The 53,849-nt window shown below is 72.0% G+C and carries 58 protein-coding genes (2 of these 58 only partly in view); 37 read left to right on the top strand and 21 right to left on the bottom strand.

The genetic code is table 11. From position 1 onward, the window contains the following. Together ACZ6JY_RS09970 and ACZ6JY_RS09965 are read left to right on the top strand one after the other, a co-directional pair. A protein-coding gene (locus ACZ6JY_RS09970; protein ID WP_469194121.1) for a sulfite exporter TauE/SafE family protein crosses the window boundary here: on the top strand, positions 1–311 show its final stretch. 445 nt of this gene lie to the left of the window's left edge; 311 of the gene's 756 nt are visible here — the last part of the coding sequence; its start codon lies beyond the left edge, outside the window; its stop codon occupies positions 309–311. 251 nt (positions 312–562) lie between these two features. Then, positions 563–823, top strand: a complete 261-nt coding sequence (locus tag ACZ6JY_RS09965; protein ID WP_469194119.1) for a hypothetical protein — start codon at positions 563–565, stop codon at positions 821–823. 5 nt (positions 824–828) lie between these two features. Here the strand turns inward: ACZ6JY_RS09965 and ACZ6JY_RS09960 are convergent, their stop codons facing one another. Continuing rightward, positions 829–1,398 carry a TetR/AcrR family transcriptional regulator gene (locus ACZ6JY_RS09960; protein ID WP_469195002.1) on the bottom strand — a complete coding sequence of 190 codons (570 nt, stop codon included), beginning with the start codon at positions 1,396–1,398 and terminating at the stop codon, positions 829–831. 178 nt (positions 1,399–1,576) lie between these two features. On the opposite strand from ACZ6JY_RS09960, the gene ACZ6JY_RS09955 reads away from it, so the two are divergent. Continuing rightward, positions 1,577–2,542, top strand: a complete 966-nt coding sequence (locus ACZ6JY_RS09955; protein WP_469194117.1) for a DMT family transporter — start codon at positions 1,577–1,579, stop codon at positions 2,540–2,542. On the opposite strand, the gene ACZ6JY_RS09950 is transcribed toward ACZ6JY_RS09955, so the two are convergent. Continuing rightward, positions 2,493–3,050, bottom strand: coding sequence for a TetR/AcrR family transcriptional regulator (locus ACZ6JY_RS09950; RefSeq protein ID WP_469194115.1), 558 nt, complete (start codon positions 3,048–3,050; stop codon positions 2,493–2,495). The genes ACZ6JY_RS09955 and ACZ6JY_RS09950 overlap by 50 nt on opposite strands. 2 nt (positions 3,051–3,052) lie before the next feature. Continuing rightward, positions 3,053–4,543 carry an MFS transporter gene (locus ACZ6JY_RS09945; protein ID WP_469194113.1) on the bottom strand — a complete coding sequence of 497 codons (1,491 nt, stop codon included), beginning with the start codon at positions 4,541–4,543 and terminating at the stop codon, positions 3,053–3,055. 180 nt (positions 4,544–4,723) lie between these two features. Between ACZ6JY_RS09945 and ACZ6JY_RS09940 the strand changes: the two genes are divergently transcribed. From ACZ6JY_RS09940 to ACZ6JY_RS09925, 4 genes are all read left to right on the top strand, one after another. After that, the gene (locus tag ACZ6JY_RS09940) at positions 4,724–5,611 is read left to right on the top strand and encodes a Gfo/Idh/MocA family protein (RefSeq protein ID WP_469194111.1); all 888 of its coding nucleotides are present in this window, start codon (positions 4,724–4,726) and stop codon (positions 5,609–5,611) included. 474 nt (positions 5,612–6,085) lie between these two features. Further along, complete coding sequence (locus ACZ6JY_RS09935; RefSeq protein ID WP_469194109.1) at positions 6,086–6,907, top strand: MmyB family transcriptional regulator; 822 nt, start codon at positions 6,086–6,088, stop codon at positions 6,905–6,907. 109 nt (positions 6,908–7,016) lie between these two features. Beyond that, the gene (locus tag ACZ6JY_RS09930; RefSeq protein WP_469194107.1) at positions 7,017–8,057 is read left to right on the top strand and encodes a PhlD; all 1,041 of its coding nucleotides are present in this window, start codon (positions 7,017–7,019) and stop codon (positions 8,055–8,057) included. Positions 8,058–8,118: 61 nt separating this feature from the next. Then, positions 8,119–8,907: a GNAT family N-acetyltransferase gene (locus ACZ6JY_RS09925; protein WP_469194105.1), complete on the top strand. Its 789-nt coding sequence runs from the start codon at positions 8,119–8,121 to the stop codon at positions 8,905–8,907. A gap of 236 nt (positions 8,908–9,143) precedes the next feature. Here the strand turns inward: ACZ6JY_RS09925 and ACZ6JY_RS09920 are convergent, their stop codons facing one another. Continuing rightward, the gene (locus ACZ6JY_RS09920) at positions 9,144–10,370 is read right to left on the bottom strand and encodes an acyl-CoA dehydrogenase family protein (protein ID WP_469194103.1); all 1,227 of its coding nucleotides are present in this window, start codon (positions 10,368–10,370) and stop codon (positions 9,144–9,146) included. A 163-nt stretch (positions 10,371–10,533) separates the two neighbouring features. Between ACZ6JY_RS09920 and ACZ6JY_RS09915 the strand changes: the two genes are divergently transcribed. Next, on the top strand, positions 10,534–11,178 hold the full coding sequence (locus tag ACZ6JY_RS09915) for a TetR/AcrR family transcriptional regulator (protein ID WP_469194101.1): 645 nt from the start codon (positions 10,534–10,536) through the stop codon (positions 11,176–11,178). A 14-nt stretch (positions 11,179–11,192) separates the two neighbouring features. Here the strand turns inward: ACZ6JY_RS09915 and def are convergent, their stop codons facing one another. Continuing rightward, on the bottom strand, positions 11,193–11,735 hold the full coding sequence (gene def, locus ACZ6JY_RS09910; protein ID WP_469194099.1) for a peptide deformylase: 543 nt from the start codon (positions 11,733–11,735) through the stop codon (positions 11,193–11,195). Positions 11,736–11,874: 139 nt separating this feature from the next. Here def and ACZ6JY_RS09905 point away from each other — a divergent pair, with 139 nt between their 5' ends. From ACZ6JY_RS09905 to ACZ6JY_RS09885, 5 genes are all read left to right on the top strand, one after another. Further along, entirely contained in the window at positions 11,875–13,113 is a 1,239-nt protein-coding gene (locus ACZ6JY_RS09905) for a MurT ligase domain-containing protein (RefSeq protein WP_469194097.1), read from the top strand. A 42-nt stretch (positions 13,114–13,155) separates the two neighbouring features. Beyond that, positions 13,156–13,884 (top strand): type 1 glutamine amidotransferase, encoded by a 729-nt coding sequence (locus ACZ6JY_RS09900; RefSeq protein WP_469194095.1) that lies wholly within the window; start codon positions 13,156–13,158, stop codon positions 13,882–13,884. A 178-nt stretch (positions 13,885–14,062) separates the two neighbouring features. Next, on the top strand, positions 14,063–15,088 hold the full coding sequence (locus tag ACZ6JY_RS09895; protein ID WP_469194094.1) for a 6-phosphofructokinase: 1,026 nt from the start codon (positions 14,063–14,065) through the stop codon (positions 15,086–15,088). Between the two features lie 108 nt (positions 15,089–15,196). Then, entirely contained in the window at positions 15,197–16,147 is a 951-nt protein-coding gene (locus ACZ6JY_RS09890) for a cytochrome c oxidase assembly protein (protein ID WP_469194093.1), read from the top strand. An 86-nt stretch (positions 16,148–16,233) separates the two neighbouring features. After that, positions 16,234–16,392: a hypothetical protein gene (locus ACZ6JY_RS09885; RefSeq protein WP_447035306.1), complete on the top strand. Its 159-nt coding sequence runs from the start codon at positions 16,234–16,236 to the stop codon at positions 16,390–16,392. 32 nt (positions 16,393–16,424) lie between these two features. On the opposite strand, the gene ACZ6JY_RS09880 is transcribed toward ACZ6JY_RS09885, so the two are convergent. Then, the gene (locus ACZ6JY_RS09880; protein WP_469194091.1) at positions 16,425–16,817 is read right to left on the bottom strand and encodes an SSI family serine proteinase inhibitor; all 393 of its coding nucleotides are present in this window, start codon (positions 16,815–16,817) and stop codon (positions 16,425–16,427) included. Positions 16,818–17,054: 237 nt separating this feature from the next. On the opposite strand from ACZ6JY_RS09880, the gene ACZ6JY_RS09875 reads away from it, so the two are divergent. Further along, complete coding sequence (locus tag ACZ6JY_RS09875; RefSeq protein WP_469194089.1) at positions 17,055–17,789, top strand: lysophospholipid acyltransferase family protein; 735 nt, start codon at positions 17,055–17,057, stop codon at positions 17,787–17,789. A gap of 31 nt (positions 17,790–17,820) precedes the next feature. Here the strand turns inward: ACZ6JY_RS09875 and ACZ6JY_RS09870 are convergent, their stop codons facing one another. The 7 genes from ACZ6JY_RS09870 to ACZ6JY_RS09840 all read right to left on the bottom strand — a co-directional run bounded on the left by ACZ6JY_RS09870 (position 17,821) and on the right by ACZ6JY_RS09840 (position 23,460). Then, positions 17,821–18,594, bottom strand: a complete 774-nt coding sequence (locus ACZ6JY_RS09870) for an urease accessory protein UreD (protein WP_469194087.1) — start codon at positions 18,592–18,594, stop codon at positions 17,821–17,823. Positions 18,595–18,620: 26 nt separating this feature from the next. Continuing rightward, complete coding sequence (gene ureG / locus ACZ6JY_RS09865) at positions 18,621–19,307, bottom strand: urease accessory protein UreG (RefSeq protein WP_469194085.1); 687 nt, start codon at positions 19,305–19,307, stop codon at positions 18,621–18,623. Positions 19,308–19,486: 179 nt separating this feature from the next. Further along, on the bottom strand, positions 19,487–20,161 hold the full coding sequence (locus ACZ6JY_RS09860) for an urease accessory protein UreF (RefSeq protein ID WP_469194083.1): 675 nt from the start codon (positions 20,159–20,161) through the stop codon (positions 19,487–19,489). Between the two features lie 28 nt (positions 20,162–20,189). Further along, the gene (locus tag ACZ6JY_RS09855) at positions 20,190–21,911 is read right to left on the bottom strand and encodes an urease subunit alpha (protein ID WP_469194081.1); all 1,722 of its coding nucleotides are present in this window, start codon (positions 21,909–21,911) and stop codon (positions 20,190–20,192) included. Next, positions 21,904–22,248, bottom strand: a complete 345-nt coding sequence (locus ACZ6JY_RS09850; RefSeq protein ID WP_469194079.1) for an urease subunit beta — start codon at positions 22,246–22,248, stop codon at positions 21,904–21,906. The genes ACZ6JY_RS09855 and ACZ6JY_RS09850 overlap by 8 nt, the downstream gene beginning before the upstream one ends. 16 nt (positions 22,249–22,264) lie before the next feature. Further along, on the bottom strand, positions 22,265–22,567 hold the full coding sequence (locus ACZ6JY_RS09845) for an urease subunit gamma (protein ID WP_469194078.1): 303 nt from the start codon (positions 22,565–22,567) through the stop codon (positions 22,265–22,267). Positions 22,568–22,839: 272 nt separating this feature from the next. Next, entirely contained in the window at positions 22,840–23,460 is a 621-nt protein-coding gene (locus ACZ6JY_RS09840) for a TetR/AcrR family transcriptional regulator (RefSeq protein WP_469194076.1), read from the bottom strand. Between the two features lie 131 nt (positions 23,461–23,591). On the opposite strand from ACZ6JY_RS09840, the gene ACZ6JY_RS09835 reads away from it, so the two are divergent. Beyond that, a complete protein-coding gene (locus tag ACZ6JY_RS09835; protein WP_469194074.1) occupies positions 23,592–24,605 on the top strand; it encodes an ABC transporter permease in 1,014 nt (337 codons plus the stop codon). A gap of 140 nt (positions 24,606–24,745) precedes the next feature. On the opposite strand, the gene ACZ6JY_RS09830 is transcribed toward ACZ6JY_RS09835, so the two are convergent. After that, positions 24,746–25,021 (bottom strand): type II toxin-antitoxin system Phd/YefM family antitoxin, encoded by a 276-nt coding sequence (locus ACZ6JY_RS09830; protein WP_469194072.1) that lies wholly within the window; start codon positions 25,019–25,021, stop codon positions 24,746–24,748. 128 nt (positions 25,022–25,149) lie between these two features. Here ACZ6JY_RS09830 and ACZ6JY_RS09825 point away from each other — a divergent pair, with 128 nt between their 5' ends. The 4 genes from ACZ6JY_RS09825 to ACZ6JY_RS09810 all read left to right on the top strand — a co-directional run bounded on the left by ACZ6JY_RS09825 (position 25,150) and on the right by ACZ6JY_RS09810 (position 27,719). After that, entirely contained in the window at positions 25,150–25,785 is a 636-nt protein-coding gene (locus ACZ6JY_RS09825; protein WP_469194070.1) for an ATP-dependent Clp protease proteolytic subunit, read from the top strand. A gap of 7 nt (positions 25,786–25,792) precedes the next feature. Then, positions 25,793–26,101 (top strand): hypothetical protein, encoded by a 309-nt coding sequence (locus tag ACZ6JY_RS09820; protein ID WP_469194069.1) that lies wholly within the window; start codon positions 25,793–25,795, stop codon positions 26,099–26,101. Positions 26,102–26,627: 526 nt separating this feature from the next. Then, the gene (locus tag ACZ6JY_RS09815) at positions 26,628–27,101 is read left to right on the top strand and encodes a C40 family peptidase (protein WP_469194067.1); all 474 of its coding nucleotides are present in this window, start codon (positions 26,628–26,630) and stop codon (positions 27,099–27,101) included. A gap of 42 nt (positions 27,102–27,143) precedes the next feature. After that, positions 27,144–27,719, top strand: a complete 576-nt coding sequence (locus ACZ6JY_RS09810) for a DUF6328 family protein (RefSeq protein WP_469194065.1) — start codon at positions 27,144–27,146, stop codon at positions 27,717–27,719. Positions 27,720–27,759: 40 nt separating this feature from the next. Here ACZ6JY_RS09810 and ACZ6JY_RS09805 read toward each other — a convergent pair whose 3' ends face one another. Continuing rightward, on the bottom strand, positions 27,760–28,212 hold the full coding sequence (locus tag ACZ6JY_RS09805; RefSeq protein ID WP_469194063.1) for an ATP-binding protein: 453 nt from the start codon (positions 28,210–28,212) through the stop codon (positions 27,760–27,762). A 275-nt stretch (positions 28,213–28,487) separates the two neighbouring features. Between ACZ6JY_RS09805 and ACZ6JY_RS09800 the strand changes: the two genes are divergently transcribed. Both ACZ6JY_RS09800 and ACZ6JY_RS09795 read left to right on the top strand, forming a co-directional pair. Continuing rightward, complete coding sequence (locus tag ACZ6JY_RS09800; protein WP_469194061.1) at positions 28,488–29,363, top strand: helix-turn-helix domain-containing protein; 876 nt, start codon at positions 28,488–28,490, stop codon at positions 29,361–29,363. Continuing rightward, positions 29,360–29,584 (top strand): DUF397 domain-containing protein, encoded by a 225-nt coding sequence (locus ACZ6JY_RS09795; protein ID WP_469194059.1) that lies wholly within the window; start codon positions 29,360–29,362, stop codon positions 29,582–29,584. Before ACZ6JY_RS09800 ends, ACZ6JY_RS09795 begins: the two co-directional genes overlap by 4 nt. Positions 29,585–29,618: 34 nt before the next feature. Here ACZ6JY_RS09795 and ACZ6JY_RS09790 read toward each other — a convergent pair whose 3' ends face one another. Next, positions 29,619–30,806 carry an 8-amino-7-oxononanoate synthase gene (locus ACZ6JY_RS09790; RefSeq protein WP_469194057.1) on the bottom strand — a complete coding sequence of 396 codons (1,188 nt, stop codon included), beginning with the start codon at positions 30,804–30,806 and terminating at the stop codon, positions 29,619–29,621. 120 nt (positions 30,807–30,926) lie between these two features. On the opposite strand from ACZ6JY_RS09790, the gene bioB reads away from it, so the two are divergent. The 4 genes from bioB (at position 30,927) to ACZ6JY_RS09770 (ending at position 34,999) form a co-directional block, all read left to right on the top strand. Then, a complete protein-coding gene (gene bioB / locus ACZ6JY_RS09785) occupies positions 30,927–32,180 on the top strand; it encodes a biotin synthase BioB (protein WP_469194055.1) in 1,254 nt (417 codons plus the stop codon). Continuing rightward, on the top strand, positions 32,173–33,462 hold the full coding sequence (locus ACZ6JY_RS09780; RefSeq protein ID WP_469194053.1) for an adenosylmethionine--8-amino-7-oxononanoate transaminase: 1,290 nt from the start codon (positions 32,173–32,175) through the stop codon (positions 33,460–33,462). The genes bioB and ACZ6JY_RS09780 overlap by 8 nt, the downstream gene beginning before the upstream one ends. Before the next feature lies 1 nt (position 33,463). Beyond that, entirely contained in the window at positions 33,464–34,192 is a 729-nt protein-coding gene (gene bioD, locus ACZ6JY_RS09775) for a dethiobiotin synthase (RefSeq protein WP_469194051.1), read from the top strand. Positions 34,193–34,327: 135 nt separating this feature from the next. After that, positions 34,328–34,999, top strand: coding sequence for a class I SAM-dependent methyltransferase (locus tag ACZ6JY_RS09770; RefSeq protein WP_469194049.1), 672 nt, complete (start codon positions 34,328–34,330; stop codon positions 34,997–34,999). A gap of 31 nt (positions 35,000–35,030) precedes the next feature. On the opposite strand, the gene ACZ6JY_RS09765 is transcribed toward ACZ6JY_RS09770, so the two are convergent. Both ACZ6JY_RS09765 and ACZ6JY_RS09760 read right to left on the bottom strand, forming a co-directional pair. Next, positions 35,031–35,402 carry a fic family toxin-antitoxin system, toxin component gene (locus tag ACZ6JY_RS09765; protein ID WP_369212908.1) on the bottom strand — a complete coding sequence of 124 codons (372 nt, stop codon included), beginning with the start codon at positions 35,400–35,402 and terminating at the stop codon, positions 35,031–35,033. A 4-nt stretch (positions 35,403–35,406) separates the two neighbouring features. Further along, on the bottom strand, positions 35,407–35,700 hold the full coding sequence (locus ACZ6JY_RS09760; protein ID WP_469194047.1) for a toxin-antitoxin system HicB family antitoxin: 294 nt from the start codon (positions 35,698–35,700) through the stop codon (positions 35,407–35,409). 163 nt (positions 35,701–35,863) lie between these two features. Here ACZ6JY_RS09760 and ACZ6JY_RS09755 point away from each other — a divergent pair, with 163 nt between their 5' ends. From ACZ6JY_RS09755 to ACZ6JY_RS09735, 5 genes are all read left to right on the top strand, one after another. Continuing rightward, positions 35,864–36,691 (top strand): ABC transporter ATP-binding protein, encoded by an 828-nt coding sequence (locus tag ACZ6JY_RS09755; RefSeq protein ID WP_469194045.1) that lies wholly within the window; start codon positions 35,864–35,866, stop codon positions 36,689–36,691. A gap of 13 nt (positions 36,692–36,704) precedes the next feature. Next, positions 36,705–39,269: an ABC transporter permease gene (locus ACZ6JY_RS09750; RefSeq protein WP_469194043.1), complete on the top strand. Its 2,565-nt coding sequence runs from the start codon at positions 36,705–36,707 to the stop codon at positions 39,267–39,269. A 211-nt stretch (positions 39,270–39,480) separates the two neighbouring features. Next, entirely contained in the window at positions 39,481–39,906 is a 426-nt protein-coding gene (locus ACZ6JY_RS09745; RefSeq protein WP_469194041.1) for a GNAT family N-acetyltransferase, read from the top strand. A 224-nt stretch (positions 39,907–40,130) separates the two neighbouring features. After that, entirely contained in the window at positions 40,131–41,462 is a 1,332-nt protein-coding gene (locus ACZ6JY_RS09740) for a hemolysin family protein (RefSeq protein ID WP_469194039.1), read from the top strand. After that, complete coding sequence (locus ACZ6JY_RS09735; RefSeq protein ID WP_469194037.1) at positions 41,459–42,472, top strand: hemolysin family protein; 1,014 nt, start codon at positions 41,459–41,461, stop codon at positions 42,470–42,472. The genes ACZ6JY_RS09740 and ACZ6JY_RS09735 overlap by 4 nt, the downstream gene beginning before the upstream one ends. Before the next feature lie 2 nt (positions 42,473–42,474). On the opposite strand, the gene ACZ6JY_RS09730 is transcribed toward ACZ6JY_RS09735, so the two are convergent. Continuing rightward, the gene (locus tag ACZ6JY_RS09730; RefSeq protein WP_469194035.1) at positions 42,475–42,723 is read right to left on the bottom strand and encodes a holin; all 249 of its coding nucleotides are present in this window, start codon (positions 42,721–42,723) and stop codon (positions 42,475–42,477) included. Between the two features lie 96 nt (positions 42,724–42,819). Between ACZ6JY_RS09730 and ACZ6JY_RS09725 the strand changes: the two genes are divergently transcribed. Beyond that, positions 42,820–43,599, top strand: a complete 780-nt coding sequence (locus tag ACZ6JY_RS09725) for an SGNH/GDSL hydrolase family protein (protein ID WP_469194033.1) — start codon at positions 42,820–42,822, stop codon at positions 43,597–43,599. A gap of 69 nt (positions 43,600–43,668) precedes the next feature. Next, entirely contained in the window at positions 43,669–45,111 is a 1,443-nt protein-coding gene (gene purB / locus ACZ6JY_RS09720) for an adenylosuccinate lyase (protein ID WP_469194031.1), read from the top strand. Between the two features lie 22 nt (positions 45,112–45,133). Here the strand turns inward: purB and lysA are convergent, their stop codons facing one another. Continuing rightward, positions 45,134–46,477 (bottom strand): diaminopimelate decarboxylase, encoded by a 1,344-nt coding sequence (lysA, locus tag ACZ6JY_RS09715; protein ID WP_469194029.1) that lies wholly within the window; start codon positions 46,475–46,477, stop codon positions 45,134–45,136. Positions 46,478–46,502: 25 nt separating this feature from the next. Beyond that, positions 46,503–46,907 carry an SAV_915 family protein gene (locus ACZ6JY_RS09710; protein WP_469194028.1) on the bottom strand — a complete coding sequence of 135 codons (405 nt, stop codon included), beginning with the start codon at positions 46,905–46,907 and terminating at the stop codon, positions 46,503–46,505. A 403-nt stretch (positions 46,908–47,310) separates the two neighbouring features. Between ACZ6JY_RS09710 and ACZ6JY_RS09705 the strand changes: the two genes are divergently transcribed. The 5 genes from ACZ6JY_RS09705 to ACZ6JY_RS09685 all read left to right on the top strand — a co-directional run. Next, positions 47,311–48,099 (top strand): GNAT family N-acetyltransferase, encoded by a 789-nt coding sequence (locus tag ACZ6JY_RS09705; RefSeq protein ID WP_469194026.1) that lies wholly within the window; start codon positions 47,311–47,313, stop codon positions 48,097–48,099. Between the two features lie 124 nt (positions 48,100–48,223). Further along, entirely contained in the window at positions 48,224–50,071 is a 1,848-nt protein-coding gene (gene mutA / locus ACZ6JY_RS09700) for a methylmalonyl-CoA mutase small subunit (RefSeq protein WP_469194024.1), read from the top strand. After that, entirely contained in the window at positions 50,071–52,272 is a 2,202-nt protein-coding gene (scpA, locus tag ACZ6JY_RS09695) for a methylmalonyl-CoA mutase (RefSeq protein ID WP_469194022.1), read from the top strand. The genes mutA and scpA overlap by 1 nt, the downstream gene beginning before the upstream one ends. 13 nt (positions 52,273–52,285) lie before the next feature. After that, a complete protein-coding gene (meaB, locus tag ACZ6JY_RS09690) occupies positions 52,286–53,350 on the top strand; it encodes a methylmalonyl Co-A mutase-associated GTPase MeaB (RefSeq protein ID WP_469195000.1) in 1,065 nt (354 codons plus the stop codon). 105 nt (positions 53,351–53,455) lie between these two features. Further along, positions 53,456–53,849, top strand: the 5' end (the start) of a protein-coding gene (locus ACZ6JY_RS09685; RefSeq protein WP_469194020.1) for an enoyl-CoA hydratase/isomerase family protein. The gene runs 659 nt beyond the window's last position; only the first 394 of its 1,053 coding nucleotides appear in the window; the start codon lies at positions 53,456–53,458; its stop codon lies off the right edge, out of view.

Below are 53,849 nucleotides of genomic sequence, written 5' to 3'. Positions count from 1 at the left end.
TGTACGGGGGCTACTTCGGGGCGGCCCAGGGAGTGCTGCTCATGGGCCTCTTCGGCGCCTTCATCCTGGACGACCTCCAGCGCCTGAACGCCGCCAAGAACGTGCTCGCCTCCCTCGTGAACGGCGTCGCCGCCGTCGTCTTCATCTTCGCGGCGGACATCGACTGGACGCTCGCCGGGATCATCGCGGCGGGGTCCACGGTCGGCGGCCTCGTGGGGGCGCGCTTCGGCCGCCGCCTGCCGCCGGTCGCGATGCGCGGCTTCATCGTCGTCGTCGGCGTCACGGCGTCGTCGATCATGCTCGCGCAGTAGGCGTCATGCCCTGTCGCACAGCCGCGGGCATCCCGTCGCACAGCCCCGGGCACCCCGCCCCGCGGCCACGGGCATGCCCCCGCGCCAGGGCACTCTCCGGATGGTTTACCATTGAACATGAAGAGGCCCCGACCGAGATTCCCCCGTCCGGTCGGGGCCACTTCTCGTTTTTTCACGCCTTCGGGGACGAATATGCCAACCCCGCCGCGCCACCTGGGCCCGGGCGGCATCATGCGCCCATGGACGGTGCCATGCCTGTGCAGGTCTTGTTGACGCCCGAGGAGTACGCAGGGGTCCTGCGGCACGCGGACCGGCTCGGGGTGCCGGTCGCGGAGTACATACGCCGCGCGGTGACCGTCCCGGCCGAGGAGCCGCCGGGGCCGTGCCAGGCGGCGGACGCCCGGCGCGGGGCGCCCGTGCCGCCGGTCAAGCGAAGGCTCGGAGCCGACGGCACGCCCGCCATCCGGCGCTTCCTCGACACGCTCGCCGCGTGCGCCGAGCCCAAGGAGTGAGCCCCTCAGCGATCCACCGGATCGCCGGCAGAGCGCAGTAGCTCCTCCGCGTCCCGCCCCGCCCGCTCGATCGCGCCGGGAAAGACGCGCAGGCCGCTCGCGACGAGGGCGCCCTCGTGCAGCAGCATCAGCGTCCTGCCCAGCCGCTCGGCCTCGCGCGGGGCGAACTCCCGCACCAGGCCCGTGAAGAGGCCGAGCATCCACGCCTTCTGGCCGGTGATGATCGCGTACGCGGGGTGTGCGGGATCGCTGATCTCGGCGTGGGCGTTGACCATGCCGCACCCCTTGGCCATGTGGTCCACCGCCCAGTCGCGCGAGGCGCCGAAGACGGCGAGGACCTTGTCGCGGGGCGTCGGCGCCGCGTCCAGGTATCCGGCGAGGAAGGCCCGCCAGCGCTCGTCGCGGCCGGCGAGGTACTCGACGACGATCTGCTCCTTGGACCCGAACCGGTCGTAGAGCGTCTTCTTGGTCACTCCGGCCTCGGCGGCGATCAGGTCCACGCCGACGGCATGGATGCCGCGCTCGTAGAAGAGCCGCCCCGCGGCGTCGAGGGCGCGGCGTGCCGCCGGGGTCATGGGGACGCGGTGGGCGCCGCCCTTGCTCTCGCCGTCGTATCCGCGGCCCGCTTCGTCAGTCACACCCCCATAGTAGACCGATCGGTTTACGGCGTGCGTATACTCGGCCGCAAGCACGGTATACAGATCGGTTTACTCCAGATCGGATTACTCGGTCTCCGACGAAGAGGAGCACCCCATGAACATCCTGCTGTCGACCGCGTTCGTGCTGACCTGGAGCTCCGGGTTCATCGGGGCCAAGCTCGGCGCGGGCAGCGCGTCCGCCGTGACCGTGCTGATGTGGCGCTTCCTGCCGCTGGCCGTCGTCCTCGGGCTCGTCGCCGTGACGCTGACGCGGGCGGCCTGGCGGGGGCTGTCGGCGCGTGACGTCGGACGGCAGGCCCTCGTGGGCGCGCTGTCGCAGAGCGGCTATCTCCTGACCGTTTACTACGCCATCCAGCTCGGCGTCTCCAGCGGCACCACCGCGCTGATCGACGGGACCCAGCCGCTCGTCGCGGGGGCGCTGGCCGGGCCGCTGCTCGGGCAGTTCGTCACCCGCACCCAGTGGCTCGGCCTCGGTCTCGGCGTGACCGGCGTCGCGATCGTGACGACGGCCGACTTCGCGGGCGGCGGCGACACCGCGTGGTGGGCCTATCTCGTGCCGTTCCTCGGCATGTTCTCGCTGGTGGCGGCGACGTTCCTGGACCGGCGCGCACCCCGCCCCGTGCGCCCGGCGGTGTCGATGACCGTGCACTGCGTCACCAGTGCCGTCATCTTCACCGCACTCGCCCTGGCGGCGCGGGCCGCGACACCGCCGGCCGAGATGTCCTTCTGGGTGGCGATCGCCTGGCTCGTGACGCTCTCCACCTTCGGCGGGTACGGCCTGTACTGGCTGATCCTGCGGCGCTCCGGCGTCACCCAGGTCAACACGCTGATGTTCCTCATGGCACCGGTGACGGCCCTGTGGGGCGCCCTCATGTTCGGCGAACCCTTCGGGGCGCAGACAGCGGTCGGCCTGGCCGTCGGACTCTGCGCCGTGCTCGTCGTGCGGCGCGGCACTGCGGCCTCACGTACGGGTACGGATTCACGTAACGCTTCGGTGGCGGACGAGTCCGTCATCCGGGGGTCAGGAACGCCTGCACCCCGGGTGCGTAGCGGTCGGTGATGTCGGCGATCGCCGCCTCGCGCAGGCGGGGGCCGCGGGCGATGCCGTACATCACGCCCAGACCGATCAGCATGCTCACGGCCAGCTCGGCCCGCAGCCCGGCGTCCGCGCCCGTCAGGCGCTCGCCGAGCCGCTCGACCACCTGGGCGCGGAAGTTGGCGCGCAGGATGTCGCCCTGCTCCCCGTGCAGCGGGGCGAAGACGATGCGCAGGATGGGGTCGGCGCCGCGCTCGGCCTGGCCGGTCAGCAGGTGGCGGACCATGTGGCGGCCCAGGTCGGCGAGCGGTGCGTCGAGGAAGGCAAGGGCGTCCGACTCGAAGGACATGACGTGCGAGAACAGGGCGTCCTTGTTGCCGAAGTACTTCAGGATCAGCGGGGCGCTCACCCCGGCCCGTTCCGCCACCGCCTTGAGGGTGATGTCACCGTGCGCGTGCCGGGCGAGCAGATACCTGACGGCGCGGATGATGGCTGCCTTGGACAGCTCGGCGTCCCTTCTCCCCGCGGTCACGCTCACGTTCCCTCCAGGGCCGTCTCCTGGGCGGGCCCGCCGCTTCCGGTGGGCGCCCGCGCCTCTTCGGGGGCCGACTCAGAGGGTATGGCCAGCGCCACGGCACACGCGACGAGCGCGACCGCGCCCGCCACGGCGAACGCGAGCCGGTAGCCGCCGAGAGCGGGAACGCGCATCCCGTCCACCGCCGTGGTGTGCCTGACGAGCACGGCGGCGACGGCCGCGCTGCACAGGCTCTGGCCGATGGTCCGCATCAGGACGTTCACCCCGTTCGCGGAGCCGGTCTGCTCGATCGGCACGGCCCGCAGAATGAGGGTGGGCAGCGCCGAGTACGCGAAAGTGGTCCCCGTCGACACGACGGCGGCGCCCAGCACGATCACCCACAACTCCGTGCTGTCGACGATGCGTACGACATACCCCAGAGCCATGACCACCGCCCCGACGGCGAGGGTGACCCGGGGGCCGCGGGCAGTGGAGATGCGGGCCGATACCGGTGAGAGAGCGAGCATGATCACGCCGTTGGGCAGCAGGCAGAGGCCGGTCGCGACGATCGAGAGCTCCAGGCCGTAGCCGCTGGCGGCGGGCGCCTGCACAAGCTGGGCGGTCACCAGGGAGTTGGCGTAGAAGGCGAACCCGGCGAGCAGCGCGGCCACGTGCGGCAGCGCCACGCGCCGCCCGGCGGCCAGGCGCAGATCGACCAGCGGCTTGTCCGTGCGCAGTTGCGTCCACCACCACACCGTCAGGATGACGAAGGCCCCCGCGAGCAGCGCGAGGACCGGTGCGCTCCCCCACCCCCACTGGCCGCCCTGCGACACGGCGAGCAGCAGACAGACCAGGCCGGCCGCGAGCCCCAGCGCACCCCGGATGTCGAACCGCCCCGGCGAGCGCACCGGCGACTCCCGTACGGTCCACCAGGCGAGCCCGAGGCCGATTGCGCCCAGGGCGGCCGTCGCCCAGAACATGGCGTGCCAGTCCGCGTACTGGACGATGAGCGCGGCCAGTGGAAGCCCGAGCGCGGCGCCGATGCCCACGGTGGAGCTCATCAGGGCGACGGCGGAACCGGTGCGCTGCGGCGGCAGTTCGTCGCGGAGGATGCTGATGGACAGCGGGACCACCGCGGCGGCGGCTCCCTGTAACGCTCGGGCTGCGATGAGCAGCCGGATGTCGGAGGTGAGCGCGCACAGCACGGAACCGGCGGTCATCAGCCCGAGGGCGAGCAGGAGCACACGGCGTTTGCCGTACATGTCACCGGCGCGGCCGAGCACGGGCGTGAGGACCGCGCCCGCCAGGAGCGTCTCGGTGACCAGCCAGGAGACGGCGCCCGGCGAACTGCCGGTCAGCCGCGGCAGATCGGGCAGGAGCGGGACGACGACCGTCTGCGTGACGGCCATGAGGATCCCGCCGAAGGCGAGGACGGGGACGGCGAGACGGGCGCGTAACCCACGCACATCGCCGGATATCGGGACGGGTTCGGATATCGGGACGGGTTCCATCTGAACTCCCCGCGGATTGAGGTGAATCCGAATTCACCATATCGAGTGAATGGGAATTCACCAGAGGGCCCATGGCCCCGTCCGGCGGCATGTGCCGGGCGCGCATGCCGCCACCGGGGCCGAACGCTCCGCACCCGGCAGGAGAGCTGGTTTCGAACAGCTTCGGTCATACTGCCGCGCATGAAACGACTCCGCATCGGCCTGGTCGGCACCGGCCCCTGGGCCACCGCCACGCACGCCCCCGCTCTCGCCATACATCCGGACATCGACTTCAGCGGCGTATGGGGCCGCAGGACCGAGGCGGCGGCCACGCTCGCCGCCGCGCACGGCACGGCCGTCCACGAGGAAGTCGACGAGCTGTTCGCGGCCAGTGACGCCGTGGCGTTCGCCGTGCCGCCGGACGTCCAGGCCCCGCTCGCGGCGCGGGCCGCCGCCGCGGGCTGCCATCTGCTCCTCGACAAGCCGGTGGCCACGACGCCCGAGGTCGCGCGTCAGCTCGCGCGGGCCGTTGAGCGTGCCGGAGTGGCGTCCGTGGTCTTCTTCACGCTGCGCTTCGCCGCCGTGACCTCGGCCTGGCTCGACGAACAGCGCGCCACGGGCGGCTGGTTCACCGGCCGCGCCGACTGGTACGGCTCCTTCTACACACCCGAGGGCGAGGCGGCGTTCTCCTCCCCGTGGCGGGAGAGCCGGGGCGGCCTGTGGGACGTGGGTCCGCACGCGTTGTCGATGCTGCTGCCGGTCCTCGGCGACGTGAGCGAGGTGACGGCGGCCCGCGGTCCCGGCGACACGGTGCACCTGATCCTGCGGCACACGAGCGGCGCGTCAAGCACGGCGGCGCTCAGCCTGACGGCACCGGAGAAGGCCGCGGGCCTCGCGGTGGAACTGCGCGGTGAGCACGGTGTCGCCGTGCTGCCGGCGCGGGAGAAGTCGCACGACGCCATCGGCACGGCGATCGGCGAACTGGTCTCGGCCGTGCGCACCGGCACGGCCCATCCGTGCGACGTCCGGTTCGGACTGCGCGTCACGGAAATCCTGGCGCGGGCGGAGGAACGGATCGCTTCCGCGTGAGGGAACGCTGTATGCGGAAGTCCGCTTGAGGGACTCCACGTCAGGGAACGGGACACCCGCGGGCGGTCGGTACCGTGGCCGCTACGTAATGGCGAGTGACGGCACCGACCGCAGCCGGTGGACCCATGGGGCCGGTCCGGGAAGAACCTTGTGCGGTTCCCCGCTTGCCCTGTTTCCGCTCACATGGATCGGAATACGAACAACCGTTCCGCACACTTCCCGCATCGACCCGGTAGGCCTCAGGGGTACCCGATGCCGGGGAATTTCAGCCATTCTCCGACTCCCCGGACAAGACACCCCACTGTTGTGCCCACGCACTCGCCGACGATCAAAGCTGCAGGTCGGCGAGGTCGCGCCCACCATGATGCCGCAGCGGCTGATCGTTTTCTTCGGGCAATGTTTACTCCCAAAGAAGTTGCGAATATTTAGACTGCTGATGCTCCAACTCGGCGTGTACAAGAGGGATTACCCACCATGAACAAGACGGCGCTCCGCGCTCTGCTCCGCGAACGACGCGCCCTCATCGCCCCCGAATCGCATGGTTTCTCCCGCCCCAGCGGTCAGGGCCGACGCGCGCCCGGTCTTTCACAGCATCAGGTCGACCAGTTGCTGCACCGCACGTTCGGGACATATCACCGTCTCGAATCCGGCAACTACCCCAACGCGCCCACCACGCTCCTCCGCGACGTGGCACGCCTCTTCGGCCTCAACGAGCAGGAGTGGGTGTCCCTCAACCGCTACGCACTCCTACAGGACCCGCCGGGCCCGTTGCACCTCTCGTCCGGCAAAGAGGTTCCCGGGGTATGGCAGGAAGCGGTGGACGGCATCTCCCACATGGCCTACGTCACCGACGCGTCCTGGGACATGCTCGCCTTCAACGAACCGCTGGCCGCGATGTTCCCCGACGGAAACGTTCCGGCGAACGTGATGCGCTGGATGGTCCTCGACCCCGATGGCCGCCGGGCCCTCATGGACTGGCAATCCACGTGGGCGCCGATGGTGCTCCCCCAGCTCCGGGCCGCGCTCGCCTCAAGGCCCGACGACGACACGCTCCTCCAGATCGAGAAGGAGGTCCTCGCGGAGCCCGAGACAGCGGCCCTGTACCGCACGGGCGTCTCCTACCCCCACCCTGACGGCGACGAGCGCCCCCTGCTCCACCCGGAGCTGGGCGCCGGCTGGGTCACGATGTGCACGGCCCAGCCCATGACCGCGCCCGGCGCCCGTCTGATGATCCTCGTGTTCCGCCCCGGAGAGCTCCGCTCCCACCAACGGGCGCCCATGCTGCGGGCCCTCTGAATACCCACCACCTTCCCGGGAATCCTCACCCACGTGGGAAGACGCGTTCGTGACGGTGAAGTACGTTGTGCCGCACCCGAACGTCCTTACGCCCCGTGGGAGTCGCCTCGTGCCCGCTTACGTCTCAAGACCTCAGACCGTCGTCGGTGATCACAAGGTCACCACGTCGGAGATAGTCGACGACATACGCGCCCATCACGCCGACCACCCCCGGCTCCGGGCGATCACCCGCGTCATCGAGAACTGCGGTGTACGCACCCGGAACTTCACCCGTCCCCTCAGCGCTCCCACCGTCTCGGGCACGGCCGACATCGGCGAACGCGCCCGTGCCGCTTTCGCCGATGCTCTCGACATGTCCGAACGCGCCGCCGAAGCGGCCCTCAGCACCGCAGGTCTGGCGGCGCACGACATCGACGCGATCGTCACCACGCACAGCACGGGCTGGTCCGTCCCCAACCTCGACGTCCACCTCATCGCCCGGCTCGGTCTGCGGCCGACGGTCCGCCGCATCGCGCTGACCACGCTGGCCTGCCCCGGCGGCACCCACTGCCTGATGCGTGCCGCCGACCTGGTCGCCGCCCGTCCCGGCAGCAAGGTCCTCGTGGTCGCCGCGGAGGTCATCTCCAGCGTCTACCACCACTCCGACACGGGCATCGAGTCGATGATCTACAAGGCGCTCTTCGGGGACTCCGCCGCCGCCGCGGTCGTCAGCGACAGCCCGCTGGGTCCGGGGCTCGCGATCGAGGACTCCTTCGAGTACGTGCTGCCGGACAGCGTCGACCGGCAGCGGGGCCGGATCTCCCCCGACGGGTTCCACTTCGACTCGACCAAGAAGGCCCTGACCGCGGCCGACGACGTGCTGCCCGCGCTCACCGACTGGGTCGGCGCGGAACAGATGGACTTCGCCGCCATCCACCCGGGCAGTCTGCGCATCATCGCCGACACCGCCGCCGCACTCGGGCTCGACGCCCACGCGGCACGGCACTCCACGGACACCCTGACCGACGAGGGCAACCTCGGCGGGGTCAGCGTCCTGCGCGTCATCGAGCGGACGCACTCGGTGCCGCCCGCCGCGGGCTCACGCGGCATCGTCGTGGCGTTCGGCCCCGGCTTCTCCGCCGCGGCGCTCCGCTGCCACTGGCACGCCTGAGCCCGGTCCGACGGCCGATAATCGTTTGCCGCCCGGCGGCTCCCCTGCTGGAGTGACCCCCATGGACCACGCAGCGGCGCTCGCCGCCTACGACCGGCAGATCAGGCGTGACGCGCGGAGCGAGAGTCCGGGGGCGCGGGTGGAGCGGGGCGGTGGTGTCGTCCGGCAGACCGGCTCGGAGCACGACTGGAACGGCGTCCTGTGGTCGGACGTGGACGCGGAGACGGCCGACGCCGTGATCGCGGAGCAGGTGCGCCACTTCACCGCCGCGGGCCGCGAGTTCGAGTGGAAGCTGCACTCGTACGACCGCCCGGACGACCTCGCCCGGCGCCTCCTCGCGGCCGGATTCGTGGCCGAGCCCGTGGAGACCGTGATGGTCGCCGAGGCCGACCGCCTGCCCGCGGGGCCGGAACTGCCCGACGGCGTGCGGCTGGTAGAGGTGACGGACGAGGCGGGCGCCCGGCTCATGTCGCAGGCGCACCTCGCGGCGTTCGGCGCCGCCGACGCGGCCCTGAGCGAACAGCTCGGCAGGCGGGTCCTCGCCCAGCTCGCGGAGGCCCCGGACGAGATCGTCGCGGTGGTCGCCATGGCCGGCGACCGGCCGGTCTGCGGCGCCCGCGCCGAGTTCCGTCCCGGCACCGACTTCGCGGGCCTCTGGGGCGGCGGCACCGCTCCCGATTGGCGCGGCAAGGGCATCTACCGCGCGACGGTGGCCCACCGCGCCCGCATCGCCGCCGAGCGCGGCTACCGCTATCTCCAGGTCGACGCCTCCGACGACAGCCGCCCGATCCTGGACCGGCTCGGCTTCGCCACCCTCTGCACGACGACCCCGTACGTCCACAAGCCCTGAGGCGGGCCGGACTCAGCCGAGCAGCTTGGTGACGGCTTCGGCCGTGTCCGTCTCGCCGAGCCTCGGGAAGATCTTCTCCACGCCTCACGGAAGGCCCGGGCGAGGCCGGCCGCGCGCTCGACGATCTCCCGCGAGCTTGCTTGGGCGGGGCGCGTTCGACCAGCTCCATGGACTCCAGTGCCCGACGGTCAGCCGCATCGACTGCGGGCGTACGAGGACCGCCGGGCGCGAGGCGGCTACCGGATCGGCATGCCCGAGAGCGTGCGGGCGATCACCAGGCGCTGGATCTCGCTCGTGCCCTCGAAAATGGTGTAGATCGCGGCGTCGCGGTGCATGCGCTCCACCGGGTACTCGCGTGTGAAGCCGTTGCCGCCGAGGATCTGCACGGCCTGTGCGGTGACCTTCTTTGCGACCTCGCTCGCGTACAGCTTGGACATGGAGCCCTCGGCCGACTCGAACTTCTTGCCGGTGCTCGCCATCCACGAGGCGCGCCACACGAGCAGGCGGGCGGCGTCGATCTGCGTACGCATGTCGGCGAGCTGGAAGGCGATGCCCTGGTTGTCGATGATCGGGCGGCCGAACTGGGTGCGCGTCTTGGCGTACTCCATGGCCTCCTCGTACGCGGCGCGTGCCGTGCCCACCGCCATGGCGCCGACGGCCGGGCGGGACGCCTCGAAGGTGGCCATCGCGGCGTTCTTGACGCGCTCGCCGCCGGCCTTGGCCCGCTCACGCGCGCGTGCCAGTCGCTCGTCGAGCTTCTCCTTGCCGCCGAGTAGGCAGTGGCCGGGAACGCGTACGTCCTCAAGGACGACCTCGGCGGTGTGCGAGGCGCGGATGCCGTGCTTCTTGAACTTCTGGCCCTGGGAGAGGCCGGGCGTGGCCGGCGGGACGATGAAGGAGGCGTGGCCCTTCGAGCCGAGATCGGGGTCGACGACCGCGACGACGACGTGGACGTTGGCTATGCCGCCGTTGGTCGCCCAGGTCTTCGTGCCGTTGAGGACCCATTCGTCCTTGGCCTCGTCGTAGACGGCGCGGGTGCGCATGGCCGCCACGTCGGATCCGGCGTCCGGTTCGGAGGAGCAGAAGGCGGCGACCTTGACGTCGTTCACGTCGCCGTACATCTGCGGGATCCAGGTGCCGATCTGCTCCTCGGTGCCGTTGGCGAGCACGCCGACGGCGGCGAGGCCGGTGCCCATGATGGACAGGCCGATGCCGGCGTCACCCCAGAAGATCTCCTCGGTGGCCATCGGGATGCCGAGGCCCGTGGGGTCGAAGAACTGCTGGGCATAGAAATCCAGTGAATAGATCCCGAGCTTCGCCGCTTCCTGGATGATGGGCCAGGGAGTCTCCTCGCGCTCGTCCCATTCGGCGGCCGCGGGGCGGATCACATCGGCGGCGAATCCGTGGAGCCAGTCCCGGACCTCCTTCTGTTCGTCGTTGAGCTCCATGGTGAACTCGGCCATGACCCCTCCAGGACCTGCATCAACTGCCACGTTACTTGCGGTAACTGAAGTGTGTTACTCACCAGTAGCCCATGTCAACTCCCGGTAGCCCGTTCGATGCGGAGGGCGCTCAGGGTGTTACGTTGCGCGTGCGTCACCGAATCAGCACGGGCGGGGAGAAACCATGGAGACCACCCAGCGGACCGATCAACAGCGGTCCGCCGCGCGCCGTCGGCGTGAGCTGCTCGAAGCCGCGGACCGGGTGGTGCTCCGCGACGGGCCCGGCGCCTCGATGAACGCCATCGCGGCCGAGGCCGGCATCACCAAGCCGATCCTCTACCGGCACTTCGGCGACAAGGGCGGACTCTACGCCGCGCTCGCCAAACGGCATACGGACGCGCTGCTCGAAGCCCTGCGCGCCGCACTCGACGCCCCCGCCGAACGCAGGGAGCGCGTCGAGGCCACGCTCGACACCTACCTCTCGGCGATCGAGGCACGCCCTCAGGTCTACCGCTTCCTGATGCACCCCGCGGAGGCGCCCTCCCCCGGCGACCAGGGCTTCGACGTCGGCGTGCACTCCGCGCCCCTGCTGCGCCGCCTCGGCGAGGAGCTGGCGGAGGTCATCGAGGAGCGCGTCGACCTCGGCCCGGAGAGCGCCGAACTGGCCCGCGTCTGGGGCCACGGCATCGTCGGCATGATGCACGCCGCGGGCGACTGGTGGCTGACCGAACGGCCCTGCCCGCGCGCGCAGTTGGTGCGCAGCCTCGCCGATCTGCTCTGGGGCCGCCTGGCCGCCGCGGGCAACCGCGCGGACGGCCCCGGATTCTGAGCCGGCGCGGGACGTCAGGCGGTGTTCCAGGACGCCCTGGCGGCGGCCCGCAGCACCTTGCGGCGCCGCCAGCCGGTGACGTGGTCGGTGTAGACAGAGCCCTCCAGGTGGTCGCACTCGTGCTGGAGGCAGCGCGCGAACCAGCCCGTCCCGTGCACCCTCACCGGCTCGCCGCGCAGATCGACCCCCTCGACCACGGCGTGGTCGAAGCGCGGCGTGCCCGCTTCGAGGCCCGGGAGCGAGAGGCAGCCCTCCGGGCCGCGCACCGTCTCGCCGTCCGCCTCGACGAGGCGGGCGTTGACCACGTACCCGAGGTGACGGATGTCATCGTCGTCGGGGCAGTCGTACACGAACACCCGCCGCGCGACGCCGATCTGGTTCGCCGCCAGGCCCACGCCCTGGGCCGCGTACATCGTGGCGAACATGTCCTCGACCAGGCGCGCCAGTTCGGGGCCGAAGTCGGTGACCTCCTCGCAGGCCGTGTGGAGCACGGGGTCACCGAGCAGGGTCAGAGGTCGTACGCGCCCCGAGGCGCCCGGGATCGAGCCGTGTCGCATGGCGGCAAGAGTACGGTCCATGGAGAAGCGGCACCGAGGTGGTGCCGTGGTTCGGGCTTGTCTGTGGATCTCGATAGGCTGAGCAGAGAAACGATGCCGGGGGCAGGCGCGGCGCCGTACGCAAGGAGGATCTCGACAGATGTCAGGCAACACGGACCCGCTGTCGCCGCGGGCCAAGCTGGCCGTGACGGCGGGCAAGGCGGCCGCGGCGGTGTCGCGCGCGGCCGGCCGCGGCAGCGGATCGGTGATCGGCGGCAAGGTCGCGCTCCGGCTCGACCCCGAGCTGCTCGGTCGGCTCGCCACACACCTGGACGTGGTCCTCGTGTCGGCCACCAACGGCAAGACGACCACCACACGCCTGATCGCCGAGGCACTGCGAGCCAGCGGCCCCGTCGTGTCGAACGCACTGGGCGCGAACATGCCTGCCGGAATCACCTCGGCGCTCGCCGGCGGCTCCGACGCCAAGTACGGCGTGATCGAGGTCGACGAGAAGTACCTCGCGGGCGTCGCCCGTGACGTGGCCCCGAAGGCGATCGCCCTCCTGAACCTCTCGCGCGACCAGCTCGACCGCGCCGCCGAGACCCGCATGCTCGCCGAGAAGTGGCGCGAGGGCCTGTCCGGTTCCAAGGCCGTGGTCATCGCCAACGCCGACGACCCGCTGGTCGTCTGGGCGGCCTCCTCCTCACCGAACGTGGTGTGGGTGGCCGCGGGCCAGGAGTGGAAGGACGACGCCTGGTCCTGCCCGTCCTGCGGCGGCGTCATGCAGCGCCCCGGTGACGACTGGTTCTGCGGCGAGTGCGGCTTCCGCCGCCCGGCCCCGAGCTGGGTGCTCTCCGGCGACCACGTCCTCGACCCGCACGGCTCGGCGTGGCCCATCCACCTTCAGCTCCCCGGCCGTGCCAACAAGGCCAACGCCACCTCCTCGGCCGCCGTCGCCGCCGTCTTCGGGGTGCCGCCGCAGGTCGCCCTGGAGCGGATGTACCAGGTGCAGGCCGTCGCGGGCCGCTATGACGTCGTGCAGTTCCAGGGCCGTGACCTGCGGCTGCTGCTGGCGAAGAACCCGGCGGGCTGGCTCGAGACGTTCTCGCTGATCGACCCCCCGCCGACCCCGGTGATCCTCGCGGTGAACGCCCGCGGCGCGGACGGCACGGACACCTCCTGGCTCTGGGACGTCGACTACACCCGCCTCGCCGGTCACCCGATCTTCGTCCTCGGCGACCGCAAGCTGGACCTGGCGGTGCGCCTGGAGGTCGCGGGCCTGGACTTCCGGGTCTGCGAGTCCCTCGACGAGGCGGTGCAGCTCGCCCCGCCGGGACGCATCGAGACGATCGCGAACTACACCGCGTTCCAGGACCTGCGCCGCCGCGTCGGCAACTGACCCCACCGGCCCCCTTAGACCTTTTCGTAGGGACGAATGAGCATGAGCGACAACAGCCTTCGGCTGGTGTGGATCTACCCCGACCTGCTGAGCACGTACGGGGACCAGGGCAATGCCCTGGTGGTGGAGCGCCGCGCCCGCCAGCGCGGCCTCCAGGTCGAGCGCTACGACGTGCGCAGCGACCAGCCGGTGCCCACCTCCGGCGACATCTATCTGATCGGCGGCGGCGAGGACCGTCCGCAGCGCCTGGCGGCCGAGCGGCTGCGCCGCGACGGCGGCCTTCAGCGGGCCGTGGGCAACGGCGCGATCGTCTTCTCGGTCTGCGCCGGGTATCAGATCCTGGGCAACGAGTTCATCAACGACCTCGGCCAGCGCGAGCCCGGCCTCGGCCTGCTCGACGTGGTCTCCACCCGCGGCGAGGGCGACCGGTGCGTCGGCGACGTCCTCGGGAACATCGACCCGCAGCTCGGCCTGCCGCCGCTGACCGGCTTCGAGAACCATCAGGGCATCACCCACGTCGGCCCGTCCGCGCGGCCCCTCGCCCGCGTCACACTCGGCCGGGGCAACGGCACGGGGGACGGCACCGAGGGCGCGTACAACGGCACGGTCTTCGGCACGTACATGCACGGCCCGGTCCTCGCCCGCAACCCGCTGATCGCGGACCTGCTGCTGAAGCTGGCCCTCGATGTGAACGCGCTGCCGCCCACGGACGACCGGTGGTACGAGGCGCTGCGCGCCGAGCGCATCGCCTCGGCGCAGCAGCCCGCCTGAGCCCGGCGCGGGCCCTCGGCCGAGGGCCCGCCTGACGCCCCGCCCGCACATGTGAGCGGGGACGTCCAGCCCTCGGACGCCCGATGCTGTCCAGCCCCCCGGCGCCTATAGGGTGGCGGCAACCCGGCCGGACGACGTGGTCCGGTCATCGGCCCACGTTGCAAAGGTATTCCGGGCTATGCGCATTGGTGTCCTGACCTCCGGCGGCGACTGCCCCGGACTGAATGCCGTCATCCGCTCCGTCGTGCACCGCGCGGTGGCGGACCACGGCGACGAGGTCATCGGCTTCCACGACGGCTGGAAGGGCCTCCTGGAATGCGACTACCGCAAGCTCGACCTCGATGCCGTGGGCGGCATCCTCGCCCGCGGCGGGACGATCCTCGGCTCCTCCCGGGTGCAGCCCGCGCATCTGCGTGACGGCGTGGAGCGGGCCAAGGGCCACGTCGCCGACCTCGGTCTCGACGCGATCATCCCGATCGGCGGCGAGGGCACGCTGAAGGCGGCCAGGCTGCTCTCCGACGCGGGCCTGCCCATCGTCGGCGTCCCCAAGACGATCGACAACGACATCGCCGTCACCGACGTCACCTTCGGCTTCGACACCGCCGTGGGCGTGGCGACCGAGGCGCTCGACCGGCTGAAGACCACCGCCGAGTCGCACCAGCGCGTCCTCATCGTCGAGGTCATGGGCCGGCACACCGGCTGGATCGCCCTGCACTCCGGAATGGCCGCGGGCGCGCACGCCGTCGTCGTGCCCGAGCGCCCCTTCGACATCGAGGAGCTGGCCAAGAAGGTCGGCGAGCGCTTCTCGGCGGGCAAGAAGTTCGCGATCGTCGTGGCCGCCGAGGGCGCCAAGCCCCGCGAGGGCTCCATGGAGTTCGACGTGGGCGGCAAGGACGTCTACGGCCACGAGCGGTTCGCCGGCATCGCCCGGCAGCTCTCCCTCGAACTGGAGCAGCGCCTCGGCAAGGAGGCGCGTCCGGTCATCCTCGGGCACGTCCAGCGCGGCGGCACCCCGACCGCGTACGACCGGGTCCTCGCGACGCGCTTCGGCTGGCACGCGGTGGAGGCGGTGCACCGCGGCGAGTTCGGCAGGATGACGGCGCTGCGGGGCACGGACATCGTCATGGTGTCGCTCGCCGAGGCCGTCGAAACGCTGAAGACCGTGCCCGACGAGCGGTACGCCGAGGCGGAGTGCGTGCTGTAGTCCCGTCGCTCCTCGCACTACTCGCCCCCGGTCGCGTCTGCGGCCGGGGGCGGTTCTAGTCTGGTGCCGACACACGTCGCACAATCCGCACGAATCAGGAGCCACCGGATGGATCACAGCGGGCACGGCATGAACATGGATCTGCCGCCGTTCACGCTGGGGCGGGGCCTGGAGATCTCCGTCGAGCCCTTCTTCCTCATCGGCGGCCTGGTGGGACTGGCCCTCTACGCGTGGGGCGTGGTGCGGCTGGTGCGGCGGGGCGACAAGTGGCCGGTGGGGCGCACGATCGCCTTCGTGATCGGTGTTCTCACCGTACTGCTCGTGATGTGCACCAAGCTCAACGACTACGGCATGGTCATGTTCAGCGTGCACATGGTGCAGCACATGGTGATCAGCATGCTGTCGCCGATCCTGCTGCTGCTCGGCGCCCCGATCACGCTGGCCCTGCGCGCCCTGCCGGCGGCGGCGCGCGGCCACAAGGGGCCGCGCGAGTGGCTGCTGTGGGTGCTGCACAGCCGGTACATGCGGATCATCACGCATCCGGCGTTCACGATTCCGCTGTTCATCGCGAGCCTGTACGGGCTCTACTTCACGCCGATCTTCGACACGCTGATGGGCTCCAAGGTGGGCCACATCGGAATGATGGTGCACTTCCTCGCCGTGGGCCTGGTCTTCTTCTGGCCGATCATGGGCGTCGATCCCGGCCCGCACCGCCCCGGCTACATCATGCGGATGCTGGAACTGTTCGCGGGCATGCCCTTCCACGCGTTCTTCGGCATCGCGCTGATGATGGGAACGCAGCCGATGATCGGCACGTACATGCACCCGCCCGCCTCACTCGGCATCGACGCCCTGGCCGACCAGGAGGCCGCCGGCGGCATCGCCTGGGCGTTCAGTGAGATTCCCTCCGTGGTGGTCCTGGTGGCCCTGCTCTTCCAGTGGCGCCGCTCCGAGGACCGCGAGGCCCGGCGCAAGGACCGGGCCGCCGACCGCGACGGTGACAAGGAGCTGGAGGCCTACAACGCCTACCTGGCCTCACTGGCGGCTCGCGGGCGCTAGCGCGGATGGGGCATCGCGGGTGACGATGGTCTTCGGACCGCGGCCCCGGCGCGCAGGCGCGGGGGCTGCCGGGAGGAGGCTGAGCGATGCCCGGTTCCACGAAGACCATGGGTGGGTTCACCATCGGAGGCCTGGTCATGGTGACGGCCTATTCGGCGGCGCTCGGAAGCAACGGCTGGCTGTGGTTCGGCTGGGTCGTGCTCGGGCTGCTCACCCTGGGGATGGTGCTCTCGCGGGGCTCGTGAGCGCGGCGGGGCGGTACCGCGGGGCCGGCCGGTCAGAAACGGAAGACCGATCCGGTGGCCACCTCCAGCTCGCAGCGGTTGGGGAAGACCTTGACCCAGCTCACGCCCCGGCCCTTGTGGGTGCCGGTCGCGCTGGCGGTCACCGGGTCGTACTTCTTGGTGCACGGCCGTGCCGTACGGGGCAGTGCGTCGAGGTCGCCCGAGGCCCTGGCGATCTCCGCGCAGGCCGACGCGGCGTGCGGGTGGCGCCCCGCGGGCTTCGGGTCGCAGCGGAGCAGCACTCCGCGGATCCACGTGTCGTCCGCCTCCGAGACGGTGAGGAAGAGCCCGCGTTTCGGGGCGGAGGCCGCCGTGTCGGCCGCCTGGGCGGGGGCGGAGGCGCCGAGGGCGATCAGTGCGGCGACGGCGACGGTGAACGGGCGCATGAGGACCTCCGGTGGTGGCCGGTGACGTGACGGTGGCGGTGACGTTCTGTGGCGTTCGGCCCCGGCGGCGAGATCGCCGGGGAGAGACCAGCGGAACCCCGTCCGCGCGGCACGTCGAGGCACCGCGCAGGTATTTCGCCCGCCCGGCGGCGCATAACAGCCCGAACGGGCTCTCGCGTCCGCACCATTGATTGGCTACTGTGCGTCGGCACCGGGACCAGGGGGAAGGCAGCCACCATGTTCTATCCACTGCTCAAGTACGTGCTCCTCGGTCCGCTGCTCCGGCTGATGTTCCGGCCCAGGATCGAGGGTCTGGAACATGTGCCGCAGACCGGCGCGGCGATCGTCGCGGGCAACCACCTGTCGTTCTCCGACCACTTCCTGATGCCGGCGATCATCAAGCGCCGCATCACGTTCCTGGCGAAGGCCGAGTACTTCACGGGCCCCGGTATCAGGGGCCGCCTCACCGCCGCGTTCTTCCGCAGCGCGGGGCAGATCCCGGTCGACCGCTCCGGCAAGGAGGCGGGCAAGGCCGCGATCCGGGAGGGCCTGGGCGTGCTGCGCAAGGGGGAGCTGCTCGGCATCTATCCGGAGGGCACCCGCTCGCACGACGGACGGCTCTACAAGGGCAAGGTCGGCGTCGCCGCGATGGCGCTCAAGGCGCGGGTCCCGGTGATCCCCTGCGCGATGATCGGCACCTTCGAGGCACAGCCGCCCGGCCAGAAGCTGCCGAACCTGCGCCGCGTGACGATCCGCTTCGGTGAGCCCCTGGACTTCTCCCGTTACGTCGGCATGGACAACGAGAAGGCGGTCCTGCGGGCCGTCACCGACGAGATCATGTACGCGATCCTCGGACTCTCCGGCCAGGAGTACGTGGACAAGTACGCGGCCGTCGTGAAGGCGGAGGAGGCGGAGCGCGCCGCGGAACGCGACAAGGAGCGCCGCAGGTTCCCGCGACTGCCCCTGAGCTGACACGACGCGGCGCTGCTGCCTGCGGTCGGCCTCACCCCAGGTCGCGCAGGGCCGCGTCCAGTGTCCGGCGTACCTGGAGGGCGTCCGGAGCCACCGCGGTGACCAGGACGCCGGGGCCGGCCAGTGGGGTGAGCGCGGCCCACTCCCCCAGGCGTGACGCCTCCGGTTCGCTCTGTTCGTACTCGGGGCGTACGACGATGAGCTGCCCCACCGCCCGGCGCCCCGCGAGGACCGCGGGGCCGTCCCAGCCGCCGGGCGTGCCCGGGCCGAAGGCCAGCTCCTGGTCGAGCAGCGGGGACCCCGCGCGGTACACGGTCAGTCGGCTGGTCAGCCTGCCGGGGGCTTCGCCCGCCCGCCCGAGCACCTGCTCCTCCCGCAGCACGAGACGGGCCCCCGCGGCGAGCTCCACGCGCGTGGAGAGCCGCAGGTCACTGCCGCGCACCGAGATCAGCTGCTCCGGCAGCCAGCGCAGTTCCGCGCCATCGGCCACGCCGATCCGCACGTCGTAGCGCGCCGCGTCGCCGCCCTGGCCCGGCAGCGCCAGAGTGGCCGCAGCCGAGTCGATGTGGAGCCGGGCGCCCGCGTGCGCGGTGGCTTCGACGGTGAGATGGTCGCCGCCGAGCGGTCCGCTCATCGCCCCGACCAGCGTGACGCGGGCCGCCGGGCCGCCGGAGCGGGTGCGGGTGCGGCGCAGGGCGAGCGGGCCCTCGCCGTCGAGCACGGGCAAGGCCGTGCCGCCCCGCCCGTCGGCGCGCGCCTCGACCCGGGCGGTGGCCCGCAGCCCCGCGCCGCCTCCCGTTCCCATACGGCCCCGAGGGGCGGTGCCGGTCCTCACGCCGACGCGGTCCACGCGGCGTACTGCTCACGCACCCAGGCGGCGACCGGACCGACGCCCTCCGCGGACCGCAGCGACTGGAACACCACCGGCAGCTCCGCGCGCTGCGCCTTGGCGTCGGCGGCCATCGTGGCCAGGTCCGAGCCGACGTACGGGGCGAGGTCGGTCTTGTTGACGACCAGCAGGTCGGCGGTGGTGACGCCGGGCCCGCCCTTGCGCGGGATGTCGTCGCCGCCCGCCACGTCGATGACGAAGATCTGCGCGTCGACGAGCCCCTTGGAGAAGGTGGCGGTGAGGTTGTCGCCGCCGGACTCGACGAGGATCAGGTCGAGCGGCCCGACCTCGTCCTCCAGGTCCTCCACGGCCTCCAGGTTCGCGGAGATGTCGTCACGGATCGCGGTGTGCGGACAGGCCCCGGTCTCCACGGCGGTGATCCGCTCGGGCGGCAGAACGGCCTCGCGGAGCAGGAACTCGGCGTCCTCGCGGGTGTAGATGTCGTTGGTGACGACAGCGAGGGACAGCTCGTCGCGCAGGGCCCGGCAGAGCGCGGCGACGGTGGCGGTCTTCCCGGTGCCCACCGGCCCGCCGAGACCGATGCGCAGGGCGCGCCGCCTCCCGTCGGGCCGCCGTGCGTCGGCGGAGACGGCCGCGGGGCCGTTGTCGTGTGAGTGGTCGAGGTGCATGAGGGCTCCTACGGTTTGCGATCGGATGGATGGACGAATGGCCCGACGCGCCTGTCAGCCCGTCCGGCGCGCCTCCCAGCCCGTCCGGCGTTTGAGGACGAGGCCGTTCAGGCCGATATGGGGGGGGTCTGGGGGCGAAGCCCCCAGAAAGTCGGCCCCGGAGTGAAAGCGTCGCCCCGCTACGACGCGAACAACCGCACAGACCACCCCGCATGGGCCTGCGCCCCCAGCTCAAGCAGCGGAGCCGAAGCCGCGGGCAACGCGTCGACCCCCTCGGCGAGGACCCTCCCGGCCGCCTCCGCCGCCCGCAGGGCGACCCCGTCGAGTTCGGGCGCGAGGCGGGCGAGGACCCCCGTGGCGTCGAAGGGGTCGAGGCTGAGCAGCCGCACCGTGGCGGTCGCAGGACCGCTGATCCCCTCGTACGCGGAGCAGTACGCCGCGTCCTTCGGCCCGAGCCCCGCGGCCCGCGCGGCGAGCCCGAGGACGACGGGCTGATGTGCCCCCTTGGGGAAGCGACGGGCCAGAGCGTCGAGTTCCGGATGCGGCCAGGCCGCCCGCGCCGCCCGCATCAGCTGCCGCCCCAGCCGCCGCGCCGCCGTCCGCAGCGCGGGCGAGGGCGTACGGGCGTCCGCCGCGGCGTCGAGGACGACCGGGTCCACCCCGAGCGCGGCGGCCGCCGCGAGGGAGGCCGCCACCAGGCCGCTGGTGTGGAGCCGCCCGCGGCAGAAGGCCTCCAGGCTCGCGGCCCCGGTGACGCGTCCGGCCTTGACGGCCTCTTCGGCCCCGCCGGAGTGGGCATGCCCCCCGGCGGGGAAGCGGCCGTCGGCCAGGACGAGAAGTGCTGCGCGTGACATGTGATCGCCGCCTGTTTCCGCCGGGCCGTCAGAAGAGGAAGTACCGCTGGGCGAGCGGCAGTTCCATGGCCGGTGACGGCTCGACGAGTTCACCGTCGATGGTGACGGCGAAGCTGTCGGGGGCGACCTCGACACGGGGCAGCGCGTCGTTCTCCCGCATGTCGGCCTTGGAGCGGCCTCGGGTGGAGCGGATGGCCAGGAACTGCTTGTCCAGGCCGAGGCGTTCCGGAAGTCCGTCGTCCAATGCTGACTGGGTCACGAAGTTGACCGAGTTAAGACCCGGGGCCTTGCCGTACGCCCCGTACATGCGGCGCGGCAGGACCGGCTGCGGGGTGGGGATGGAGGCGTTGGCGTCGCCCATCTGCGCGTACGCGATCTGCCCGCCCTTGAGGACGACCTGCGGCTTGACGCCGAAGAACGCCGGTTCCCACAGGACGAGGTCCGCGAGCTTGCCGGTCTCGACCGACCCGATCTCGTGGTCGATGCCCTGCGCGACGGCCGCGTTGATCGTGTACTTGGCGACATATCGACGCGCGCGGCGGTTGTCGGCGCGGGTGTCCCCCGGCAGGAAGCCGCGGCGCCGCTTCATCACGTGCGCGGTCTGCCACGTACGCATGATGACCTCGCCGATGCGCCCCATCGCCTGCGAGTCGGACGACATGATCGAGATGGCGCCGAGGTCGTGGAGGATGTCCTCCGCCCCGATGGTGGTGGGCCTGATGCGGGACTCGGCGAAGGCCAGGTCCTCGGGGACGGCCGGGTTGAGGTGGTGGCAGACCATCAGCATGTCGAGGTGTTCTTCGACGGTGTTGACGGTGTGCGGCCGGGTGGGGTTGGTGGAGCTCGGCAGCATGTTGGGCAGCGACACCGCGGTGATCATGTCGGGGGCGTGTCCGCCGCCCGCGCCCTCGACGTGGAAGGCGTGCAGGGTCCGGCCCGCGACGGCGTCGAACGTGGCGTCGACGAAGCCCGCTTCGTTGAGGGTGTCGGTGTGGACGGCGAGCTGGGCGCCGGTCTCCTCGCAGACGTTCAGGCAGGTGTCGATGACGGCGGGCGTCGCGCCCCAGTCCTCGTGGATCTTGAAGCTGACCGCGCCGGCCCGCAGCTGGGCGTGCATGGACTCGGTGGAGACGGTGTTGCCCTTGCCGAGGAAGCCGATGTTGACGGGGCTGGACTCCAGGGCCGCGAACATGCGCGCAAGATGCCAGGCGCCCGGCGTGATCGTGGTCGCCTTGCTGCCCTCGGCGGGGCCCGTGCCACCGCCGAAGAGCGTCGTGACACCGGAGGCCAGCGCCTCGTCGACGATGGTCGGGGAGATGAAGTGGATGTGGGTGTCGATGCCGCCGGCGGTGAGGATCTTGCCGTTGCCCGAAAGGATCTCGGTCTCCGGGCCGATGACCAGCTCGGGGTCGACGCCGTCCATCGTGTCGGGGTTGCCGGACTTGCCGATGCCGGTGATCCGGCCGTCCCGTATGCCCACGTCGGCCTTGACGACGCCCCAGTGGTCGATGATCACCGCACCGGTGATGACGGTGTCGGGGGCTCCCTCGGCGCGTGTCGTGCGGGACTGGCCCATCGACTCGCGGATGACCTTGCCGCCGCCGAACACGGACTCGTCGCCCGAGCGCCCCGGGCCGCCCGAACGGTCCTCCTCGACCTCGATCAGGAGGTCGGTGTCGGCGAGCCTGATCCGGTCGCCCGTCGTGGGGCCGAAGAGATCGGCGTACGCGGCGCGCGAGAGCTCAGGCATCGAGGGCACCTCCGGTCTCGCCGCGCAGGCCGGGCACGACGCGCTTGCCGGCCAGCGGGACGAGCTCGACGTCGACGGGGATTCCGGGCTCGAAGCGCACGGCGGTGCCCGCGGCGATGTTGAGCCGCTTCCCGCGTGCGGCGCCGCGGTCGAAGTCCAGGCCCGGGTTGGCCTCGGCGAAGTGGTAGTGGGAGCCGACCTGGACGGGGCGGTCGGCCGCGTTGAGAACGGTGAGGCGGGTGACCTCGCGGCCCTCGTTGAAGAGAACGGGTTCGTCGGCGAAGAGGATCTCACCGGGGACGAGGCCCTGTCCCGTGCCGTGCGTGGCGGCATGCATGAGGCGCGGACTCCCGTCAGACGATCGGGTCATGGACGGTGACGAGCTTGGTCCCGTCCGGGAAGGTGGCCTCGACCTGGACGTCGTGGATCATCTCGGATATGCCCGTCATGACGTCGTCCCGGGTGAGGACTCGGCGCCCGGACGACATCAGCTCGGAGACCGTGCGGCCGTCGCGGGCGCCCTCCAGGATGTGCGAGGTGATGAGGGCGATCGCCTCGGGGTGGTTGAGCAGCAGCCCCCGCGCCCTTCGCTTCTCGGCCACGTCCGCGGCCACATGGATGAGCAGTCTCTCCTGCTCGTGCGGGGTCAGTTGCACGATTCCCACCTCAAGTCCTCGCTCCGGACCGTGCGGGGTCCGGTCGCCGCGCCACCGCGGACGGATATAGATGTAACACACACCGAAGGTGCGCGATCTTGCGCACCCCGGCTACGAAATCCCCTGGTGGCGTGGCACGGGAGAGTAGTTGGGAGGAGTTTCAACGAGGTTAACCAGCCGTTGACCGGCCCATGACCGTCAGCTGGGCTTCCCCATACTCACCGGTCCATGACCGTCAGCGGGGCTTTCCCATACTCACCGGCCCATGACCGTCAACCGGGCTTCTCCATGCTCATCAGGGCGCGCATACCGTCCTGGAGCGCCTCGACAGGCGCCTCTTCGAACAGCGCGTACTGGGCGGCGAATCCCTGCACCGCGGCGATCATGGTCCGCGCGACATGGTCGGCGGGGATGTCCGCGCGCATCATGCCCGCTTCCTGGTACCCCTCGACGATCGCGACCCAGGCGGCGCGCACCTTCGCGTAGCCGCCCGCCATGAGGTCCGACAGCTCCTCGTTGCGGAGCGTCTCCGTCCAGACCTGGATCATCAGCCGGGGGAAGTACGACCTGGTGCCGTCGCGCAGCCCCGGCTTCAGGTCCAGGACTTCGGTGATCACCTGTCCGACCAGGACGTCCGGCGGGGGCGGGGGGCTCTGCCGGGCGGCCGACTCGAAGACGCCGCTGATGTCGGTCAGGACCTCGGAGACGATCGCGGCGATCAGCTCGTCCTTGCCGCGGAAGTAGCGGTAGACAGCGCCCGCCGAGAGGTCGACCTCTTTCAGCACGTCCTGCATGGAGGTGGCGTGGAAGCCGTTCCGCGCGAAGCAGAGCGCGGCACCGTCGATGATCTGCCGACGCCGGGCGTCGAGGTGTTCCTGGGATACGCGTGCCATGCCCCCCAAATTAAAACGAACATTCCTTCTTGACAACCGCGCCACGCCCGCAGGACAGTGAGGCCAACCCGTAAAACGAACGATCCTTCTCTATACCTTCCCTCCGAACCTCTCGCCACCGAGGAATGACCATGTCCACTCCGTCCACCACGGCGCCCGCGATGGGCCGCCGCGCCCTCATGGTGACCCTCCTGGTCCCCGTACTCGTGACCCTCGCGCTCTGGGCGTTCGCCTGGCCCGCCGCCCGCACCGCACCGCGCGACCTGCCCCTCGGCGTCGCGGGCACCGCCACCGCCACGGAGCCGATCACCCGGCAACTCGCACGGCACGGAGACGCGTTCGAGATCCACCGTTACGCCGACGAGGCCGCCGCCAGGTCGGCCGTCGAGGACCGGAGCGTGTACGGCGCGGTCGTGGCGACCCAGCGGGGCCCCAAGCTGCTGACCGCGACGGCAGCGAGCCCCGTCGTCGCACAGTTGCTGCAACAGGCGGTGCAGCAGCAGGCGCCGAAGGGGACCTCGGTGCCGACGGTCGACGTGGTGCCCGCGCCCGCTGCGGATCCGCGGGGGTCGGCCCTCGGGGCGAGTGTGCTGCCGTTGGCGATCGCCGGGGTCGCGGCCGGTGCGCTGGTCACCCTGCGGGGGCTGCGCGGGTTCCGCGCGGCGGCGACGCTGGCCGCCACCGCCGTGCTCGTCGGAGCCGTGGCCGCCGCGCTCACGCACACCTGGCTCGGCATCCTCACCGGCGACTGGTGGGCGGAGGCCGGAGTGCTCGGCCTCTCCACGCTCGCGGTCAGCGCCGCGGTGGCGGGGTTCGGGGCCCTGCTCGGTCCGGCGGGCATCGGGGTGGGCGGCCTGCTGATGGTGCTGCTCGGCAACCCCTTCTCCGGGGTCACCTCAGCGCCGCGACTGCTGCCGGAACCGGTCGGTTTCATCGGGCAGTTGCTGCCCCCGGGTGCCGGCGGGACCATGCTGCGCTCGGTGGCGTTCTTCGACGGCGCCGGAGCCGCGGTGCCCGCCGTGACCCTCGGCGCGTGGGCCGTACTCGGCCTTGCGGCCGTCGTGCTCGGCTCGGCCGTACGGAGCCGGCGGACGGCGGCCGCGGCGGAGCCCACGGCTCGGCGGGAGGCCGCGGCGATGGGCTGAGTCCGGGTGGCACGTACGCGAAGGACGGGGCTCGCGCAGACGCAAAACGCCCCCGCCGGACGGCCGCACGCCCCCGCCGCAGCGGACGGGGACGTGCGGCCTTTTCACGTGCTCACGGCGCGCACATCAGCGGCGCATCGTCACTTCGCCCCCGGCCCCCGGTGCTCCGCCGCGATGCCGAACCGCTGTCGTTCCGCCGTGGGCGGCGCGGAGCCGACCGAGGTGACCGTGCTGACCGTCCGCTGCTCCTCGGTCTCCGCGAGCTCTTCGAGGCGCTCCAGGTCGGCGGCGGAGACCAGGGCCACGAGTGGCTTGCCGTGCCGCGTGACGACGACGCGCTCGCCGCCGTAGACGACGCGGTTGATCAGCTCGGCGAGCTCTGCGCGGGCTTGCGTCACCGGAATCTCGTAGGCCATGCCGTCCAGCTTAGACGCCGCCCTTCCGGCGACGGGGTGACGTGATGCCTCCACCCTCGTAGCGTACGTCCTGTACATTTTTTACAGAGGTCCGGGCCCGTCCGCGACCGATGGAGAAGAGGCGCGCCATGAACCGTCCGTCCGCCCGTCACGTCCTGCCCGAGTTCACGGAGCGCACCAGCTCCGGCACGCGGACGCTGGATCCGTACTCCAAGCTCCTCGAGGAGCGGATCGTCTTCCTCGGCACCCCCATCGACAACACGTCGGCGAACGATGTGATGGCGCAGTTCATGCACCTCGAATACCAGGCACCGGACCGCGACATCTCGCTGTACATCAACTCCCCCGGCGGCTCGTTCAGTGCGATGACCGCCATCTACGACACGATGCGGTACGTCAGCTGTGACGTGGAGACCACGTGTCTGGGACAGGCCGCGTCGACCGCCGCCGTCCTGCTGGCCGCGGGGACACCGGGGAAGCGGTTCGCGCTGCCCGGGGCGCGCGTGCTGATCCGTCAGCCCTCCGTCGCCGAGCCGTTCCAGGGCCAGGCCAGCGATCTGGCGATCCAGGCGGACGAGATCACGCGCACGCGGGCGCTCCTTGAGGACCTCCTCGCGCGCCACACCGGGCAGCCGCGGGAGCGGGTCTCCGAGGACATCGAGCGGGACAAGATCCTCGACGCCCGGACGGCCCTGGAGTACGGCCTGGTCGACCGCGTCATCCCGAGCCGCAAGGCCTCACTCGGCGCGCGGGACGCGGGCTGAGGCACCGATGCTGCCGCCCGAGCTGCCGCCGCTGCCCGCCCTCACCCGGGCCGAGGCCGAGCTGATCGACCGTTACCTGGAGGTCGTCGACCTGCTGGGCCGGATCAACCCCGCCCGCGCCGAGCACACGTACGGCGGTCTGCGTGCCGCCCAGGCGCTGGTCGGCAAGGCGACCGCGCTGCGGGACGCGCTGACGCTCATGCACCAGCGGGGCGAGAGCGAGCTGCACGCCCGGACCCTCGCCCGGGCGCTGCGTGTCCTCGACGGCGAACGGCGGGCCGAGCGGGTCGCCGTGCCGCCGTCGACGGGCGGGTGACCGGCACGCGCCGCATCCCGAAACGTCCGGCTCCGTTTTGAAACGGACCAGATGAGCTACCCCCGATGGCGTACGAATCCATCTTTCTTTGCGCGTCCGCGAGTTGCGCGGCACGCGCACATCAAGCCCGGAATGAGACGTTCCGTTGCTGGTCGAGCCGTCGTCAGGCCCCCGGGGCCGATGACCAATTCGGCCCTGTCCACCCGAACAGGTCAGTCGTGAGTAGCCTCACAAAAGGCCGTTTCGGCTCGGTTTTTTCGCCCTTGTCGGGTCAAGATCCCCTTCGACGACAAGCCCCCGCCGCAGCGGCGGGGCGATCCGGGCGGACGCCTAATCCTGCCGCCGCCCGGATGACCGGTCGACATTGGTGCATCGGCAGGAGTGGAGGACCCGAGTACGACGGGCCCGCCCGGAAAGTCCGGGCGACGCCCTTGGGGTGAAGCCGCAGAGCACGACGCGGCCGGGCATCTTCGCCTGCCCGAACCCGACAGGTCATCCTTCTCAGGCGGCTGACGAAGGGTTACGCATGTCCGCGGAGAATCACGTTCCGTCGCTGCTCAGCAAGGCCGGTGCCGCATCGGCTCTCACACTCGCCGTCGTGGGTGGCACGCTCGTGGCCCCCGGGCTCACGACGGAAGCGCACGCGGCCGCACACGCCACGAAGGCGCTCAAGGTCGCGGCGTCCAAGAAAGGATCGCCCTACGCCTACGGAGCGACGGGCCCCTACCGGTTCGACTGCTCGGGGCTGACGCAGTACTCGTTCAAGCGCACGGGCAAGAAGCTGCCGCGCACCGCCGCCGCGCAGTACAACAAGACCCGGCACATCGGCAGGTCGCAACGGACCCCCGGTGACCTGGTGTTCTTCCACTCGGGCCGGAACATCTACCACGTCGGCATCTACGCGGGTAACGGCCGTATCTGGCACTCGCCCAAGACGGGGGCCGTGGTGCGCCTGGAGAAGATCTGGACCAACAGCGTCTGGTACGGCAGGGTCCGCTGACCGACCGTGCTTGGGGCGCGCCCGTTCGGATACTCGTACTGGATGTCGGACGACTACTCCTGCACCGCCCGCAATGAGACGCCGTTGGAGCGTGCCGACCGCAACTTCGCCGAGCTGCTCCAGGAGTTGCGGGTCACGCAGACCGGCGTGCAGATCCTGTTCGCCTTCCTGCTCGGTCTCGCCTTCACGCCGCGCTTCCCCTCGCTCGACGCGGTGCAGCGCGGCACCTACGTCACGACGCTGCTGCTCGCGGTGGCCGCCGCGGCGCTCTTCACGGCGCCCGCCGCGCTGCACAGGTCGCTGTTCCAGCAGCGCGTCAAGCCGCTGATCGTGCGCGTCTCCGCCCGCCTCGCCGCCGCCGGCCTCGCCGTACTGGTGCTCGCCCTGACCGGGTCCGTACTGCTCGTGGTGGACGTGACGGTCGGCAGGGCCGCGGGCGTCGGGGCCGGCGCCGGGACCCTGACGGTCTGTGTGGGGCTGTGGGGCGTGCTGCCGCGGCTCGTGCGGCGCTCGGGGCAGTACGCCGAGGCTGCCGCCGCACGGGACGTCCCGGACTTCACTCCGGTGCCGGCCCGCGGAGGTGTCGCGCGGCCCTGGCGCCGGGAGCAGTGCCGGTGACGGCTCAGCCGCCGCGGGCGCGGCCCTGACCGGTGCGCGGTCAGGGCGCGGCGTCGCGCGGCCCGCCCTGGACGGACACCGTCCAGGGCAGCGCGATCCACACGGTCTTGCCCCCCTCGTCGGTGGGGCTCACCGAGAGACGGCCGCCGCACTCGGCGGTGAGCATACGGATGATGACCATGCCCCGGCCGTTGTCCTGCTGGACGGCCGCGGGCAGCCTGCGCGGATAGCGTGGATGGCTGTCGGTGACGCCGATCCGCAGTTGTTCGTCCCGGTCGAGCTGGACGTCCACGGTGAACGTGGGCGACTGCCCGCGCGTGTGCTGCACGGCGTTGGTGGCGAGTTCGGAGACGATGAGTCTGACCGTGTCCCCCACCTCGGCACCGCCCGGCAGCCCCCACTCCGCGAGCACCTTCGACACGTACTTCCTGGCCGCGGAGACCGAGGCAGGATCGCTCGGCAGAGTGACGGATGCTTCCTTGCGATCTGCCATGGCGACGCTGTCCCTTTCCCACCGGGGCCGGTCTCCGACTCGGAGCGGATGACCCGAGGACGGTCCCGGACTGGTGCTTCGCGCCAGCCTCCCACTGCTTGGCCGCTCTCGGGTGGCGATCCACCGAGATGTGCATATATCTGTCGCTCGATGCGGTGAACTCTGCTACGACCGAGCGTATTTGGGCGCGAGGTAGGAGCTTGTTCTACTGTCCCCCCGTGACTCCGGCCCATGCCGCCGGGGATTTCGACCGATCTGTCCGGAAGGGGACGGGCATGCAGTACGGGCCCGCGGTGCGCCGACGCCAGCTCGGTGCCGAACTGCGGTCGCTGCGCGGACAGGCCGGGCTCACCAGCAGTGAGGCGGCGGCCAGGCTCGGCTGGCACCAGTCCAAGGTGAGCCGTATCGAGACGGGCCGCAGCGGGGTGAAGTCCTCGGACGTGCGACGCCTGCTCGACCTGTACGACGTGCGGGACCCGCGCCTCAGTGACCTGCTCGCGGCCCTGGCCGGAACCGACGACGCCGGCGACGGGCGCCACCACTGGTGGAAGGCCTACCGCGACCTGCTGCCCGCGGCCTATCGCGACTTCATCAGCCTGGAGTCGCAGGCGAGCCGCATGCGCACCCTGGAGACGACCGTGGTCCCCGGTCTGCTGCAGACCCGCGACTACGCCCTCGCGGTGACCCGGGCCGCGGTCGGCGGTCTGCCCGACGAGCAGGTCGACGCCTTGGTGGAGGTCCGCCTCGCCCGTCAGGACGTGCTGCGGGCCGATCCGCCGCTGCGCCTGAGCGTGGTGCTCGACGAGGCGGTTTTACGCCGACCGGTGGGCGGCCCCGAGGTTTTCGCGGGGCAGCTCGCCCGGTTACGGGAGGTGTCCGCGTTGCCGCAGGTGCGACTACAGGTGCTGCCGTTCACCTCTGGAGAGCATGTGGGCCTGACCGGTCCCTTCGTTATTTTTTCGTTTCCGAACATTTCTGATCTGGACGTGGTTGTTCTCGACCACTTGACGAGTAGCCTCTGCCTTGAGCGGAAAGAGGACCTGCGGGCCTACACCCAGGCCTTCGACTCCCTCCGGGACCGGGCGCTTTCACCCGAGGACTCGGAACACTTCATCGCCGGGCTAAGCGACGGCGCGAAGGAGGAACCATGACCGCAACGCCTCGGCAGGCCAGCACCAGCAGCCCCCCGCAGGGCGCGCGATGGCGGCGCAGCAGTCACAGCAACGGAATGAACAACTGCGTCGAGACGGCCACGCTCGACTCCGGCAGGCCGAACCGCCTGCTGGCCGTGCGTGACTCGAAGAACACCGAAGGATCCGCCCTGCTCTTCTCCCCCGGTCCCTGGGAGACGTTCCTCGACAGCCTTCGATGAGCCGCCTCCGGTCCCGGTCCGGGGCCGGAGCGCCTCAGCGAGGTGCGGTGCGGCTGATCACCTCGACGGCACCGGCGATCTGCGTGTCGGTGAGATCCGCTCGGGCGGTCAGCCGCAGCCGCGAGACGCCGTCCGGCACGGACGGCGGCCTGAAGCAGCCGACCGCCAGGCCCGCGGCCCGGCAGTCGGCCGCCCAGCGCACGGCAGGCTCCGCGGCCGGCGCGCGCACGGAGACGACGGCGGCGTCCGGACGTACCGCCGAAAGCCCCTCGGCCGTCAGGCGCCGATGCAGCTCGGCGGCGACCTGCCGGGCCCGTGCGGCCCTTTCGGGCTCGCGGCGGAGCAGCCGCAGGGCCGCGAGCGCGGCGCCCGCCGCGGCGGGCGCGAGGCCGGTGTCGAAGATGAAGGTGCGGGCGGCGTTCACCAGGTGGTCGATGACCTTGGCGGGGCCGAGCACCGCACCGCCCTGGCTCCCGAAGGACTTCGACAGGGTCAGGGTGACCACGGTGTCGGCCGCTCCCGCCAGGCCCGCGGCGTGCGGCGCGCCCCGGCCGCCGTCGCCCAGGACACCGATCCCGTGGGCGTCGTCGACGATGAGCCCGGCGCCGTACTCCCGGCAGACCGAGGCCAGTCCGGCGAGCGGCGCGGCGTCGCCGTCCACCGAGAACACCGAGTCGGAGACCACGACGGCGGGGCCCGCGTGTGCGTCCAGCGCCTTGCGCACCGCGTCGGGGTCGGCGTGCGGCACCACCTGGGTCGTGGCGCGGGCGAGCCGGCAGCCGTCGATCAGCGACGCGTGGTTGCCCGCGTCGGAGACGATCAGCGAGCCGTGCGGGGCGAGCGCGGTGACGGCGGCGAGGTTCGCCGCGTAGCCGGACGACAGCACGAGCGCCGCCTCGAAGCCGCAGAACTCCGCGAGTTCCCGCTCCAGGTCCGCGTGGAGCCGCGTGGAGCCCGTGACGAGCCGGGAGCCGGTCGCGCCGCCGCCCCAGAGCCGGGCCGCGGCGGCGGCGCCCTCGGTGACCTCCGGGTGCCGGGTCAAGCCCAGATAGTCGTTGCTCGCCAGATCCAGGAGGCCCCCGGCGTCCGCGTCGCGCGGGCGCAGGGTGCGCACGAGCCCGGCGTCGGCGCGCAGCCGTGCCTGCTCGTCGAGCCACTCGAACGGCGAACGCTCCAACGGCGGACGTGCGGGGCCCGGCGAGGCCGGCTCGTTTGTAGACATTGCACAGACCCTAGCCGTCCTGCCATCTGGCCAGGGTGTGGCAATACCCACACCTCAAACCCTTTCTGTTGTGCGAACTCTCCTTGGCCGGGGAGCCTGCCGTACGTAAGGATCAGCGCCATGGATCTGCTGAACACGCTGGTGGACAAGGGGCTTCGGCGCGAGCTGCCGACCCGTGAAGAGGCGCTGGCCGTGCTGGCCACGTCCGACGACGATCTCCTGGACGTAGTGGCCGCCGCCGCGAAGGTGCGGCGGCAGTGGTTCGGGCGGCGGGTGAAACTCAACTATCTGGTCAACCTCAAGTCGGGCCTGTGCCCGGAGGACTGCTCGTACTGTTCGCAGCGGCTCGGTTCCAAGGCCGAGATCCTCAAGTACACCTGGCTGAAGCCGGACGAGGCCTCGCAGGCCGCCGCGGCCGGTGTCGCAGGCGGCGCCAAGCGGGTCTGCCTGGTGGCCAGCGGCCGCGGGCCGACGGACCGTGACGTCGACCGGGTGGCGCAGACCATCGCCGCGGTCAAGGAGCAGAACGACGGCATCGAGGTGTGCGCCTGCCTCGGCCTGCTCTCGGACGGGCAGGCGGAGCGGCTGCGGGGCGCGGGCGCCGACGCGTACAACCACAACCTGAACACGTCCGAGGCGACGTACGCGGACATCACCAAGACGCACACCTACGCGGACCGCGTGGACACCGTGCGGAAGGCGCACGCGGCCGGGCTCTCCGCCTGCTCCGGGCTGATCGCGGGCATGGGCGAGCGCGACGAGGACCTGGTCGACGTGGTCTTCTCGCTCCGCGAGCTCGACCCGGACTCGGTGCCGGTCAACTTCCTGATCCCCTTCGAAGGCACCCCGCTGGCCAAGGAGTGGAACCTCACGCCGCAGCGCTGTCTGCGCATCCTCGCGATGGTCCGTTTCGTCTGCCCGGATGCCGAGGTGCGCATCGCGGGCGGCCGCGAGGTCCATCTGCGCTCGATGCAGCCGCTCGCCCTGCACCTCGCCAACTCCATCTTCCTGGGCGACTACCTGACCAGCGAGGGCCAGGCGGGCAAGGCGGACCTGGACATGATCGCGGACGCCGGTTTCGAGGTCGAGGGCACCGACCAGGTCACGCTGCCCCAGCACCGGGCGGACGCGGCGGGCTGCGGCTCACCCGCGACACCGGGCGGGGGCGGCTGCGGCTCGCACGGTGAGAGCGGCGGCTGCGGCTCGCACGAGGAGAGCGGCGGCTGCGGCTCGCACGAGGAGAGCGGTGGCTGCGGGCCGTGCGGGTCGGCGGAGAGCGAGCCGGCGGCGGAGACCGCCCCGGCCGAGGCGCGCACGGATCTGGTGTCGGTACGGCGCCGGGGCGCGGGAACGGACCTCGCACCCAATGCGTGACCTGCCCACGGACAAGCTGGCCGAGCTCGTCGAACTGGACCGCCGCCATGTGTGGCACCCCTACGGACCGATGCCGGGGCGTCAGGAGCCGCTGGTCGTGGCGTCGGCGAACGGGGTGCGGCTGCGCCTCGCCGACGGTTCGGGCGAGCTGGTCGACGGGATGTCGTCGTGGTGGTCGGCGATCCACGGCTACAACCACCCCGTACTGAACGAAGCCGTGCGCGCCCAGCTCGACCGGATGAGCCACGTCATGTTCGGCGGTCTGACGCACGAGCCCGCCGTGTCCCTCGCGAAGCGCCTTGTCGACATGTCCCCCGAGGGTCTTGAGCACGTCTTCCTCGCCGACTCGGGCTCCGTCTCGGTCGAGGTGGCGGTGAAGATGTGCCTCCAGCACTGGCGTTCCCTCGGTCGCCCCGAGAAGCGGCGGCTGCTGACGTGGCGCGGCGGCTACCACGGCGACACCTGGCAGCCGATGTCCGTGTGCGACCCCGAGGGCGGCATGCACGAGCTGTGGCAGGGGGTCCTGCCCCAGCAGGTGTTCGCGGACGCGCCGCCGGACGCCTACGAGGAGACGTACGCGGACCATCTGCGGGAGCTGATCGAGCGCCACGCGGGCGAGCTGGCGGCGGTGATCGTGGAGCCCGTGGTGCAGGGCGCGGGCGGGATGCGGTTCCACTCCCCCGTCTATCTGCGCGTGCTGCGCGAGGCGTGCGACGCGCACGACGTGCTCCTGGTCTTCGACGAGATCGCCACCGGCTTCGGCCGCACCGGCGCGCTGTTCGCCGCGGACCACGCGCACGTCACGCCCGACGTGATGTGTGTCGGCAAGGCGCTGACCGGCGGCTATCTGACCCTGGCGGCGACGCTGTGCACGGCCAGGGTCGCGGACGGCATCTCGCGCGGCGAGGTCCCTGTCCTGGCCCACGGGCCGACGTTCATGGGCAACCCGCTGGCCGCGGCGGTGGCAGGCGCCTCGATCGACCTGCTTCTCGGGCAGGACTGGCAGGGCGAGGTCAAGCGCGTCGAGACGGGGCTGCGCGAGGGCCTCTCAGAGACGGCCGGTCTGCCCGGGGTACGGGACGTCCGCGTCCTCGGGGCCATCGGCGTCGTCCAGCTCGACCACCCGGTGGACATGGCGGCGGCGACCCGGGCGGCGGTGCGCGAAGGCGTGTGGCTGCGGCCGTTCCGGGATCTGGTCTACACGATGCCGCCGTTCGTCACGGGCGACGACGACGTGGCACGCATCGCGCGCGCGGTCTGCGCGGCGGCGAAGGAGGGCTGACATGACGGTGATCGTGGTGTCCGGTACGGGCACGGAGATCGGCAAGACGGTGACGACGGCCGCGGTGGCCGCCGCCGCCCTGGCGGCCGGCCGGAGCGTCGCGGTGCTCAAGCCCGCGCAGACCGGGGTCGCCCCCGGGGAGGCGGGCGACGTCCAAGAGGTGGCGCGGCTCGCGGGCGGCGGCATCACCACGCTCGAACTGGCCCGCTTTCCCGAGCCGCTGGCGCCGGACACCGCGGCGAGGCGGGCCGGGATGGCGCAGGTGCGCCCGTACGAGGTCGCCGACGCGGCCGGGAAGCTGGCGACCGAGCACGACCTCGTCCTGGTCGAGGGGGCCGGCGGGCTCCTGGTCCGCCTCGACGACGAGGGCGGCACGCTCGCCGACGCCGCGCGGCTCCTCGACGCCCCTGTCCTGGTCGTGGCCTCGGCGGGCCTCGGCACCCTCAACACGACGGCGCTGACGGCCGAGGCCCTGCTCACGCGCGGCGTACGGCAGCTCGGCGTCGCCATCGGGAGCTGGCCGGCCGCCCCCGACCTGGCATCGCGCTGCAACCTCGCCGATCTGCCCCGGGCGGCGGGCGCGCCCCTCCTCGGCGCGGTCCCGTGGGGCGCGGGTTGCCTCGAAGGTGCCGCCTTCCGCGCGGCGGCCGTCGAGTGGCTCTCGCCGGAGCTGGGGGGCACGTGGGACGCGGAGTCCTTCACGCTGCGGGAGGCACCGGCAGGGCGCTGAGACAAGGCCTGGTCAAGGTGCGTGCGCTGGGGTGAAGTCCGTCGCCCCGGCGCACGGCTCATGGGCGCGGACAGGGGAATTCGGGCCGCACCTGGGCAGCATTGCGGTAACAGCTCGCCCCGCCGAGGAGGGCCCATGTCTCCGCGCTCCGCAAGGACGGCGTCCAGGGACGCCGTGCACCACCCCGTCTTCGCCCGCTTCTACGCCCGCCAGAGCGTGGCCGCGGAGCGCGTGGTCTCCGCCCACCGCAAGGAGCTGCTCGCCGGGCTCTCCGGCCGGGTGATCGAGGTCGGGGCGGGCAACGGGCTCAACTTCCCGCACTACCCGGGCGCGGTCTCCGAGGTCGTGGCGATCGAACCGGAGCGCCTGCTGAGGAAGCTGGCCATGGAGGCGGCGCACCGTGCCGACGTGCCCGTCGACGTGGTGCCGGGCGCCGCCGAGGCGCTGCCCGTCAAGAGCGAGGCCTTCGACGCGGCCGTCGTCTCCCTGGTGCTGTGCAGCGTGCGGGACGTGCGGCGGGCGCTCGGTGAGCTGCACCGGGTGCTGCGGCCCGGCGGTGAGCTGCGCTTCTTCGAGCACGGCAGGGCGCCGGGCACCCTGATGGCGACCACGCAGCGGGTCCTGGACCGCACGGTGTGGCCGCCGCTGTTCGGCGGCTGTCACGTCGCGCGGAGCCCCGTGGAGTCTTTGGCCGACGCGGGCTTCGACGTCGGCCCCTACCGGCGGCTCCTGGTGCCCGCGAAGGGCCCGCGCCTGCCCTTCTCGTACTGCGTGCTCGGCACGGCGCGGCGGCCGGAGCTGTCCTGACGCGTGGTGTGCGCCGCGCGGGGCCCGCCGCTCACAGGCTCCACCGGCGCAGCTCCTCCGCGATGGCGTGCACGCTCGCGCCGTCCTCCTTCACCAGGCGGGCCAGGTCGCGCACCTGCTCGGGAGAGGTGACGACCTTGGTGCCGCTGGAGACGAGATAGGCGTAGGCGACGGAGGCGGCGAAGAGCGCGTTGGAGCGTTCGAGCGCGGGGATGTGCAGCAGGATCTGGAGGAGCGCGGCGGCCCGGTCGTGCGGTGTCTCGTAGACGGGGACGCCGAATATCTCCGCCTCGTGCCGGCTGACGGCGGCGACGAGCGCGCCCCAGTCGGTGACCGCCGGGTCCCCGGGCGTCTTGTGTTCGGCGATCATCAGGAGCCAGGCAAGATCGATTCTGAGGTTCAACGGCTCAACGACGATCTTCACCGAACGGACGCGTGGCGTCGTGCAGATGGCGTACGGGAGTCTCGCGGACCGCGCGGCTGCCCTCGCGGTCCTGGCCGAACTCTTCGGCGAAGACGCTCTCGTACTGCTTCATGAAATCGGCGGCGGCCTCGACGAACGTGTGGCCAATTTCCCCGGCGTCCTGTTTCACGAGTTCCTCTATGTAGCGGTTGACGCTGATGCCTCGGGCCAAGGCGCGCTCCCGGGCGGCCCGAGCGGTGTCCTCGTCCACCCGTACGTTCAGCTGAGTCTTCGCCATTCCCTCAAGCTAGCGCCGAGGTGCTATCACGACAAGGGCGCCGGATCGTGCCCCTTACATGCGTCCCGGCGCCCCGACCTCGGAGGGATACCGGAGACCGGCCCGCCCCACTACTGTTCGCGCAGACACGGGAGTTGGAACGGCCACACACCAGGAGGCGGCCTTGTCCACACCTGCTTCGGCACCGTCCACGGGCCGGCCGGGAGCCGCCGGAACCGCCGCGCGCGCCCGCGGGCTCACCAAGGCCTACGGCTCGGGCGAGACGACCGTGCTGGCCCTGGACTCGGTCGACGTGGACATCGCGCGCGAGCGCTTCACGGCCGTCATGGGGCCCTCGGGCTCGGGCAAGTCCACCCTCATGCACTGCCTCGCCGGGCTCGACAACGTGTCGGCGGGGCAGGTGTGGCTGGGCGACACGGAGATCACGGGGCTCAAGGAGCGGGAGCTGACCCGGCTGCGGCGGGACCGCGTCGGCTTCATGTTCCAGTCCTTCAACCTCATCCCCACGCTCAACGCCCTGGAGAACATCACGCTCCCGATGGACATCACCGGGCAGCGGCCCGACCGCGACTGGCTGGAGCACGTCATCGACACCCTGGGCCTGCGGGACCGCCTCAAGCACCGGCCCGCGCAGCTCTCCGGCGGACAGCAGCAGCGCGTGGCCTGCGCTCGGGCGCTGGCCTCCAAACCCGAGCTGATCTTCGCCGACGAGCCGACGGGCAACCTCGACTCCCGGGCGGGCCTGGAAGTGCTCGGCTTCCTGCGCGAGGCGGTCGACCAACTGGGCCAGACCGTGGTCATGGTGACCCACGACCCGAGCGCCGCCGCCACCTCCGACCTGGTGCTCTTCCTCGGCGACGGGCGGATCGTGGACGACATGGCACGCCCGACGGCCGACGGGGTGCTCGAACGCATGAAACGGTTCGACGCCCTGGGCGCGGTACCGCCCGGCGGCCCGGCACCCTCCGACGGCACCGCCGAGCAGAGCTGAACCGGGGGCTGCCGTGCTGAAGGCGACACTCAGAAGCTTCCTCGCGCACAAGGGCCGGCTCGCGCTCTCCGCCCTCGCCGTCATCCTCTCGGTGGCGTTCGTGGCCGGCAGCCTGATCTTCTCGGACACCGTGAGCCGCACCTTCGACCGGCTGTTCGCCTCCACGTCGGCGGACGTCATGGTCGGCCCGCAGGACGACCTCGACGGGGCCGTGCCGTCGGGGCAGACCCCGACGGTGCCCGCGAGCCTGCGGGAGCGGGTGGCGGAGGTCGAAGGCGTCGCCGACGCGCACCTGGACGTCTCCGTCGACAATGTCACCGTCGTCGACCGCGACAACGACCCCGTGGGGTCGACGACCGGCGCGCCGACCGTCGCCACGAACTGGTACGTCACCGACCGCAGCCCCGTGAAACTCACCTCGGGCCACGCGCCGCGCGGCGCAGGGCAGGCGATCCTGGACGCGGACACGGCCGACAGGAAGGACGTGGAGATCGGCGACACCCTCACCGTCCTCGCCCGCCCCGGCTCCTTCGAGGTCGAGATCGTCGGCATCGCCACCTTCACCACCACCAACCCCGGCGCGGCCCTCGTCTTCCTGGAGACGAGGAGCGCCCAGCGCGAACTGCTCGGCTCGGCCAAGGAGGCGACGAGCGTCTCGGTGACCGCCGCCGACGGCGTCGGCGACACCGTCCTCAAGCGCCGCATCGCCGCCGAGGTGGGCTCCGGGTACGAACTGGAGACCGCCGACGAGCAGGCCGACTCCGCCGCGTCCGACCTGGGCGGCTTCCTGGACATCATCAAGTACGTGATGCTCGGGTTTGCCGGTATCGCCGTCCTGGTCGGCATCTTCCTGATCGTCAACACCTTCTCCATGCTGATCGCGCAGCGCACCCGCGAGCTCGGCCTGCTGCGTGCCCTCGGCGCCGACCGCAGCCAGGTGCGCCGCTCAGTGCTCATCGAGGCCCTGCTGCTCGGCCTGGCCGGCTCCACGCTGGGACTCGCCGTCGGCATCGGCCTCGCCCTGGGCCTCATCGAACTGATGGGCGTCCTGGGGATGAACCTGAAGTCCACGGAGATGGTCGTCAACTGGGCGACCCCCGTGGCGTCGTACGTCGTCGGGGTCGGCGTCACGTTCGTCGCCGCGTACCTCCCCGCGCGCCGGGCCGCGCACGTCTCGCCGATGGCGGCGCTCGCCGACGCCGAGATCGCCGGGGTGGGGCGGCCGTTGAAGGTGCGGGCCGTGGTGGGCTCCGTCGTCGCGCTGGGCGGGGCCGCCGCGCTCATCGGCTGCGCCGCGGCCGAGAAGACCTCGACGGCGGCGTCCCTGCTGGGCCTCGGCATCGTCCTGAGCCTCGTCGCCACCGTCATTGCTGGGCCCCTCCTGGTGCGGCCGGTGATCCGGGTGCTCGGCGGGGTGTTCCCCGCCGTCTTCGGCTCGGTGGGCCGGATGAGCCAGCGCAACGCGCTGCGCAATCCGCGCAGGACCGGCGCGACGGCCGCCGCGCTGATGGTGGGCATCGCGCTGGTCGGCGGCCTCTCCGTGGCGAGCGCGTCGATGACGAAGTCCTTCGACAAGCAGATCGACGCCACGCTCGGCGCCGACTTCGTCGTGCAGAACAGCAGCTTCATGCCCTTCTCGCCGGAGGTCACCGCGAAGGTCGAGGACATCGAGGGCGCCGGTCTCGTCGTGCGCCAGCGCTTCGCTCCCCTCGAACTGTCGCTGCCCGACGGCGAGAAGGTCGAGTCGACCGCCGCGGGCTACGATCCGCGGCTCGACGACGTCGCCAAGGTGACGTATGCCGAGGGGAGTTCGCGGGCCGCGCTCGCGCCGGAGCACATCGGTATGGACAAGGAGTTCGCGGCGGAGCACCGGGTGCGCGTCGGCGACGAGCTGTCCGTGACGTTCCCGGAGAAGCGGAAGGCCACGCTGACGGTGGGCGCCCTCACCGACCAGGAGGCACCCGAGGGGTTCGGCATCGAGGGCGGGCTCTTCCTGGGGCTCGGCACGGTCGAGAAGTACGTGCCGGGCGGCCAGGACTCCGCCGTGTACGTCAACGCCGCCGCCGGGACGGACCCGGACACGCTGCGCGAGCGCCTGGAGAAGGCCCTCGATCCGTACCCGCAGGTACAGGTCCGCGACCAGGCCGACTACAAGGAACTCATCCGCGGGCAGATCGCCGTGATGCTCTACCTCGTCTACGCCCTGCTCGGCCTCGCGATCGTCATCGCCGTCCTCGGCGTGGTCAACACGCTGGCCCTCTCGGTCGTGGAGCGCACCCGGGAGATCGGGCTGCTGCGCGCCATCGGGCTCGGCCGGCGTCAGCTGCGGCGGATGATCCGCCTGGAGTCGGTGGTGATCGCCGTCTTCGGGGCGGTCCTCGGTCTTGCGCTCGGCCTGGTCTGGGGCCTCGCGGTACAGCAGGTCCTCGCGCTCCAGGGCATGAAGGAACTGGCCTTCCCCTGGCCGACGATCCTGGCGGTGGTGCTCGGCTCGGTGGTCGTGGGTCTCGCGGCGGCCCTGCTTCCGGCGCTGCGGGCGTCGCGGATGAACGTACTGGCGGCGATCGCGCACGAGTGAGCGGTCGCGCACGGGTGACACGGGTGAGGGCTCGCGCACGGTGAGGACTCGCGCACAGGTGAGGGCTCGCGCACAGGTGAGGGCTCGCGCACGGGTGAGGGCTCGCGCCGGGTGGATGGCGGTGCCTTGTGGCTTTCCGCCGCGCGCGAGGCACCGTCCGCATCGTGAAAACCCCGCACACCCCACCCGCCGCGGTGGTGGGATGAGCGCCATGGATGATCTTCGGATACGGGCCGCCGAGCCCGGTGATCTCGACGCGGTGCTCGCCTTCTGGAAGGTGGCCGCCGAGGGGACCAGCATCAGCGACGACCGCTCCGGCGTGGAGCGGCTCGTCGGCCGCGACCCCGAGGCGCTGATCCTCGCCGAGCGTGGCGGGGAGCTCGCGGGCACGGTCATCGCGGGCTTCGACGGCTGGCGCTGCCACCTGTACCGCCTGGCCGTCCACCCCGGACACCGCCGCCAGGGCGTGGGCTCCGCGCTGCTCGCCGCCGCGGAGGAGCGGTTCGTACGCCTCGGCGGGCGGCGCGGCGACGCGATGGTCCTCGACCGCAACGAGCTCGCCCACCACACCTGGCGCGCTGCGGGCTACTCCCCCCAGCCGCAGTGGTCCCGCTGGGTGAAGCACCTCACGGACTGAGGGGCACGGCGCGCGCGGGCCGGGTACACGGGCGGAATGACCAGCCCGACCCCGAGCCCGCGCCCACCGACGTACGAGAGCTGTTTTGCTGACCCTTTACCATGGAGCGGTCACCCGTACCCCTCGTCTGAAAGGTGTGAGCGTCCGTCCATGGGCGAGCCTCCCAGTACCCGACATCGCGCGTTCCTCCCCACCCTGCCTGATCATGGGACGGAGGTGACCCGATGACCGAAGTGCTCCTGCTCCTCGTGGCGGTGCTGCTCTGCCTGGCCTGTGGTGTCTTCGTCGCGGCGGAGTTCTCCCTCACCACGGTCGAGCGCAGCGAGCTCGAGCGAGCCGTCGACCGCGGCGAGCGCGGCGCCGCCGGCGCCCTCAAGGCGACCAAGAACCTCACGTTCCAGCTCTCCGGCGCGCAGCTCGGCATCACCGTCACCAACCTGGTGGTCGGCATGCTCTCCGAGCCCTCGATCGCCAAGCTCATCGCGGGCCCGCTGCGTGACGCGGGCCTGCCGGACTCGGCTTCGTCCTCGGTGGCCCTGGTCATCGGCACGGCGCTGTCGACGGTCTTCCTGATGGTCATCGGCGAGCTGGTCCCCAAGAACTGGGCGATCTCCTCGCCGCTCGCCGTAGCCAAGCGGGTCGCGACGGCTCAGCGCCTGTTCAGCGCCGCCTTCCGGCCGTTCATCGCGCATCTGAACAACACCGCGAACCGTTCCGTACGCCGCTTCGGCATCGAGCCCGCCGAGGAGCTGGCCTCCGCGCGCGGCCCCAAGGAGCTCGTGGCCCTGGCCAGGCACTCCGTCAAGGAAGGCGCGCTGGAGGCGGACACCGCCGAGCTGTTCGTCCGTACGCTGAACCTCGCCGACCTCAGCGCGGAGAACGTGATGACGCCGCGCGTGCAGGTCATCGCGCTCGACGTGCACGCCACCTGCGAGGACGTCGCCAACGCCACACGCGCGACCGGCCTCTCCCGGTTCCCCGTCTACCGCGGCAACCTCGACTCCGTCGTCGGCGTGGCGCACATCAAGGACGTGCTCGCCGTGCCGGCCGAACGCAGGCCACGCGCGTCGGTCGCCGAGCTGATGCGCGAGCCGCTGCTCGTACCGGAGTCGCTGACCGTCGACCGCCTGCTCGACCGGCTCTCCGGCAAGCGCACGATGGCCGTGGTCATCGACGAGTACGGCGGCACCGCGGGCGTCGCGACCCTGGAGGACATCGTCGAGGAGGTCGTCGGCGAGGTGCGTGACGAGCACGACCCGCACGAGACGCCCGACATCGCGACCGCGGGCACGGACGAGGACGGCAGGACGCTCTGGTCCGCCGACGGTGCCGCCCGTACGGACCAGCTCGCGCGGGTCGGCCTGCGCGCGCCCGAGGGGCCCTACGAAACGCTCGCCGGGCTCGTCGCGAGCGAACTCGGACGGATTCCCGCCGAGGGCGACAGTTTCGAGGTCGGCGGCTGGCGCCTGGTCGTCCAGGACGCCACCGGACGGCGCGCGGCGCGCGTGCTGCTGCACGCCCCGCCCGCCGCCGATGACCAGGAGGACGCCCGATGACCGCCATCCAGTTGCTGATCGGTCTGGCGACGCTCGTCGTCAACGCGTTCTTCGTGGGCGCCGAGTTCGCGCTCATCTCCGTGCGCCGCAGCCAGATCGAGCCGCGGGCCGACGACGGCGACAGGCGCGCCAAGAGCGTGATGTGGGGGCTCAAGCACGTGTCGGCGCTGCTCGCGGCGGCCCAGCTCGGCATCACGCTGTGCACCCTGGTGCTCGGTGTCGTCGCGGAGCCCGCGATCGCGCATCTCCTTGAGCCCGCGTTCGACTGGGTGGGCGTGCCGCACGGCCTGGTCCACCCGATCTCGTTCGTCATCGCGCTGACCGTGGCGACGTATCTGCACATGCTGCTCGGCGAGATGGTCCCGAAGAACATCGCGCTCGCGGAGCCGGTGCGGACGGCGCTGCTGCTCGGGCCGCCCCTGGTGGCGCTGGCACGGGCGCTGCGGCCGGTGATCTTCGCGATCAACGCGTTCGCCAACGGTCTGCTGAAGCTGATGCGCGTGGAGACCAAGGACGAGGTGTCGGCGAGTTTCTCCGACGAGGACCTGGCCCGCATGGTCAGGGACTCCGGCGACGCGGGGCTGATCGACGACCGCGCGCGGGAGCGTCTGCACGACGCGCTCGAACTGGGCCGCCGGCCGGTCAAGGACGTGGTCCTGCCGCTGGAGAACGTCGTCTACGCGCGCGTGGGCGTCACTCCGGAAGGTCTGGAACGCCTCTCCGCGGAGTCCGGGTTCTCCCGCTTCCCCGTCGTCGACGAGGGGCGCCGCATCGTCGGCTATCTGCACGTCAAGGACGCGCTCGACCGGATGCCGCAGGACCTGCCGTTCCGGGTGCCGGACATGCGGAAGATCGCCCAGGTGCGGGAGACGACGCCGCTTGACGACGTGCTGACCGCGATGCGCGGCAGCCGTACGCATGTGGCCGCCGTGCTCGGCTCCGACGGGCGGCTGGCCGGCATGGTCACGATGGAGGACGTGCTGCGCGAGCTCTTCGGCCAGCCGGTCTGACGTCACCCGCGCGTCGCGGACCTGCTCCCCACCGGCTCTTCCAGGAGGCCGGGGCCCTTGGCCCCGGCCTCCGAGGCGCCGATCGCCGTCAGGACGGCGAGCAGCGCCGCGAGACCGGCCGTCGCGAGGGCCGCGCCCCACTCGACGTCCAGGAGGCTGGTCGCCCCGGCGACCAGGACGGCGGCGAACGCCTGGGCGAAGGTGCGGAGCGCGCGTTCCGCGGTGGCTTTCCAGAAGGCTGCGGTCCACATGGCGGGCTCGCTCTCTCGCGACGACGGCGTGCCTTATGGCATACCGCCGCCGGGCCGCGCTGGGAACGGCCGCGTCGGGTTACCATCGCAGACGCCATGCAGATGAATGCCAAGTACAACAGTCTGGTCGCGGTCGGCGACTCCTTCACCGAGGGCATGTCGGACCTCCTGCCCGACGGCACCTACCGCGGCTGGGCCGACATCCTGGCCGGCCGGATGGCCGCCCAGAGCCCCGGCTTCCGGTACGCGAACCTCGCGGTGCGCGGCAAGCTCATCGGGCAGATCGTCGCCGAGCAGGTGGGCGTCGCCGCGGAGATGCGGGCCGACGTGGTCACCCTGGTGGGCGGGCTCAACGACACCCTGCGCCCCAAGTGCGACATGAACCGCGTCTGCGACCTCCTCGAAGAGGCCGTGGAACGGCTCGCGCCCTCCTGCGAGCAGCTCGTGCTGATGCGCAGCCCCGGCCGGAACGGGCCGGTGATGGAGCGCTTCCGCCCCCGCATGGAGGCGCTCTTCACGCACATCGACAACCTGGCCGCACGGCACGACGCCCTGGTCGTGGACCTGTACGGCGCGCCGGTCCTCGGCGATCAGCGCCTCTGGGACGTCGACCGGCTGCACCCCACTTCGGAGGGGCACCGCAGGATCGCCGAGGCCGTGTGGCAGGCCCTCGGTCATCCGCCGGAGGACGACTGGCAGACTCCGCTGGCGGCCATGGCCCCGCCGAACTGGGCCGCGCGCCGCGTCGCCGACGCCCGGTTCGCCAGGCAGTACCTGGCGCCGTGGATCGTGCGCCGCCTGACCGGCCGCTCCTCCGGGGACGGTCTGCCGCCCAAGCGCCCGGACCTGCTGCCCTGGGAAGAACTGCGCCCCTGAACTCTCGTAGCTTCCGACGAACGGGGGCGTGGCGCTGGCCTGCATGAATGCCCAGTAGAATCAGGTCACGTGACTGCCGCGCCTGCAAAGCCCCGTATCCCGAACGTCCTCGCCGGACGTTATGCCTCCGCCGAGCTCGCCACCCTCTGGTCGCCCGAGCAGAAGGTGAAGCTGGAGCGTCAGCTCTGGCTCGCCGTGCTGCGCGCGCAGAAGGACCTCGGGATCGAGGTCCCGGACGCCGCCATCGCCGACTACGAGCGGGTGCTCGACCAGGTCGACCTGGCCTCCATCGCCGAGCGCGAGAAGGTCACGCGCCACGACGTGAAGGCCCGCATCGAGGAGTTCAACGCCCTCGCCGGGCACGAGCACGTCCACAAGGGCATGACCTCGCGCGACCTCACCGAGAACGTCGAGCAGCTCCAGATCCGGCTCTCCCTGGAGCTGATCCGCGGCCGTACCCTCGCCGTCCTGGCCCGCCTCGGCCGGCTCGCCGGTGAGTACGGCGAGCTGGTCATGGCGGGCCGCTCGCACAACGTCGCCGCGCAGGCGACGACGCTGGGCAAGCGCTTCGCGTCCGGCGCCGACGAGCTGCTCGTCGCCCACCGCCGCCTGGACGACCTCCTCGGCCGCTACCCGCTGCGCGGCATCAAGGGCCCGGTCGGCACCGCCCAGGACATGCTGGACCTGCTCGGCGGCGACGCCGACAAGCTCACCGACCTCGAAGGACGCATCGCCGGGCACCTCGGCTTCGACAGCGCGTTCACCTCGGTCGGCCAGGTCTACCCGCGCTCGCTCGACTACGAGGTCGTCACCGCCCTGGTGCAGATCGCCTCCGCGCCCTCCTCGCTCGCCAAGACGATCCGTCTGATGGCGGGCCACGAGCTGGTCACCGAGGGCTTCAAGCCGGGCCAGGTCGGCTCGTCCGCGATGCCGCACAAGATGAACACCCGCTCCTGCGAGCGCGTCAACGGCCTCACCGTCATCCTGCGCGGCTACGCCTCGATGACCGGCGAGCTGGCGGGCGACCAGTGGAACGAGGGCGACGTCTCCTGCTCGGTGGTGCGCCGGGTCGCCCTGCCCGACGCGTTCTTCGCGCTCGACGGGCTCCTGGAGACGTTCCTGACCGTCCTCGACGAGTTCGGCGCCTTCCCCGCCGTCGTCGCGCGCGAGCTGGACCGCTACCTGCCCTTCCTCGCCACCACCAAGGTCCTCATGGCCTCGGTGCGGGCGGGCGTCGGCCGCGAGGAGGCCCACGAGGCCATCAAGGAGAACGCGGTCGCCTCCGCGCTCGCGATGCGCGAGCAGGGCGCCGAGCGCAACGAACTGCTCGACAAGCTCGCCGCGGACTCCCGTATCCCGCTGGACCGTGCGCAGCTCGACGAGCTGATGGCCGACAAGCTGTCCTTCACGGGCGCGGCGAGCGCGCAGGTCGCCACGGTGGTCGCGCAGATCGAGGCGCTCCTCAAGGAGCACCCGGAGGCCGCCGCCTACACGCCGGGCGCGATCCTCTAGCTCCCCGGACTCCCGTCTCCGGCTACAGGCCCACGTCCCTGCCGCGGAAGTCCTCCAGCGACTCCCGGCGGACCAGCAGCCTGGCGTGCCCGCCGGCCACCGCGACCACGGGCGGACGGCCCACGAGGTTGTAGCCGGAGGCCATGGAGAGGTGGTATGCCCCCGCGACCGGCACGGCGAGCAGATCGCCCGGCCGTACGTCGGCGGGCAGAGGGGTGTCCGCGGCGAGGACGTCACCGGCCTCGCAGTGCCGTCCGACGACCGTCACGCGGGCCTCTTCGGCCGTGGAGCGCCGGCCGACGAGGCGCGGGGCGTACCGCACGCCGTACAGCGCGGGCCGCGGGTTGTCGCTCATGCCGCCGTCCACCGCGACGAAGGTGATGCCGCCGGTCCGCTTGACCGCGAGCACCCGGTAGAGCGCCACCCCGGCGGGCCCCGCGATGGCGCGCCCCGGCTCCACGGCCAGGCGGGGCACGGGCAGGCCGGCCGCCGCGCAGCTCTCGGCCAGCTCGGCCCGCACCTTGCTGGCGAGGGCGGCGATGTCGAGCGCGTCCTCGCCGGGGCGGTACGCGATGCCGTGCCCGCCCCCGAGATCCAGCTCGGGCAGCGTGACGCCGTGCTGGTCCCTGATCCGCGCCATGAGCCCGACGAGGCGGCGCACCGCGCACAGGTACGGCTTGGCCGTGGTGATCTGTGAGCCCAGGTGGCAGTGCAGGCCCATCAGCCGCAGAGCCGGCTGGCCGAGGATGCGGGCGACGGCGTGCCGCGCCGAGCCGTCCGCGATGGACAGGCCGAACTTCTGGTCGTCGGTGCCGGTACGGATCTTCGCGTGTCCGCCGGCGGCGATGCCCGGCACCACCCTGACCAGTACCTTCTGGCGGCTGCCCGGCGGCACGGCGGCGGCCAGGCGCGCGATCTCCGAGGCGCTGTCGATGACGATCCTGCCGACCCCGAGCCGCAGCGCGGCCCGCAGGTCGTGCGGGCTCTTGGCGTTGCCGTGCAGCACGATGCGGTCGGCGGGGAAGCCCGCGGTGACGGCGAGCTCCAGCTCCCCTGCCGAGCAGACGTCGAGCCCGAGCCCCTCCTCGCGCACCCAGTGGACCATGGCGCGGCACAGGAACGCCTTGGCGGCGTAGAGAACGTCGGCGTCCCCGAAGGCCTCCCGGTAGCCCCGGCAACGAGCGCGCACGTCGCCTTCGTCGAGAACGTACGCGGGAGTCCCGAAGCGCTCGGCGACCTCGGAGAGCGCGACACCACCGACGGAGAGCCCCCCGTCGGCGAGCGGGACGACGGACCCGGGCCAGACGGCCAACGCGGGGCCTGTCGGGGCGACAGGCTCGGGCGGAGTTACGTCGAGTGTGGTCATGACAGGTTTCCTCCTCGCCCCGGCCTCAGCCGACCCACTGGGCCGGAGCGGCGGCCGCCGGCGTGGCGCCCGCCGAGGACGCGGTCTGCCCTCGCCGCGTCTCGTCGTACCCCTTCGCCGAGACGCGGACCGGCCGCGGGCCGACCGGGTGGGCGGCCAGGGTGGGGTCGACCGTGATGGCCGTGATGCCCAAGGGCTCGATGAGCGCGCGCAGGGCCGGCTCGGCGAGGCCGATCCACGGCTCGCGGGCGCCCAGGACGGCGCCGAGGAGGTGCGGGGTGGTGAAGGCGACGGCGGTGCGCCCGCCGACGGGGGTACGGAACAGGCGGGCGACGCGGCCCGCGGGTCCCGGCCGGACGGGGACGAAGAGCCGCCCGGCCGGGCCGGGTTCGCAGGGCTCGGGGTCCTCGCCGAGCAGCAGTTCTGCCATGGGGTTCCTCCGGAGGGGGAGAGTCGGGGTCGCCGCGGTTCGGGAAAATCCGCGGCACACGGTGACGTTATGCCCGGCACGGCGTGTCAACACCCGGCTCGTTACGCGACGTTGACGCACCCGTGCCCGGTCTTGACGCGATGCTCGCGGGCCGTCGTCCTGCCCCTGGGGCGGCACGGAGCCACCTCATCAGGGCCGCGTCCGGGTCGGCCAGGCCCTCTTGAGCGCTCGTGCGGGGGCCAGTTGGATGGCGGACGTACGGGGAACCCGTACGGAGCAGCAGGGCTCCCGAGCGCGGTCCGACGGTTGGCGCCCGCCAGAAGAGCGCACGGCGAGCGCGGCTCGACCGGGCCGGGCGCCCGCGCCCTTTTCACCCGTAGGTCTCACCCCCGAGGAGCGCCTCATGATCCGGCTCTCACCGCAGCACCTCCCCGCCGTGTCCCGCTGGTTCGGCACGGGGGCGCCCGGCTCCGCCGCCCTCGCCGAGCACGTCGCCGCCACGGGCGTGGGCGCCTGGTGGGGCGACCGCGCCCTCAGCCCGAGAACCGTGGCGGTCTCCTGCGCGGGCCACGTCCTGCTGAGCGGCGACCCCGGCGCACTCTCCCCCGGGCTCCTCGCCCCCTTCGCGCACAGCCGCGTAGAGGCGCCGGACCGCTTCCTGCCGCTGCTCGACGCCGCCTTCGACCGGGTCGTACCGGCCGAACGCCTGGTGTACGTGTACCGCGAGCCGGTGGCCGCGCCCCGGCCGCCGCGAGGCGTGACCGTACGCCGCCTCGAACCCGGCGACGCCCCCGCGCTCGCCGCGCTCTCCCCCGCGTCGGCCTGGATCCACTCCAGCTGGGGCGGGCCCGAGGGGCTCGCCGCCTCCGGGCACGGCTGGGCCGCCTTCGACCGGAGCGGCCGTGTCGCCACCGTCGCCTGCGGCTACTTCGTCGGCAACACGTACGAACGCCTGGCCGTGCTCACCCCGCCGGAGCACCGGCACGAACGCCTGGCCCTGGCCTGCGTCGCCTCCCTGTGCGCCGACATCGGCGCGCGCGGACGCGTCGCGAACTGGTCCTGCGGACGGGGCGACCGCATAGGCCGTCTCCTCGCCTGGACTGCGGGATTCCGTCTGGAGCACGAGTACGCCCGTTACGTCACCGGAGGAGCCGCGGCCCAGCCGAAGACTCCGCCACGGGTCTCCGCGTGAACCGCCCGCGTCCGCGCCGCAGCCCTAGCCTTCCGCTCGTTCGAGATCAAGAGCGTCCAGGAGAGGGCAAGGTCACAGCCGTGGGTGGCACCGCGTGCCATGGGTTGACCCCTAGCATCAGGGCATGACGGTCCTGCCTGACGACGGGCTTTCCCTGGCCGCCGAGTTCCCTGATGCGACCCATGAGCAGTGGCAGCGCCTTGTGGAAGGCGTGCTGCGCAAGTCGGGTAAGGACGTATCGGGGACGGCCGCAGAGGAAGCGCTGTCCACCGCACTCGAGGACGGGCTCACCACCCGCCCCCTGTACACCTCCCGTGACGCCGCGCCCGCCGCCGGCCACCCCGGCTTCGCCCCCTTCGTACGGGGCGGCACACCCGGTGGCAACGCCCCCGCGGGCTGGGACGTACGGCAGCGGCACACGAGCCCCGACCCCGCCCGCACCAACGAGGCCGCGCTCGCGGACCTGGAGAACGGCGTCACCTCGCTGTGGCTCGGCGTGGGCGCGAACGGCGTGCCCGTGTCGGCGCTGCCGCGGGCGCTGGACGGCGTCCTCCTCGACCTCGCGCCCGTCGTCCTCGACGCGGGCGCGGAATTCGGCCCCGCGGCGCGCGCGTTGCTCGCGCTGTACGAGGCCGCGGGCGTCCCGAAGCAGTCCGCCCGCGGCACGCTCGGCGCGGACGTGCTCGGCCACGAGGCCCGCTCCGGCGAGGCGTCGGACTCCGCCGAGGCCGTCGAGCTCGCCACGGTGTGCGCCCGGGAGTACCCGGGCCTGCGGGCCCTCGTCGTGGACGCGCTGCCCTACCACGAGGCGGGCGGCTCGGCCGCGCAGGAGCTCGGCGCGTCCCTCGCGACCGGCGTCGCCTACCTGCGCGAGCTGACGGCGGCCGGGCTCTCCGTGGCGGAGGCCTGCGCCCAGCTCGAATTCCGCTACGCGGCGACCGCCGACCAGTTCCTGACCATCGCCAAGCTCCGCGCCGCGCGCCGCCTCTGGGCGCGCGTGGCCGAGGTGTGCGGCGCTGCCGCCGCCGGGGCGCAGCGTCAGCACGCGGTGACCTCGCCGGTGATGATGACCCGCCGCGACCCGTGGGTGAACATGCTCCGCACGACGGTGGCCTGCCTGGGGGCCGGGGTCGGCGGCGCCGACGCCGTCACCGTGCTGCCGTTCGACCACTCGCTCGGCCTGCCGGACGCCTTCGCGCGCCGCATCGCCCGCAACACCTCCACGATCCTGATCGACGAGTCACATCTGGCCCGCGTGATCGACCCGGCGGGCGGCTCCTGGTACGTGGAGCGGCTCACCGACGAACTTGCGCGGGCCGCCTGGGCGTTCTTCCAGGAGATCGAGGGCGCGGGCGGCCAGGCCGCCGCCCTGCGCTCCGGCATGATCGGCGAACGTCTCGCCGCCACCTGGGCCACCCGCACCGAGAAGCTGGCCCGGCGCCGGGAACCGATCACGGGCGTCAGCGAGTTCCCGCACCTCGCCGAGAGCCCCGTGGAGCGCGAGACCGCGCCCGCCGCGCCGGCCGGCGGCCTGCCGCGGGTCCGGCGCGACGAGGCGTACGAAGCGCTGCGCGCCCGCTCCGACGCGCACCTCGCCGCGACCGGGGCACGTCCGAAGGTGTTCCTCGCGGCGCTCGGTCCGGCCGCCGCGCACACCGCGCGGGCGGGCTTCGCCGCGAACCTCTTCCAGGCGGGCGGCATCGAGACCGTGCATGAACCGGCCACGGTGGACGCGGCGACGGCCGCCGACGCCTTCCGGGCCTCCGGCGCGCCGGTGGCGGTCCTCTGTTCGAGCGACGCCCTCTATGCCGAGCAGGCCGAGGCGGTCGCCAAGGCCCTCAAGGGCGCGGGCGCCGGGCAGGTCTTCCTGGCTGGGCGCGGTGAGTACGACGACGTCGACGCGTACGTCCACGCCGGCTGTGACGCCGTGGCCGTGCTCTCCTCCACCCTCGACCGCATGGGAGTGGCGTAATGCGCATCCCCGACTTCTCCTCCGTAGACCTGGGCCCCGGCACGGATGCCGCGGGCTCGCACGAGCGGTGGCGCGCCGCCGTGAAGGAGACCACCGGCAGGTCCGAGAGCGACCTGCTGTGGGAGACCCCCGAGGGCATCGGCGTCAAGCCGCTGTACACCGGCGCCGACCTGGAGGGCCTCGACTTCCTCGGCACCTACCCGGGCGTGGCCCCGTATCTGCGCGGCCCCTACCCGACGATGTACGTGAACCAGCCCTGGACGATCCGGCAGTACGCGGGGTTCTCCACCGCCGAGGAGTCCAACGCCTTCTACCGGCGCAACCTCGCCGCCGGGCAGAAGGGCCTTTCGGTCGCCTTCGACCTGCCGACCCACCGCGGCTACGACAGCGACCACCCGCGCGTCACGGGTGACGTGGGCATGGCCGGGGTGGCCATCGACTCCATCTACGACATGCGGCAGCTCTTCGACGGCATCCCGCTGGACAAGATGACGGTGTCGATGACGATGAACGGCGCCGTGCTTCCCGTGCTCGCGCTGTACATCGTGGCGGCCGAGGAGCAGGGCGTACCGCCCGAGAAGCTGGCCGGGACCATCCAGAACGACATCCTCAAAGAGTTCATGGTCCGCAACACCTACATCTATCCGCCGACGCCCTCGATGCGGATCATCTCGGACATCTTCGCGTACACCTCGCAGAAGATGCCGCGGTACAACTCCATCTCCATCTCCGGCTACCACATCCAGGAAGCGGGCGCGACGGCCGACCTGGAGCTCGCGTACACCCTCGCCGACGGCGTGGAGTACCTGCGGGCCGGGCAGCAGGCGGGCCTGGACGTCGACGCGTTCGCGCCGCGCCTGTCGTTCTTCTGGGCGATCGGCATGAACTTCTTCATGGAGGTCGCCAAGCTCCGCGCCGCGCGCCTGCTCTGGGCGAAGCTCGTCAAGCAGTTCGACCCGAAGAACGCCAAGTCGCTCTCCCTGCGCACCCATTCGCAGACGTCGGGCTGGTCGCTGACCGCGCAGGACGTGTTCAACAACGTCACGCGGACCTGCGTCGAGGCGATGGCCGCGACCCAGGGCCACACCCAGTCGCTGCACACCAACGCCCTCGACGAGGCGCTGGCGCTGCCCACCGACTTCTCCGCCCGCATCGCCCGCAACACCCAGCTGTTGATCCAGCAGGAGTCGGGCACGACGCGGACGATCGACCCGTGGGGCGGCAGCGCGTACGTGGAGAAGCTGACGTACGACCTGGCGCGCCGCGCCTGGCAGCACATCGAGGAGGTCGAGGCCGCCGGCGGCATGGCGAAGGCCATCGACGCGGGCATCCCGAAGCTGCGCGTGGAGGAGGCCGCCGCGCGCACGCAGGCCCGCATCGACTCGGGGCGGCAGCCGGTCATCGGCGTCAACAAGTACCGCGTGGACTCCGACGAGCGGATCGAGGTCCGCTCCGTCGACAACTCCTCGGTGCGCGCCCAGCAGGTCGACAAGCTGCGGCGCCTTCGCGAGGAGCGCGACGACGCGGCCTGCCGGGACGCGCTGCGCGCGCTGACCGCGGCGGCCGAGCGCGGCTCCGGCCCCGGTCTGGAGGGCAACCTCCTCGCGCTCGCGGTGGACGCGGCCCGCGCCAAGGCCACGGTCGGTGAGATCTCCGACGCGTTGGAGAGCGTGTACGGGCGGCACGCGGGGCAGATCCGTACGATCTCCGGTGTGTACCGCACCGAAGCAGGCCAGTCCCCGTCCGTCGAGCGCACCCGCGCCCTGGTGGACGCCTTCGACGAGGCCGAGGGGCGCCGGCCGCGCATCCTGGTGGCGAAGATGGGCCAGGACGGCCACGACCGCGGCCAGAAGGTGATCGCCAGCGCCTTCGCCGACCTCGGCTTCGACGTCGACGTCGGCCCGCTCTTCCAGACCCCCGCGGAGGTCGCGCGCCAGGCCGTCGAGGCGGACGTGCACATCGTGGGCGTCTCCTCGCTGGCCGCGGGGCACCTCACCCTCGTACCGGCGCTGCGCGAGGAGCTGGCCGCCGAGGGCCGCGAGGACATCATGATCGTGGTGGGCGGGGTGATCCCGCCGCAGGACATCGAGGCCCTGCACCAGGCGGGTGCCACGGCGGTGTTCCCGCCCGGCACGGTGATCCCGGACGCGGCGCACGACCTGGTCAAGCGACTGGCGGCCGACCTCGGCCACGACCTGTGAGCCGGTGAGCCCCCTGCCTGCCACGATCGACATCGACGCGTACGCCAAGGGCGTCCTCGACGGGAGGCGCGCGTTCGTCGCGCGCGCCATCACTCTCGTCGAGTCGACCCGGCCGCAGCACCGGCTGCTCGCGCAGCGGCTGCTGACCGAGCTGCTTCCGCACAGCGGGCGGGCGCGGCGGATCGGGATCAGCGGGGTGCCCGGCGTGGGCAAGTCCACGTTCATCGACGCGCTCGGCACGATGCTGACCTCGCTCGGGCACCGCGTGGCGGTGCTCGCCGTCGACCCGTCGTCGACGCGCACCGGCGGCTCCATCCTGGGTGACAAGACCCGGATGGAGCGGCTCTCGCAGGACCCCGCCGCCTTCGTACGGCCCTCTCCTTCCGCCGGGACGCTCGGCGGGGTCGCCAAGGCGACCCGGGAGTCGATCGTGGTGATGGAGGCCGCGGGGTACGACGTGGTGCTCGTGGAGACCGTGGGTGTCGGGCAGTCGGAGACGGCCGTGGCGAACATGGTCGACACGTTCCTGCTGCTCACCCTCGCCCGCACGGGCGACCAGCTCCAGGGCATCAAGAAGGGCGTCCTCGAACTCGCGGACGTGATCGCCGTGAACAAGGCCGACGGTCCGCACGAGCGCGACGCCCGCTCGGCGGCGCGTGAACTGGCGGGCGCGCTGCGGCTGATGCACCCCAGCGATGCCGCGTGGACGCCACCGGTCCTGACGTGCAGCGCCCGGGAGTCGAGTGGCCTCGACACGCTCTGGGACCGGCTGCAACAGCACCACACGCTGCTCGACTCCACGGGACGTCTCGCCGCCAAGCGCCGTGACCAGCAGATCGACTGGACGTGGTCGATGGTGCGGGACGAGCTGCTCGGCAGGCTCCGCGACCACGCCGAGGTCCGCCGCGTGGCCCCCGAGCTCGAAGAGCGCGTCCGGGAGGGCACGCTGACGGCATCATCGGCGGCCGAGCTGATCCTCGACGCCTTCCAGGGTCCTGGGCGGGGCGAGGGCTCCGGCCGGGGCGATGCCTCGGGGCGCGGCGAAGGCCCGGGCGCGCCGGGGGCGTCCTCGCACTGAACCACGGCGGCCGCGTGTGGGCCGGTGTGTCGCGCTGACGCGTGCCCGCCGGTCCCGCCGGGCGCCTCGCACCACCGCGCACCACACGAACGGAGCCACCGCACCATGAACGCCCCCTCCGACGACGCCGCCGTACTGCTCCGCCGCGAAGGCCGCGCCGGATACGCCGTCCTGAACCGGCCGCGGTCGATCAACGCCCTCAACCACGCCATGGTCCGCCTCCTGAACGGCGCCCTCACCGACTGGGAGGGCGACGGCTCGGTGGAGACGGTGGTCCTCACCGGTGCCGGGGAGCGCGGGCTCTGCGCGGGCGGCGACATCCGCTCCATCCACGACGACGTCAGGGCGGGGCGCCCGGCGGCACCGGCCGCGTTCTGGTACGACGAGTACCGCCTCAACGCCCGCATCGCCCGCTTCCCCAAGCCGTACGTCGCCGTCATGGACGGCATCGTGATGGGCGGCGGCGTGGGCGTCTCGGCGCACGGCGGCGTGCGCGTGG

The organism is Streptomyces sp. NPDC046335, from assembly GCF_055587985.1.
Note: the sequence above shows the minus strand (reverse complement) of the source record. Positions and strands in the feature narration are given on the sequence as shown.

Excerpts from the sequence above, each read along its gene's own strand:
- ACZ6JY_RS09805 (WP_469194063.1), bottom strand. The coding sequence starts at position 28,212 with ATGGCAGATCGCAAGGAAGCATCCGTCACTCTGCCGAGCGATCCTGCC.
- ACZ6JY_RS09960 (WP_469195002.1), bottom strand. The coding sequence starts at position 1,398 with ATGACCCCGGCGGCACGCCGCGCCCTCGACGCCGCGGGGCGGCTCTTC.
- ACZ6JY_RS09815 (WP_469194067.1), top strand. The coding sequence starts at position 26,628 with ATGTCCGCGGAGAATCACGTTCCGTCGCTGCTCAGCAAGGCCGGTGCC.
- ACZ6JY_RS09710 (WP_469194028.1), bottom strand. The coding sequence starts at position 46,907 with ATGGCAGAACTGCTGCTCGGCGAGGACCCCGAGCCCTGCGAACCCGGC.
- ACZ6JY_RS09820 (WP_469194069.1), top strand. The coding sequence starts at position 25,793 with ATGCTGCCGCCCGAGCTGCCGCCGCTGCCCGCCCTCACCCGGGCCGAG.
- ureG (WP_469194085.1), bottom strand. The coding sequence starts at position 19,307 with ATGCACCTCGACCACTCACACGACAACGGCCCCGCGGCCGTCTCCGCC.
- ACZ6JY_RS09915 (WP_469194101.1), top strand. The coding sequence starts at position 10,534 with ATGGAGACCACCCAGCGGACCGATCAACAGCGGTCCGCCGCGCGCCGT.
- ACZ6JY_RS09825 (WP_469194070.1), top strand. The coding sequence starts at position 25,150 with ATGAACCGTCCGTCCGCCCGTCACGTCCTGCCCGAGTTCACGGAGCGC.
- def (WP_469194099.1), bottom strand. The coding sequence starts at position 11,735 with ATGCGACACGGCTCGATCCCGGGCGCCTCGGGGCGCGTACGACCTCTG.
- ACZ6JY_RS09725 (WP_469194033.1), top strand. The coding sequence starts at position 42,820 with ATGCAGATGAATGCCAAGTACAACAGTCTGGTCGCGGTCGGCGACTCC.
- ACZ6JY_RS09955 (WP_469194117.1), top strand. The coding sequence starts at position 1,577 with ATGAACATCCTGCTGTCGACCGCGTTCGTGCTGACCTGGAGCTCCGGG.
- ACZ6JY_RS09965 (WP_469194119.1), top strand. The coding sequence starts at position 563 with ATGCCTGTGCAGGTCTTGTTGACGCCCGAGGAGTACGCAGGGGTCCTG.
- bioB (WP_469194055.1), top strand. The coding sequence starts at position 30,927 with ATGGATCTGCTGAACACGCTGGTGGACAAGGGGCTTCGGCGCGAGCTG.
- ACZ6JY_RS09900 (WP_469194095.1), top strand. The coding sequence starts at position 13,156 with ATGAGCGACAACAGCCTTCGGCTGGTGTGGATCTACCCCGACCTGCTG.
- ACZ6JY_RS09705 (WP_469194026.1), top strand. The coding sequence starts at position 47,311 with ATGATCCGGCTCTCACCGCAGCACCTCCCCGCCGTGTCCCGCTGGTTC.
- ACZ6JY_RS09920 (WP_469194103.1), bottom strand. The coding sequence starts at position 10,370 with ATGGCCGAGTTCACCATGGAGCTCAACGACGAACAGAAGGAGGTCCGG.
- ACZ6JY_RS09800 (WP_469194061.1), top strand. The coding sequence starts at position 28,488 with ATGCAGTACGGGCCCGCGGTGCGCCGACGCCAGCTCGGTGCCGAACTG.
- ACZ6JY_RS09940 (WP_469194111.1), top strand. The coding sequence starts at position 4,724 with ATGAAACGACTCCGCATCGGCCTGGTCGGCACCGGCCCCTGGGCCACC.
- ACZ6JY_RS09855 (WP_469194081.1), bottom strand. The coding sequence starts at position 21,911 with ATGCCTGAGCTCTCGCGCGCCGCGTACGCCGATCTCTTCGGCCCCACG.
- lysA (WP_469194029.1), bottom strand. The coding sequence starts at position 46,477 with ATGACCACACTCGACGTAACTCCGCCCGAGCCTGTCGCCCCGACAGGC.
- ACZ6JY_RS09890 (WP_469194093.1), top strand. The coding sequence starts at position 15,197 with ATGGATCACAGCGGGCACGGCATGAACATGGATCTGCCGCCGTTCACG.
- ACZ6JY_RS09770 (WP_469194049.1), top strand. The coding sequence starts at position 34,328 with ATGTCTCCGCGCTCCGCAAGGACGGCGTCCAGGGACGCCGTGCACCAC.
- ACZ6JY_RS09880 (WP_469194091.1), bottom strand. The coding sequence starts at position 16,817 with ATGCGCCCGTTCACCGTCGCCGTCGCCGCACTGATCGCCCTCGGCGCC.
- ACZ6JY_RS09885 (WP_447035306.1), top strand. The coding sequence starts at position 16,234 with ATGCCCGGTTCCACGAAGACCATGGGTGGGTTCACCATCGGAGGCCTG.
- ACZ6JY_RS09925 (WP_469194105.1), top strand. The coding sequence starts at position 8,119 with ATGGACCACGCAGCGGCGCTCGCCGCCTACGACCGGCAGATCAGGCGT.
- scpA (WP_469194022.1), top strand. The coding sequence starts at position 50,071 with ATGCGCATCCCCGACTTCTCCTCCGTAGACCTGGGCCCCGGCACGGAT.
- ACZ6JY_RS09810 (WP_469194065.1), top strand. The coding sequence starts at position 27,144 with ATGTCGGACGACTACTCCTGCACCGCCCGCAATGAGACGCCGTTGGAG.
- ACZ6JY_RS09780 (WP_469194053.1), top strand. The coding sequence starts at position 32,173 with ATGCGTGACCTGCCCACGGACAAGCTGGCCGAGCTCGTCGAACTGGAC.
- ACZ6JY_RS09850 (WP_469194079.1), bottom strand. The coding sequence starts at position 22,248 with ATGCATGCCGCCACGCACGGCACGGGACAGGGCCTCGTCCCCGGTGAG.
- ACZ6JY_RS09760 (WP_469194047.1), bottom strand. The coding sequence starts at position 35,700 with ATGGCGAAGACTCAGCTGAACGTACGGGTGGACGAGGACACCGCTCGG.
- ACZ6JY_RS09745 (WP_469194041.1), top strand. The coding sequence starts at position 39,481 with ATGGATGATCTTCGGATACGGGCCGCCGAGCCCGGTGATCTCGACGCG.
- ACZ6JY_RS09905 (WP_469194097.1), top strand. The coding sequence starts at position 11,875 with ATGTCAGGCAACACGGACCCGCTGTCGCCGCGGGCCAAGCTGGCCGTG.
- ACZ6JY_RS09740 (WP_469194039.1), top strand. The coding sequence starts at position 40,131 with ATGACCGAAGTGCTCCTGCTCCTCGTGGCGGTGCTGCTCTGCCTGGCC.
- ACZ6JY_RS09945 (WP_469194113.1), bottom strand. The coding sequence starts at position 4,543 with ATGGAACCCGTCCCGATATCCGAACCCGTCCCGATATCCGGCGATGTG.
- ACZ6JY_RS09875 (WP_469194089.1), top strand. The coding sequence starts at position 17,055 with ATGTTCTATCCACTGCTCAAGTACGTGCTCCTCGGTCCGCTGCTCCGG.
- ACZ6JY_RS09860 (WP_469194083.1), bottom strand. The coding sequence starts at position 20,161 with ATGTCACGCGCAGCACTTCTCGTCCTGGCCGACGGCCGCTTCCCCGCC.
- ACZ6JY_RS09790 (WP_469194057.1), bottom strand. The coding sequence starts at position 30,806 with ATGTCTACAAACGAGCCGGCCTCGCCGGGCCCCGCACGTCCGCCGTTG.
- ACZ6JY_RS09840 (WP_469194076.1), bottom strand. The coding sequence starts at position 23,460 with ATGGCACGCGTATCCCAGGAACACCTCGACGCCCGGCGTCGGCAGATC.
- ACZ6JY_RS09895 (WP_469194094.1), top strand. The coding sequence starts at position 14,063 with ATGCGCATTGGTGTCCTGACCTCCGGCGGCGACTGCCCCGGACTGAAT.
- ACZ6JY_RS09835 (WP_469194074.1), top strand. The coding sequence starts at position 23,592 with ATGTCCACTCCGTCCACCACGGCGCCCGCGATGGGCCGCCGCGCCCTC.
- mutA (WP_469194024.1), top strand. The coding sequence starts at position 48,224 with ATGACGGTCCTGCCTGACGACGGGCTTTCCCTGGCCGCCGAGTTCCCT.
- ACZ6JY_RS09935 (WP_469194109.1), top strand. The coding sequence starts at position 6,086 with ATGAACAAGACGGCGCTCCGCGCTCTGCTCCGCGAACGACGCGCCCTC.
- ACZ6JY_RS09870 (WP_469194087.1), bottom strand. The coding sequence starts at position 18,594 with ATGGGAACGGGAGGCGGCGCGGGGCTGCGGGCCACCGCCCGGGTCGAG.
- ACZ6JY_RS09830 (WP_469194072.1), bottom strand. The coding sequence starts at position 25,021 with ATGGCCTACGAGATTCCGGTGACGCAAGCCCGCGCAGAGCTCGCCGAG.
- ACZ6JY_RS09735 (WP_469194037.1), top strand. The coding sequence starts at position 41,459 with ATGACCGCCATCCAGTTGCTGATCGGTCTGGCGACGCTCGTCGTCAAC.
- bioD (WP_469194051.1), top strand. The coding sequence starts at position 33,464 with ATGACGGTGATCGTGGTGTCCGGTACGGGCACGGAGATCGGCAAGACG.
- ACZ6JY_RS09730 (WP_469194035.1), bottom strand. The coding sequence starts at position 42,723 with ATGTGGACCGCAGCCTTCTGGAAAGCCACCGCGGAACGCGCGCTCCGC.
- ACZ6JY_RS09795 (WP_469194059.1), top strand. The coding sequence starts at position 29,360 with ATGACCGCAACGCCTCGGCAGGCCAGCACCAGCAGCCCCCCGCAGGGC.